Source organism: Streptosporangium sp. NPDC000563 (assembly GCF_040299985.1).
Taxonomy (GTDB): Bacteria; Actinomycetota; Actinomycetes; order Streptosporangiales; family Streptosporangiaceae; genus Streptosporangium.
Map to the genome: position 1 here is coordinate 1727320 of NZ_JBEPDA010000001.1, position 57263 is coordinate 1784582.

Genomic DNA, 57263 nt, shown 5'->3' on the forward strand with positions numbered 1-57263 from the left:
GCACGCCAGACCGGCGATGTATCGCTTCAAAGGAAGATCCTCCTGATTGATCCCTCCACCCCGCTGGGGAGGGGAAACACATTCTTGCGGGGCAAGATCACGAAATGGTAGCGCATTTGGAGGATCGCCTTGAATTAAACGTGCATATTCGGTGCAGAGGCGTCCTCTGGACCTTTGGGGGCCCTACGGAGACACGGGTCTGTTTCCGGTCGACCACGGACGGTCGGTTTCCTTTTTTCGTGGGTTTTTCGCGGGACCTCGGCCCTCCCGCGCATTCCCGCCGGTTTAACCGGGGCACGGTCGTTCGGGCGGCGGCCGTGGCGCCGTACGAGAAAAAACGATGAAATCGGCGCCGCTGTAATGTGGTTCGCGACGGCCCGCCGACTCCGGCGAGATGTGCCGGTCGCGGTGGCCCGCCGACCCCGGTGAGACGTGGCCGGTTACGCTTCCGACAGTTCCCACGTCGCGAGGGGAGCGCAGACAAGGAGGTCTGGATGGATGCCGTGTCAAGAATCCGCGTCGTCATCGCCAAGCCGGGGCTGGACGGCCACGACAGGGGTGTGAAGATCGTGGCGCGGGCGCTGCGGGACGCCGGGATGGAGGTCGTCTACACCGGCCTGCACCAGACGCCCGAGCAGATCGTGCGCACCGCGATCCAGGAGGACGCCGCGGCGATCGGGCTGTCCATCCTGTCCGGCGCGCACATGACGCTCTTCGCGAAGGTGCTGGAGCTGCTGAAGGAGAACGACGCGAGCGACATCGTCGTGTTCGGCGGCGGGATCATCCCCGAGGACGACATGCCCGCGCTCCAGGAGATGGGCGTCGCACGCGTCTTCACCCCGGGCGCCACCACCCAGGAGATCGTCGACTGGGTGCGCAGCGCGATCCCCTCGCCCGTCTGACATCCCCCTTCGGGCCGGTCTCCCGCCACTCCGACGGATCTCTGACAGGTCGCTCGCCGCTCCGGTGAACGATCTCACGGGGCGGCGGCAGGGCCTGTCGGTTCGGCGCTCACAGCGTTCGAGGCGTACGATCTGGAACCCGGTTACCTGGTCATGTCATCAGGCGGGCTAGGCTTCATTGGCGCAAAACCGTCGGGTCATTGGCGCAAAACCGTCGGGCTCCCCTTGGATCATGGAGTCGGCCCGCTCTCATCTGTACACCAGCCGGACAAGCAAGGACGGACCCTCGTGGACCTGTTCGAACATCAGGCGAAGGAGCTCTTCGCGGAGTACGGCATCCCGGTGCCGCGCGGCGTGGTCGCGCACACCGTGGAGGAGGCACGGGCGGCAGCCGAGGAGCTGACCGGCCGTGTCGTCGTCAAGGCCCAGGTCAAGACCGGTGGTCGCGGCAAGGCCGGTGGCGTGAAGGTCGCCGACGACGCCGCCGACGCCGAGCGGAAGGCCACCGACATCCTCGGCATGGACATCAAGGGCCACACGGTCCACAAGGTCCTGATCGAGGAGGCGAGCGCGATCGCGGAGGAGTACTACTTCTCCTTCCTGCTCGACCGCGCCAACCGTACGTTCCTCGCCATCTGCTCCGCCGCGGGCGGCATGGACATCGAAGAGGTCGCGCACAGCACCCCGGAGAAGGTCGCGAAGATCCCGATCTCCCCCCTGGACGGCGTCGACCGGGCCAAGGCCCGTGAGATCGCCCAGGCCGGCGGGCTGCCGGAGGCCGCGCTCGACGGCTCCGCCGAGCTCATCGAGAAGCTCTGGTGCGCCTTCGTCGACGAGGACGCCTCTCTCGTCGAGGTCAACCCGATGATCCTGTCCGCCGACGGCCAGGTGAAGGCCCTCGACGGCAAGGTCACCCTCGACGACAACGCGGCGTTCCGCCAGACGGACCACGCGGCCTTCGAGGACAAGGCCGCCGAGGACCCGCTGGAGGCCGCGGCCAAGGCCAAGGACCTCAACTACGTCAAGCTCGACGGTTCCGTCGGCATCATCGGCAACGGCGCCGGCCTGGTCATGTCGACCCTGGACGTCGTCGCCTACGCCGGCGAGGCGTTCCCCGGCACGCCCAAGCCCGCCAACTTCCTCGACATCGGCGGCGGCGCCTCGGCCGAGGTGATGGCGGCCGGTCTGGAGATCATCATCTCCGACCCCGCGGTGAAGTCGATCTTCGTCAACGTCTTCGGCGGCATCACCGCCTGTGACGCGGTCGCCAACGGCATCGTCTCGGCCTTCCAGCTGCTGGAGGCCCGGGGCGAGAGCGTGAGCCGCCCGCTCGTCGTCCGCCTGGACGGCAACAACGCCGAACTCGGGCGTCAGATTCTCTCCGACGCGAAGCTCCCCGGCGTCGAACTGGTGGACACCATGGACGATGCGGCCAAGCGCGCCGCCGAACTCGCCGCGGTAGGTGCGTAATGGCCATCTGGCTGAACGAGAACAGCAAGATCATCGTCCAGGGCATGACCGGCGGTGAGGGCACCAAGCACACCCGCCGGATGCTCGCCTCGGGCGCCCGCGTCGTCGGCGGCGTCAACGCACGCAAGGCCGGCACCGTCCACGAGGGCCTGCCCGTCTTCGGCACCGTCGCGGAGGCGATCAAGGAGACCGGCGCCGACGTGTCGGTCGTCTTCGTGCCCCCGGCGTTCACCAAGGACGCCGTCAAGGAGGCGATCGACGCCGAGATCCCGCTCTGCGTGGTCATCACCGAGGGCGTCCCGATCCACGACACCACCGAGTTCTGGGCGTACGCGGTCGCCAAGGGCGGCAAGACCCGGATCATCGGGCCCAACTGCCCCGGCATCGCCTCGCCCGGCGCCTCGAACGCGGGGATCATCCCGGCCGACATCACCAGCGCGGGCCGCATCGGCCTGGTCTCGAAGTCGGGCACGCTGACGTACCAGCTCATGTACGAGCTGCGCGACATCGGGTTCTCCACCGCGGTCGGCATCGGCGGTGACCCGGTCATCGGCACCACGCACATCGACGCCCTGCAGGCGTTCCAGGACGACCCGGGCACCGAGGCGATCGTGATGATCGGCGAGATCGGCGGCGACGCCGAGGAGCGCGCGGCCGCCTACATCGAGCAGCACGTCACCAAGCCGGTCGTCGCCTACGTGGCGGGCTTCACCGCCCCCGAGGGCAAGACCATGGGCCACGCGGGCGCGATCGTGTCCGGCTCGGCCGGCACCGCCCAGGCGAAGAAGGACGCGCTGGAGAAGGTCGGCGTCCGCGTCGGCAGGACCCCGAGCGAGACCGCCCGCCTGATGCGCGAGGTCGTCAAGTCGCTCTGACGCACGGCTCCGGGGCCACGGCCCCGCCCACTTTCAAAGGGCGTCCGGCATCCCGCCGGGCGCCCTTCGCCATGCGGTTTCCGTGTCGGCGTCACCCGGATACCACAGGGAGATCCCGTGACGCGGTGCGCGACACGCGGGCGAGGGAGTCCCTTCCGCACCGAAGATCCTGAGAGCATCGACTACTGTGACGGCCCTTTTCGATCAGCTACGGACGGCTCCCCGTAACGTCCTCAGCCGTATCCCCCTGCCCGGCCTCACGGGTGACGACGACGACGCCCGTCGGCCGCTTCCCGTCTCCGGAATGCTCGCCGCCGCGTGGACCCTCGGCGTGGGGCTGGCGGTGCTCACCACGCTCACCCTGGTCGGCTGGATCGCCGCTCCCCGCGGCGCGCTCGGCGCGGGACTGCCCGCGGTGTTCCGCACCGCGTCGCAGCTCTGGCTCGCCGCGCACCACGCGGGCTTCGCGATCCCCGGCGGCTCGGTGGGCCTGCTTCCGCTCGGGCTGACGATCCTGCCCGCCTTCCTGCTGTACCGCGCCGGGATGTGGATGGCCCGCGACGCGGATCTGCGGCTCCGGCTGCCCGCCAGGCTGCCCAAGAACACCCCGAAGGAGGTGTCCAACGCCCGCCGCAGGGCGCAGCTGGTCCTGATCGCGCAGGCGGGCATCTCGCTGGCGGCGCCGTACGCGCTGCTGGCCGGGCTGATCGCGCTGGTCACCAGGAACGAGATCACCCAGCCCTTCCTCGGCGACGTGCTGGCCAGCCATCTGGTGCTGGCCTTCCTCGCGGGCTCGGTGGCCGTCGCCAGGACGATCGGCCCCTGGCGTTCGATGCTGCGCCTGCTGCCCGAGCGGCTGCGCTCGGTCGTGGCCGGGACGTCCGCCGCGCTGGGGATCATGCTCGTCGCGGGCGCCGTCATGGTGGCCGGGGCCGTCGTGGTCAACTTCGGGCAGGTGCGGGAACTCTCCGGGATCCTGGCGCCGGGGTTCGTCGGAGGTGCGCTGCTCCTGCTGGTGCAGGGGCTCTACCTGCTCAACGCCGTCATCTGGGGCCTCGCCTACATCGCGGGTCCGGGGTTCGCGGTCGGCACCGGCACGCTGGTCGCGCCGACGGGCGTGCAGCTCGGCACGGTCCCGAGCCTGCCGATCCTGGGCGCGCTGCCCGAGGCGGGCCCGACGCCGGCCTGGGTGATGATCGTGATCGCGGTGCCTTTCCTCGCCGGGGCCGTGGCGGGTGTCCTGGTCGTCCGGATCTCGCCCTCCCCCTCGTACGAGGGGGCGCCGCTGTGGGGATTCGCCTGCGGGCTCGCGACCGGGACGGTGGCGGGCCTGCTCGCCGCGCTCTCCGGCGGCTCGCTCGGCGGTTCGCGGCTGGCCGCGCTGGGTCCCTCGGGCTGGGAGGTGATGGTCTCGGTGACCCTGGAGGTGGGCGTCGCGGCCGGGATCGCCGCGGGACTGGCCAACTGGTGGTTGATCTTCCGTGGACACAACACGGCCGTCACCAAGGCGGCGGCCAAGGTCGGCACCGCCACCGCACCGGTGCGCAAGGCGGGTGCCAAGATCGCCAAGGCGGCGGCCTCGGCGGCGGGAAAGGTCGGCTTCGCCGAGCCGGAGGAACTCCAGAAACTCCCCGGCTACTGGCTGGACGCCACGGAGTGCGACACCCAGCCGATCCCGGTCATCAGGGACGACTGGGAGGACGAGCACGCCTCGGCCGCGGCGGAGAACCCGCAGAAGGCCCGCCGCCCCGACCCGCCGCGCCCGCCCCGGCGCGACATCGTCGACGAGAGCGACGACAAGGGCGGCCACGTCATCTACGTCGACCCCTACGCCTGGGACCGCGACTGAGACTCCGCGCCGGTCCGGGCCGAGTGATCGATCCAAGCCGGTGAAGCTCTGTGCCGGTCGGAGCCGGGTGATGAGAGCCGAGCAGGTCCGAGCCGGTCAGGGAGGCGCCGGGAGAAGCCTCGCGCCGAACAGGGGCCGACGGATCCAAGCCGGTCAGAGTCGCGCCGGGTGAAGTCCCGTGCCGGTCAGGACCGGGCGATGAGAGCCGCGCCGGTCAGGGAGGGAAGGGGAAGCGCACCTGGCCGGGCTCCAGGAAGGGCAGCTTCTTCTCCATCGCCCGTTCGAGCTGCTCCACGCACTGGTTCTGCGCCGCCACGGTGCCCGCGCCCCTGCCGCACTCGGTGTAGGCGGCCAGCTCGTCACCGAAGTAGAACTGCAGCGACGTCACCGCGATCGAGATCAGCAACGCCGTGGCCGACAGCACGACGCCCACCACGGCGGTGCCCGCCGGCTTGGGGATGGCGCGGAGCGTCCCGATCGCGCGGATCGAGGTGGCGAGGGCGAAGATCGCCATGACGATTCCCGCGAGGGGGAGTAGCAGCGTCATCACCGCCGCGGCGACCGCGAGCCACAGCGCCCTGCGACCGGCGCTCTCAGTGGGCCGGACCTCGACCGGTGGTGTCACCTGACCTCCTTGCATCGTTCGTACGGACAGGCCGATACCCTTGCAGCGGCGTGAGTCCCCGTCCGAATGGAGTGCGTCGGTGTCATCCCAGGCCGTTCGGCTTGTGGTTCTCGTGTCCGGTTCTGGAACCAACCTACAGGCCCTGCTGGACGCTGTGGCAGACGAGACCTACGGTGCCCGGATCGTGGCCGTGGGCGCCGATCGCGGCGGTATCGAGGGGTTGACCCGTGCGGAGCGCGCGGGGGTGCCGACCTTCGTGGAGAGGCTGGCCGATCACCCCACCCGCGAGGAGTGGGATGGCAGGCTCGCCGCCCGGATCGCCGAGTACCGGCCGGACCTCGTGGTCTGCGCGGGGTTCATGAAGATCCTCGGCGCGCCGACGCTGAACGCCTTCCCGGTCCTCAACACCCATCCCGCCCTGCTGCCCTCCTTCCCCGGCGCGCACGGCGTCCGTGACGCGCTCTCGTACGGCGTGCGCGTCACCGGCTGCACCGTGATGCTCGCCGACGCGGGCGTCGACACCGGGCCGATCATCGCTCAGGAGGCCGTGCCCGTGCTGGACGGCGACGACGAGCCGACCCTGCACGAGCGCATCAAGACCGTCGAGCGTCATCTGCTCGTCGACACCGTCGGCCGGATGGCCCGCGAGGGCTGGACCGTCACCGGCAGGATTGTTCGATTCGGACGACCCGGCGGATGAGCCGGGTTCCCGGGGGAAACCCGGAACCAACCAGGAGGAGCACGAAGTGACCCGCATCGCCATCCGGCGCGCGTTGATCGCGGTGTACGACAAGAGCGGGCTGGAGGAGCTGGCCCGTGGGCTCGACGCCGCGGGTGTGGAGATCGTCTCCACCGGGGGCACCGCCGCGAAGATCGCCTCCTTCGGCGTCCCTGTCACTCCTGTCGAGTCGCTGACCGGCTTCCCCGAGTGCCTCGACGGCCGGGTCAAGACGCTGCACCCGCGCGTGCACGCCGGGCTGCTCGCCGACAGCGGCAACCCGTCGCACACCAAGCAGCTCGAAGAGCTGGAGATCGAGCCGTTCGAGCTGGTGGTGGTGAACCTCTACCCGTTCGAGGAGACCGTGGCCTCCGGCGCCTCCGACGCCGAGTGCGTGGAGCAGATCGACATCGGCGGCCCCGCGATGATCCGGGCCGGGGCCAAGAACCACGGCACCGCCGCGGTGGTCGTCGACCCCGCCTCGTACGGCGAGGTGCTGGCCGCGATCGCGGACGGGGGTTTCACCCTCGCCGAGCGCCGCCGCCTGGCCGCCGCCGCGTACGCCCACACCGCCGCCTACGACACCGCGGTGGCCTCCTGGTTCGCGAGCGTCTACGCCGCCGAGGAGGGCGCGTGGCCGCGTTACATGGGCGCGGCCTGGGAGCTGCGGTCGTCGCTGCGCTACGGCGAGAACCCGCACCAGGGCGCCGCCCTGTACTCGGGGCAGAAGGACGGCCTGGCCAACGCCGAGCAGCTGCACGGCAAGGAGATGTCCTACAACAACTACCTCGACGCCGACGCCGCGTGGCGGGCCGCGTGGGACTTCGACGCGCCCGCCGTGGCGATCATCAAGCACCAGAACCCGTGCGGCATCGCGATCGGCGCGGACGTCGCCGAGGCGCACCGCAAGGCCCACGCCTGCGACCCCGTCTCGGCGTACGGCGGGGTGATCGCGGTCAACGCGGAGGTGACCGGGGAGCTGGCCCGGCAGATCGCCGAGGTGTTCACCGAGGTCGTGGTGGCGCCCTCCTTCACGGCGGAGGCGCTGGAGGTGCTCACCGCCAAGAAGAACATCCGGCTGCTGTCCTGCCCCGCGGGGCCGTCCAACCCGGCGGAGTTCCGCCGGATCGACGGTGGCCTGCTGGTGCAGACCGCCGACCGGGTCGACGCCCCGGGCGACGATCCGTCCAACTGGGAGCTGAAGGCCGGACCCGCCGCCTCCGCGGAGGTGCTCGCCGACCTCGCCTTCGCCTGGCGGGCGTGCCGCTCGGTGAAGTCCAACGCGATCCTGCTCGCCTCGGACGGCGCGTCGGTGGGTGTCGGCATGGGTCAGGTCAACCGGGTCGACTCGGCGCGGCTCGCGGTCTCCCGGGCGGGCGAGCGAGCCTCAGGTGCCGCCGCGGCCTCCGACGCGTTCTTCCCCTTCCCCGACGGTCTGCAGATCCTCATCGACGCGGGTGTGAAGGCGGTCGTGGAACCGGGCGGTTCGATCAGGGACGAGGAGGTCGTCGCGGCCGCCGAGGCGGCCGGGGTGACCCTCTACTTCACCGGAACCCGCCACTTCTTCCACTGACCCGCTCCCGCTGCGCGGCCGTCGCGACGACTGTGGCGGCTGCGCACAGGAGATAGGAAAGTGGCGGATTAGACAGGACCACCTGGATGAAAAAGCTTTGACCTGCGGTTAGTCTGAAGCATCCCTTTCGTCACAGTCGTGGAGCCTCCTCATGCCATTGCTCGACCACGCCCTGTACGCCTTTGTGATCATGCATGGTGTCTGGATCAGCCCCTGGATGATGATCATTCTCGCGCTCGGCGCGGCCTACCTCAGTGGGCGGGCGATGGAGTGGATCCCCTTCACCCGCAGGATCATCGAGCGCAAGGAGGCGAGGGAGGCGGAGCGCGGCTGACCCCGCGATCTCGGGCCCTTCTCCCTCGGGGACGCGGAGCAGGCCCGGCGACGCCTGACGGTCATGGCGTCGCCTGGCAGCACGGGCGGTGCCTGGCAGCACGGGCGGCGCCTGACAGCACGGGCGACACCGAATGTCTCGGGCAGGACCGGATCATCCGGACCCGCCCGAACCATTCGGCTCGCTCGTTCGCGAGACCTCGCTCACCGGACCCGCCCGGCACTCACCGGATGATCCGGTCCTGCCCGACCCGTTCGGTGCGCCCGTCCATGAGACCTTGCTCACAGGATCCGCGGCCACCGGGCCTCGCTCACGAGGCCCTGCGGTTCGCGGTGGTGGACGACGCGGTCTGAGGCTCGGGAGCGCCGGCCGCGCGCTGCGGCGGCACCACGGGGGTGGGCCTGACCAGCCCCAGGGCGACGACCTCGTTCGCCAGCCTGGTGCGCCGGTTGGTGCCCTCCGGGATCCGGAACTTCTGGTAGAGGCGCAGGAGGTGCTGTTTGACAGCCGCCTCCGTCACCACCAGATCGTCGGCGATCTCCCTGGCCGTGGCCGGTGCGACGAACGCCTCGTCCGACAGCGCCGGACGGCACAGTGACGTCAGGACATCAACCTCCCGCCTGGTCAGCTCCGGCGCCGCGGCGCGGCGGAGCTCGATCTCCGGGGCGAAGTCCTCGCGTGGCACTCCGCCGATCCTGCCTCGTGCCGCACCGAAGGACACCACGTCACCGTCGTCAAGCACCCTCCGGGCGATCGGCCGACCGTTGACCCGAGTGCCGTTGCGGGACAGGCCCAGGTCAACGACGTACAGGTAGGGTCCGCGCCGGACGAATTCCGCGTGCAGCCGGGAAACACTCGGATCGGTGAGCCGGATGTCCACTCCCCGGCCACGTCCGATCGTCGTGATCTCGGGGCGCAACGGGACCACCTCGCCTGTGTCCTCGATGCGTATGAACGGCCCCTCCACGGCAGTTCCTCCCCAGGTAGCCCGCCGTAACTATTCCTACAGCTCCGGCTTACCCAGACGAGGTGATGGGGAATCGCCTTTGCCAGAAGGAGAATCCCACGTGAAATTGGCGTGCACCTCTCGGGAGGGTTTCCGCTGCTCACAGGTAGACTTCGGGCACAGATAAGCGGAGGAAACACTTATGGCGGACAAACCCACCAAAGGTCTCGCCGATGTCGTAGCCGCATCCACAGCGCTCAGTGACATCGACGGTCAGGCCGGTCGCCTCTTCTATCGTGGCTACGACATCCACGATCTGGCGGGCCGCACCACCTTCGAAGAGACCGCCCACCTGCTCCAGTACGGCACCCTCCCCACCCGGGAGCAGCTGTCGGCGTACGGCGAGGAGCTGGTTCGAGGGCGCACGCTCGGCGCGCTCGTCGAGGCCAACATCCCGGAGATCGCGGAGAAGCAGGCCCCCATGGAGGCGCTGCGCACGCTGGTCTCGCTGGCCGGAGGCGACGATCCCGACAAGGACACCAACGACCCCGAGGCGAACCTGCGCAAGGCCGCCAGGCTGACCGCACAGCAGCCGATCCTCGTCGCCCGCTACCACGCGGCCAGGACGGGCACCGCCGTTCCCGACGCGGACCCCGAGCTGAGCGTGGCCGCGAACTTCCTCCTCCAGATCACCGGCCGTACCCCCGGTGAGCGCGAGGTCGAGATCTTCGACGCCTGCCTGGTCCTGCACGCCGACCACACGATGAACGCCTCCACGTTCGCCGCCCGCGTCTGCGCCGCGACCTTGTCCGACATGCACTCGGCCGTGGTGGCGGCGATCGGCACCCTCAAGGGCCCCCTGCACGGCGGCGCCAACGAGCAGGTCATGCGCACCCTGGAGTCGCTCGACGCGGGTTCCGTCGCCCAGGCCGTACGGGACAGGCTCTCCGCGGGAGAGAAGATCATGGGCTTCGGGCACCGCGTCTACAAGACCGAGGACCCGCGGGCCACGCACCTGCGCAGGATGTCGCGGGAGCTCGGCGAGGCGTCCGGCGACGACACGTACTACCGGATGTCCAAGGAGATGGAGGAGGTCGTCTTCGAGACGAAGGGCCTCTACCCGAACGTCGACTTCTACGCGGCGACCGTCTACCACTATCTCGGCATCCCGACGGACCTGTTCACTCCCGTCTTCTCCGTGAGCCGCATGTCAGGATGGACCGCGCACGTCATCGAGCAGCACGCCGACAACCGGCTGATCCGTCCGGACAGCGAGTACATCGGCGAGCGTGACCAGAAGTGGAAGCCGATCACCGAGCGATGAGCCGGGATCAGGTGATCAGGGATCGTATGACCTGGAATCAGAGGAAATGGGATCATGCGCACCGGGATCATGTGACCCCGAATCAGAAGAACCGGGATCGGACAGGTCGGAATCGATGAGTCGGAGGCGAGAGCGAGTGATGGGCCGGTGAACGCGCGAGCGGTGAACGCGAACGAGGAGCGCTGGGGCGCGTACCCACTGGTGGCGGTCGGCGCGGTCGCCGCCATTGTCTTCGCGGTGCTGCTTGACATGCCCGAGTGGGGCGGTTTCGCCCTGGGTGCCGTCATGACGCTGGGGGCGCTGGCCAGGCTGGCCGGAGGCGGGCGGCTCGCCGTGCGCCGCAAGACGACCGACGTCCTCACCCTCGCGGGTCTCGGAATCGCGCTCATGGTGGGCGGGCTGATCCTCGAATATCCGGCGCTCATGCCGATGCGATAGGTCGGAGGAACGGGTGCGTCGCCAGGCGACGGGCCCGGTCCGATAGCCTCAACGGCCAGTGAGCCTCAAAAAGGACTGTCTGGCCAAATTAGTTCAGAAGGGGAACCACACGCATGCCCAAGATCAAGGTAGAGGGCCCCGTCGTCGAGCTTGACGGCGACGAGATGACCCGGATCATCTGGCAGTTCATCAAGGACCAGCTGATCCTTCCCTACCTCGACGTCGACCTGAAGTACTACGACCTCGGGATCGAGCACCGCGACGCCACCGACGACCAGGTGACGATCGACGCCGCGAACGCGATCAAGCAGTACGGCGTCGGCGTCAAGTGCGCCACGATCACCCCTGACGAGGCTCGGGTGGAGGAGTTCGGCCTCAAGAAGATGTGGAAGTCCCCGAACGGGACCATCCGCAACATCCTCGGCGGTGTCATCTTCCGTGAGCCGATCATCATGTCCAACGTGCCGAGGCTCGTTCCCGGCTGGACCAAGCCGATCATCATCGGCCGTCACGCGTTCGGCGACCAGTACCGCGCCACCGACCTGAAGATCCCCGGCGAGGGCAGCCTCACCCTCACCTACACCCCCAAGGACGGCTCGGAGCCGATCGAGCTCGACGTCTACGACTTCCCCGGCCCCGGCGTCGCGATGGCGATGTACAACCTGGACGAGTCGATCCGCGACTTCGCCCGCTCCTCCATGCGGTACGGCCTGTCGCGCGGTTACCCGGTCTACCTCTCCACGAAGAACACGATCATGAAGGTCTACGACGGCCGTTTCAAGGACATCTTCGCCGAGGTCTTCGAGACCGAGTTCAAGGCCGACTTCGACGCCGCCGGCATCACCTACGAGCACCGCCTCATCGACGACATGGTCGCCGCGGCGCTCAAGTGGGAGGGCGGATACGTCTGGGCCGCCAAGAACTACGACGGCGACGTCCAGTCCGACACCGTCGCGCAGGGCTTCGGCTCGCTCGGCCTGATGACCTCGGTCCTGCTCACCCCCGACGGCCGCACCGTCGAGGCCGAGGCCGCCCACGGCACGGTGACCCGCCACTACCGTGAGCACCAGAAGGGCAACCCCACCTCCACGAACCCGATCGCCTCGATCTTCGCGTGGACCCGGGGCCTGCAGCACCGCGGCAAGCTCGACAACAACCCCGCGCTGATCGACTTCGCGGAGAAGCTCGAGCAGGTCTGTGTCGAGACCGTCGAGGGCGGCCAGATGACCAAGGACCTCGCCCTGCTGGTCGGCGGCGACGCCAAGTGGCTGACCACCCAGGACTTCCTGGCGGCCCTGGACGAGAACCTGAAGAAGAAGATGGGCTGACCGGCACCCGACCGGTCTCCGGCGGCACCGGCCCTCACCCGGCCGGCACCGTCGCACGCAGAACCCGCAGGACCTGTAGAACTCGCAGGACCCGCAGAAAAGGGCCGCCCCACGGCGGCCCTTTTCCCGTTGCGGCCATGGCCCGGCACAGGGGGGCCGGTCACGACGCCGTCGCGGCCCCCAGGACGAGCGAGGCGTCGGCCGGGAGGCCGGGTACGCGGTGCGCCCGTCCGTTGACGGCGTCCACGCGGAAGAAGCCGAGGAGGTCGCCTCCCGCCTTCGCGCTCATCCTCACGACCACCTCGCGGTTGTTCAGCCAGCTCACGACCTCGGCCTCGGCGGGCCGCTTCACCTCGGGAAGCGGGAGCCGTTTGAAGACATCTCGTGATGTGGCGTCGACGATGTGGAGCCGGTGAGGCTTCTCGCCCTTCCCGGTGACGATCGCGGCGGAGTATCTCCCGCTGGGGGAGTCCGACCAGGTCCCGTACCGCTCCCGGAGCCAGGGGGAGATCTTCTCCGCCGGGGACACCTGTTCCGCGGGCAGGGATGTCAGGACGCCGGTCGTGAAGTCGGTGCGCAGACGCCGTTCGCCGAGGGTGACGGTGAAGTGGCGGCCGTTGGGGGAGACGCTCACCGCGGTGCCGTTCTCGGTGTCGGCGGGGACGAGGACCGGCGACAGATGACGCTTCACGCCGCTGCCGAGGTCATGGGCGACGTAGCGGCGCTCCGCCGCGCTGAGGTAGGCGATGCGGCGCCCGTCGCGGCTGACGGCGGGGACGAGCCGGGGGCGCTCCCCCTCGTCCCCGTGTGCGAGGCGCTGGGCGGCGTCGGGGACGCTCAGCGTCGACTCGCAGGGTTTCCGGCCCTCGCAGGCGTTGGGGCCGGGAGCGGGGCTCTCGGGGCCGCCGGGAGCCAGTGTCAGCGTCCAGCCCGCGCAGGTGACGTCTCCGGCCCGCGCCGGGGGTGCGGCGTCGCCCTCGGGACACGGTGCCGGGACCGCGTAGCGGATCACCGAGGAGGTCCGCGGAGCCTGCCACGGCGCCGGGGCGCCGCCGGGTTCCCCGCCGGCCTGTTCCCGGCCGTCGGGCGTGGAACCGTCCGGCTCCCGGCCGTCGGGCTCGGGGCTGGAGACCGCCCGTACGGGCTCCTGTGCCGCGCGGGCCTGGTTGCGCTCGCCCAGCGCCGAGTTCCACACCTCGCCCTGCTGGAGCACGATGAAGGCGGCGACCAGTCCGACCGGGACGAGCGCGGCGGCCACGGTGAGCAGGACCCCCCTGGCGCGGCGCCGCCTGAGCGTGCGCATGGACCGGGCGGAGAGATCGGGGACGGAGGCCTCACCCGCGGCGTTGGCCATCCTGGTGATCAGGCGGCTCTCACTGCCCTTGGTGAGGGTGTCGACCGCCTCGGCGATCTCCGCCTCCACGGTCTTCTCCGGCAGCCCGAGAAGGGAGGCCATCTCCGCGCGGGACCTGCCGTCGTGCAGGCAGGCGACCACGAGAAGCCGCTGCCGGGGCGGGATCCGTACCAGCGCCGTCGGCCCCGCCGCGCTCGGCCGCTGGAGGAAGCGGCGGTAGAGCGCGATCTGGGCGTGCGTGGTGGGGTTCTCCCACAGCGGCGGCGGCCAGGAGAGGGCGACGGTGTGGAAGGAACGCAGGGTGAGGCGGATGGCCTGCTCGTGGCTGCCGGTGAGGAGAAGGGCGGTGCCGACGAGGGAACGCTGATCGCGCTGTACGAACTCGCGATAACCGATATATCGGCGCATGGAAGTTTTTGCTCCGGCTTGCCTGAGGGACGTACAACGGTAGCGATCTAAGCGGCTGGAGCGCCAGATTGGGGTTAATGTCGGAAATTGGGCGGGTGGGATGCCCGTTGTTTCTCGGCGTGACACGACCGGAAGGCCGGTCGTTCCCGGAGGGAATATGAGGTCACGTCGGGATAACAGCGGGAGAGGGCGGGTCATGGCGCCGTAAAGTTTGCCACGTCGAAGATTACGAGACCGTGGGGACGATGATGCCGGATATCGCGCCACTGGAAGCGGGAGAGCCGCGCCAGCTCGGGCCGTTCCGCGTTGTCGGGCGGGTCGGCGAGGGCGGGCAGGGCGTCGTCTACCTCGGGATCAACGCCGCGGGGGAGCGGGCGGCGATCAAGTTGCTGCACGTGAAGTTCTCCGGCGACGCCATCGCGAGATCCCGGTTCGCCAGGGAGGCGAGGGCGGCCCAGCGGGTCGCCTCGTTCTGCACGGCGGGCGTGATGGACGCCGACCTCGAAGGCGACACCCCCTACATCGCGAGCGAGTACATCGAGGGCAGGTCGCTGCGCGAGGTCGTGGAGACCGACGGCCCCCTCAGGGGCGCCCCGCTGCAGCGGCTGGCGATCGGCACGGCCACCGCGCTCACCGCGATCCACCACGCCGCGATCGTGCACCGCGACTTCAAGCCCGACAACGTGCTCATCGCCGCCGACGGCCCGAGGGTCGTCGACTTCGGGATCGCCCGCATCCTCGACTCCACCGGAACGATCACCAGCCGGGCCATCGGCACCCCCGCCTACATGGCGCCCGAGCAGATCTCCGGCGCCGACGTCGGGCCGCACACCGACGTCTTCGCCTGGGGGGCGACCATCGCGTTCGCCGCGACCGGCGAGACCGTCTTCGCGGGCGGCTCGATCGCGGTGGTGCTCAACCGCATCCTCAACCACGAGATCGACCTCGGCATGCTGCCGGAGCCGCTGCGCGGCGTGGTCGGTTCGGCGCTGGCCAAGTCGCCCGCCATGCGCCCCTCGGCCGACCAGCTCCTGCTCCGGCTGCTCGGCCATCCCGAGACGGCGAACGCCTCGCCCGCGATCCTCACCCAGGGCGCCCAGGTCGCCGTCCCCAAGTCCTCCCGCGACGAGCCTCGGTCTCGTACCCAGGACCGTGACCAGAGCGGTGACCGAAGCGGTGACCAGGGCCGTTCCCATGGGCAGGGCCTTTCCGACGGGCAGGGCCGTGAGCGGGGGTACGCCCGCGACGTCGGCGGTCAGGGCCGTGACGACGACGCCACCAGCCCCATGCGGACTCCGAACCCCAGGACGGGCGGTCTCCCGAACGACCCGCCTCTCCCGTCCACGGGGTTCCAGGTCCGGCATCCCGCCCACGACCGGCGTACCCACCCCGGCCACGGCGATCAGAGCGGAGGGACTCACCCGGGGCAGGGAAGCCGGACCGGGGCCGGCCAGGACGAGCGCCGCGCACCCACCGACCACGGCGGGCCCTCACACGTCCCCACATCCCCGGAGTACCCGTCCCTCCCGGACCACCGCGCTCCCGAGTCGTATCCCCCGGAGTATCCGTCCTTCCCCGGCCACCGCGCTCCCGAGTCGTATCCTTCGGAGCGGCGCCTCCCGGACCACCGCCCGCAGGAGCACCGCTCCTCGGGCCGTCACGACCATCCGGCCTCTCCCGACCACCGGGACCGCCTGCCGTCTCCCGACCACTGGGACCGGTCCCCGTCTCCGGGGTCTCCCGGGTACGTGGGGTACGCCGGGGAGGTGCCGCCGCCCAGCTGGCAGGCGGCCACGATCTCCGACGGGACACCGAAGACGCAGAAGACGCCGCGCCGCCCGCGTGGGAGGCGCTGGATCGCCGCCGCGGTGGCCGTGCTGCTGCTCGCCGCCGGGGCGGTCGCCGCCTACCGGTGGTGGCCGAGGCCCGTCGACAAGGGCGGGCCGGAGGAACCGGTCCCGACGGCGTTCACCTCCGTGGCGGACAAGGCCGCCAAGACCGGCAAACTCGTCATCGGCCTGCGCGACTCCCTGCCCGGCATCGCGCTGAAGAACCAGGGCAGGTGGAGCGGCTTCGAGGTCGACCTCGCCCTTGAGATCGCCAAGGCGCTGGGGGTGCCGGAGAGCGGCGTCACCTTCCGGGCCACCGCCCGTCCCGACCGGCCGAAACTGCTGGCGAACGGTGACGTCGACCTCGTCCTGGCCACGTACTCGATCAACGACACCGACGACGTCACCTTCGCGGGGCCGTACTACCTCGCCCACGTCGACGCCCTCGTCAAGGACGGCTCGCCGATCGTGACCGTGAAGGGCCTGGAGGGCAGCCGGATGTGCCAGCCGGACTTCAGCGCGGCCGTGGCGGTCCTGCAGGGCGCGGTGGAGCGGCTCACGCTGGTTCCCGCGAAGACCTATTCCGACTGCGTCAACAAGCTGGCCGCCGACGAGGTCGACGCGATCCCCGGTGACGACCTGCTGCTCGCCGGTTTCGGCAACCGGGAGAGCATCCGCTACAAGCTGCTCGGCCTGAAGCTCACCGACGAGCGCTACGCGGTGGCGCTCAAGAGGGGCGACGTGCGCGCCTGCGAGGCCGTCAGGGGGGCGATCGCCGACCTCTACCGGAGCGGCACGGTCCGTAAGCTGCTCGACAAGCACTTCTCCAAGGTCGAGTTCCCTGAGCGGGAGAACAACCTCCCCACCATGGCCCCCTGCTCCTGACGCGCCGTCACACGACCTCGCCGGGGAAACCGGACCCGGAGGGAGCCGGTCACCCGGTCGTGACATTCGGCCGACGTCCGGAGACGGGCCGGCGGTCCACCGGTGGACACCGGTGTCCACCGGCGTCCATCGGTGGATGGACGTACGGAGGTGCTCTCACCCACGGTCGGCGGGGCGTTCGTCGCACCGGTCCTGCCACCCGGAGGGCCGATCAGGGCACTCGCCGGACGGTCGTCCGCGGTGGACGGGTAGCATCCGAGCGTCACAATTCATCCTTCGAGTGGGGGAAGGTCATGGCCCAGACTCCCGTAAAGGTCACCGTCACCGGCGCCGCCGGTCAGATCGGCTACGCGCTGCTTTTCCGCATCGCCTCGGGCCAGTTGCTGGGCGCTGACGTCCCGGTCAAGCTGAGCCTCCTGGAGATCCCGCAGGCCGTGAAGGCCGCGGAGGGCACCGCGATGGAGCTCGACGACTGCGCGTTCCCGCTGCTCAGCGGCATCGAGGTCACCGACGACCCGAACGTGGCGTTCAGCGGCGCCAACATCGCGCTGCTGGTCGGGGCCCGTCCCCGCAGCAAGGGCATGGAGCGCGGTGACCTCCTCCAGGCCAACGGCGGCATCTTCGGCCCGCAGGGCAAGGCGATCAACGACAACGCGGCGGACGACATCCGCGTGCTGGTGGTCGGCAACCCGGCCAACACCAACGCGCTCATCGCCCAGCAGCACGCCCCGGACGTCCCGGCCGAGCGCTTCAGCGCGATGATGCGTCTCGACCACAACCGCGCGATCTCCCAGCTCGCCGCCAAGCTCCAGGTCCCGGTCTCCGAGATCAGGAAGATGACCGTCTGGGGCAACCACTCGGCCACTCAGTACCCCGACCTCTTCCACACCGAGGTCGGCGGCAAGATCGCCGCTGAGCTGGTCGACGACGCCTGGCTGCGTGACACCTTCATCCCCACCGTCGCCAAGCGCGGCGCCGCGATCATCGAGGCCCGGGGCGCGTCCTCGGCCGCCTCCGCCGCCAACGCGGCGATCGACCACGTCTTCGACTGGGTCAACGGCACCGACTGGACCTCGGCGGCGATCCCCTCCGACGGCTCGTACGGCGTTCCCGAGGGGCTCATCTCGTCCTTCCCCGTCGCCTCGCGCGACGGAAAGTGGGAGATCGTCCAGGGGCTGGAGATCGACGCCTTCTCGCGCGAGCGCATCGACGCCACGGTGCGCGAGCTGGAGGAGGAGCGTTCCGCGGTGCGCGAGCTCGGTCTGGTCTGAGCGGCCACGCGGCCAGGCGGTTTTCGATCCGAGCACCTGCACGTTCTCCGGTCCGAGCCCGTCACGCGGTCTTCGACCTGAGCCGCCCCGCGAACGGGGCCCCGGCACGTGCCGGGGCCCCGTTCGCGTTCCCGGCCCTTTCTCCGCGCGGCGGCGGGAGGTTCCCCCACGCGGCGGCGGGAGGCTCCTTCGCGGTGCGGACGGCGAGGGGAGAAAGCGGCGTGTCGATCGTCGCGGAGCGGCGTGACCCGGCGTTCAATGATCACTTGTGGCCGGGGGATCGGTGTTCAGGGAGTACGCCGCGGTGAGGGTCGTCGCCGGGGTGATCTGTCTCGCGCTCGTCGCGACACCTCGGGGAGCGTTCGCCTCGCCAGGGGACGACACCTGGGGGGCCGCCGACCTGTCGGTTCGGCTCACGGCCTCCCCGAAGCGCGCGCAGCCGGGGCAGCCGATCACCTACCGGGCCGAGGTGCGCAACGACGGGCCGGGGGACGCGGTGCTTCCGCTGCTCACCGTCCGGTTGCCGGAAGAGGTGGCGGTGATCGGCGTGAACGTCGCCGAGTGCCGTCCCGGCGCGGTGGCAGGGGAGGTGGTCTGCCCCTCGGTGAAGGATGTCATGGCAGGTCAGGCCGGTGGGGTGACGATCACGGGGCTGGTGAGGTCCGGCGCGAGGGGGCCGCTGAGGGCGAGCGCGACGATCTCCTCCGAGGTCGTGGACGACGACGAGACGGACAATGTCTCCGAGACGCTGACCGAGGTGGACGAGGGTACGGATCTGGCGGTCCGGTTGTCGCGGGTGGCGCGTACGACGCGGGCGGGCCGCCTGGTGACCGTGGCCGCGGTGGTGCGCAACCGGGGACCGCGGCGCGTCCACGACGCGGGGGTCCTCTTCGACACCGGCGGGGCGCGCCTCATGTCGGCGAGGGGGGCGCGCTGCGACTCCCTCCCCGCCTATGTCGGGTGCAGGCTTCGTACGGTCGGCGCGGGCAGGCGGGTGAGCTTCACGCTCGCCTTCGTGGCCCGCGCGCACGCGCCCAGGGCCGAGGCGACCGTCTACTCTCTTCGGCTGGGCGACCGCCGTCCCGCCAACAACACGGCTCGCCTCCGCTTGAGGTAGGCGTGGCCGCCCGGCCGCACGTTTCCATGGACGGCGGCAGACGGCGGCAGGCGGCGGCAGACGAGGGCAGACGAGGGTGCTGTGTCAGCCGCGCAGGGCGGCCCAGGCGTCGGCGACGACGTCGCGGATCGACGGGTGCTCGGGCTTCCAGCCGAGCTCACGCTGGATCTTGGCGGACGAGGCGACCAGCACGGCCGGGTCACCGGCGCGGCGCTCGCGCACGACCGCGGGGATCTCGTGACCGGTGACCTCACGGCAGACCGACAGCACCTCCTGCACGGAGAAGCCCGTCCCGCTGCCCAGGTTGTAGATCTTGTGCTCGCCCGCCGAGCAGGCGTCCAGTGCCAGCAGGTGGGCTTCGGCGAGGTCGGCCACGTGGATGTAGTCGCGCACGCATGTGCCGTCGGGAGTGGGGTAATCCGTGCCGAACACGCTGACCGACTCGCGACCGCCGAGTGCGACGGCGAGGACGTTGGGGATCAGGTGGGTCTCCACGGTGTGACGCTCGCGGTAGACGCCGCCGTCCGCGGCGGTGTATGCGCCGCCCACGTTGAAGTAGCGCAGGCTCACCGCGGCCAGGCCGTACAGTCCGGCGAACGCGCTCAGCGCGGTGTCGACCGCGAGCTTGGACGCGCCGTAGGGGTTGGTCGGCCGGGTCGGGTCGGTCTCCTCGATCGGGGAGCGCTCCGGCTCGCCGTACGTCGCGGCGGTGGAGGAGAAGACGATCCGTCCCACTCCCGCGCTCCGCATGGCGTCGAGCAGGGCGAGGGTGCCGCCGAGGTTGTGCGCCCAGTAGAGGTCCGGCCGTTCCACCGACTCGCCGACGAGGGACTTCGCCGCGAAGTGGAGCACGCCGTCCATGCCGGTCAGCAGGCCGGCGGCCTCGGTGATCGACCCTTCGACGAAACGGGCGCCCGGTGGCACCGCGTCGGCGTGGCCGGTGGAGAGGTCGTCCAGCACGGTGACCTCGTGGCCCGCCTCGACGAGTCGCGCCGCCACGACGCCGCCGATGTATCCGGCGCCTCCGGTGACGAGCAGCTTCACGGGGCCTCCTGTTTGATGATGTTTGTACTTGTTTACTTTTGTAAGTCTGTTGCCAGCATATGCTGGCACATCAAATATCGACCACCGCCGGAACGGGCGACCGCCATGACGGAGACGATCTCGTGAACAGCGTCCTGGCGAACATCGCCTTGGTCATGCTCTTCGTACTGATCGGGGGATTCTTCGCCGCGGCCGAGATGGCCATGGTCTCCCTCAGGGAGAGCCAGGTCAGGCGGCTCGACACCCAGGGCCGCAGGGGGGCGAGGGCGGCGAAGCTCGCTCGCGACCCCAACCGCTTCCTGTCCGCCGTGCAGATCGGCGTCACCGTGGCGACCATGCTCTCGGCCGCCTTCGGCGCCGACACCCTCGCCCAGGACCTCATCCCCGTGGTGACCAGCTGGGGGACGCCCGAGGCCGTGGCGGCCCCGCTCTCCCTGGTGCTGGTGACGCTGGCGATCTCGTACGCCTCGCTCGTCCTCGGCGAGCTGGTCCCCAAGCGCATCGCCCGGCAGCGCGCCGAGGGGATCTCCCTGCTGGTCGCGCCGTTCCTCGACCGGATGGCCCTGCTGTCGCGGCCGATCATCTGGACGCTGTCCAAGTCCACCGACGGGGTCGTCAAGCTGCTCGGCGGCGACCCCCGTGCCGACCGCGAGGAGATCTCCACCGAGGAGTTGCGCGACATGGTGGTGGGTCATCACGAACTCACCGCCGACGAGCGCCATCTGATCGGGGAGGTCTTCGCGGCGGGCAAGCGGCAGCTGCGCGAGGTGATGCTGCCGCGCACCGAGGTGGAGTTCATGTCCGTCGACACGCGGCTGGCCGAGGCGGCGGTGCTGGCCGCGGCCATGCCGCACTCCCGCTTTCCCGTCTATCGCGACTCCTACGATGACATCGTGGGCTTCGTCCACATCCGCGACCTGCTCGACCCGGTGCTGACCGGGTCCATCGAGCCGATCAGCGAGCTGGTGCCGATCCGCCCGGTCAAGCTGGTCCCCACCAGCAAGCGGCTGATGGCGACGCTGTCGGAGATGCGCAAGGAGGGGCACCACCTGGCGATCGTGGTCGACGAGTACGGCGGAACGGCGGGCATCGTCACCCTGGAGGACCTCGTCGAGGAGCTGATCGGCGACATCCGCGACGAGCACGACGTGGCGGACGAGCACGTCGCACTGCCCGCGGGAGAGGTCGAGCTCGACGGTCTGGCCAACCTCGACGAGGTGGCGGCCGAGACCGGGATCCGACTGCCCGACGGTCCGTACGAGACCCTCGGCGGGTTCGTCATGGGAGCGCTCGGACACCTTCCCGCGCTGGGGGATCAGGTGGAGATCCCGGGGTTCGACCTCACGGTCACCGACATGGACGGCCGCAGGGTCTCCCGGGTCAGGATCAAGCGGAGCGCGCCGAGGCAGGAGGCGCCGCCCGCCTCCGAGGGCTGAGCCTCGCGAACCAAGCACTCCCGACAGCTGACAGAATTGGCTGCTATGGCCAGTCCTCGTGTCCTGTCGGGAATCCAGCCGACCGCAGACTCCTTCCACCTGGGAAACTACCTCGGTGCCATCAGGCAGTACGTCGCCATGCAGGAGGGGTACGACGCGTTCTACTGCGTCGTCGACCTGCACGCGATCACCGTGGACTACCAGCCGGAGGTGCTGCGCAGGCGCTCCAGGGTCGCCGCGGCCCAGCTCTTCGCCGCGGGTCTCGACCCCGAGCGCTCCACGGTCTTCGTGCAGAGCCACGTCCGCGAGCACACCGAGCTGGCCTGGGTGCTGATCTGCCTCACCGGGATGGGCGAGGCCGGGCGGATGACCCAGTTCAAGGACAAGGCGGCGAAGGCCGGTGAGAGCTCGGCCAGTGTCGGGCTGTTCACCTACCCGATCCTGCAGGCGGCCGACATCCTGCTCTACCAGGCCAACCAGGTGCCGGTCGGCGCCGACCAGAAGCAGCACCTGGAGCTCACCCGCGACCTCGCGCAGCGCTTCAACCACCGCTTCGGCGAGACCTTCACGCTGCCGGACCCGCACATCGTCAAGGGGGTCGAGAAGATCACCGATCTCCAGGAGCCCACCGCGAAGATGTCGAAGTCCTCCTCCTCGCCCACCGGGATCCTGGACCTGCTGGAGCAGCCGGGGCCGCTCCGCAAGAAGATCATGCGTGCGGTCACCGACACCGGCTCCGAGGTCCTCGCCGACGACGAGAACAAGCCCGGCGTCACCAACCTGCTGCGCATCCAGTCCGCGCTGAGCGGCGTCCCGATCCCCGAGCTGGAGGCGCGCTACGTCGGGCAGGGGTACGGCACGTTCAAGAAGGACGTGGCCGAGGTGGTGATCGACACCTTCACCCCGATCCGCGAGCGCACCGAGAAGCTGCTCGCCAACGAGGCGGAGCTCGACCGGATGCTCGCCGTCGGGGCGACCAGGGCCCGCGCGGTGGCCGCCGAGACCATGGCCAAGGTGCGTGACCGGGTGGGCTTCCTGCCCACTTCATGATCTTCCGTCGCGGTCCGGGCGGTGTTCTCAGCCGGACCGCGACGCCTCCACACGGCCCCGACGACCTTCCTTCGCACGGGTTCGGGCGGCCTCCCGCCCGCTGCGTGATCTCTCGTGTACGCACGGCTGTTTTTTCGCCGCCGTTCACGATCGGGACGGCGGTGATTGGGTAGGGGGCGCACGTGACAAGCGTGCTGGAACGTATCCAATCGGCCCGTGAGCGGTTCGGGAGGGCGTTTGGTGCGGCCCGGATCAGGTGGCGCTGGCTGGATCATCTGGTCAGGACCTTCCAGCGCTACCAGATCCAGTCCGGTGACCGGCTCGCCGGAGCGGTCAGCTACTTCGCCTTCCTGTCGTTCTTCCCGATCATCGCGCTCGCCTTCGCGGTCTTCGGCTATTTCCTCTCCGTCAGGCCCGACGCCATCGTGACCCTGCAGACGGCGATCAACCAGTATCTGCCGGGCCTCGCCGACAAGCTGCCGATCCAGCAGATCGCCGAGTCCCGGACCAGTGCCGGGATCATCGGCCTGCTCGGGCTCCTCTACGCCGGACTCGGCGCGATCGACGCGCTGCGCGGCGCGTTGCGCGAGATCTTCATGACGACCGAGGCGCCGCTCAACTTCGTCCTGGCCAAACTGAGGGATCTGGCCGCGCTCCTGCTCATCGGCACCACGCTGGTGTTGTCGGTGCTGATCGGGGGGTTCGCCACCCAGGCGAGCGGGGTCGTGGCCGGGTGGCTCGGTCTGGCGGGTTCGCCGGTGGCCACCGTCACGATCTGGCTGGCGGGGCTCGCGGTGAGCGTGCTCACCGACGTCGTCGTCTTCCTGGTCATCCTGCGCTGGCTGGGCCGCTCCAGGCAGCCGTTGCGGGTGCTGCTGCGCGGCGCGCTGTTCGGCGCGCTCGGTTTCGCCGCGCTCAAGCAACTCGCCGTGCTGATCCTTTCCGGCACCCTGAACAATCCCGTCTACGGGGTGTTCGCCGTGGTCGTCGGCCTGCTGGTCTGGCTCAACCTCTCGGCCCGGGTGATCATGTACGCCGCCGCCTGGACCGCCACCGCGTCCCTCGGCCCTCCGCCCGACCCCACCCCGGTCCCGACGACCGCCCTCCGCGCCTGATCCTCCGCAATCCCGCGAGCTCCGCCGCTCGCTATATCTTGTTCCCCGATATATGTTGTCAGGCATGACTCCGAGAGTGATGACGGAGCCCGCGTTTCTCATCCTCACCGCGCTGGTCGCCGAGCCGTGTCACGGCTACGGCATCGTGCGGGAGGTCGAGGAACTGTCCGGCGGGCGGGTTCGGCTCAAGGTCGGCACGCTTTACGGCGTGCTCGACCGGTTGGCGGGCGACGGGCTGGTGGCCCTCGACCGCGAGGAGGTCCAGCAGGGACGGCTGCGCCGTTACTACCGGATCACCGACTCCGGTTCACGGACGCTGGAGGCCGAGGCCGTCCGGCTCGCGGAGAACGCGAGGACCGCCGTCGACCGTCTCCACGCCCGGCAGGGCCGCCCCTCCGTCGCGGGAGGCCCCGCGTGAGGGAGAACGAGAACGCCCATGCGAAAGCGGGCGAGGACGTCCACGTGAGGGAGAGCGGGGACGCCCACGTGAAAGCGGGCGAGGAAACTCGCATGGGGGAGAGCGGGGGCGACGGTGCGCCGACGAGCCTGCTGGAAAGGCGCTACCGCCACTGGCTGCGCCTGCTGCCCGCCTCCTACCGCGCCGAGCGCGAGGAGGAGATGGTCTCGGTGTTCCTGGAGGGCTCGCCCGGCGTCTCCGACGCAGACGGGCCCCGGCCGCGCTGGTCGGAGATCGCCAGCGTGGCCGTGCTCGCGGTCCGGGTCCGCCTCGGGGGAGCGGGTGGCGCGGAGCCCGGATTCCTCGCGTGGGGCGAGACGGTCCGCCTGACGGCCCTGCTGGGACTGGGCCTCCAGGCGTTCCTCGGCGTCCTGACCGCCGTGGTCGCCCTGCGTGCGTACGGGATGATCGGCACGGTCGATCCCCTGCTCGCCCAGGCGGCGGGTCCGGCGGGGTCGCCTGAGCGGCTCGCGAACATCCTGGGGGTTCTCACCGGCCCCCTGTGGTTCGCCCCGTTCGCGGCGCTCCTCCTCGGTCACCCCCGCGCGGCCAGAACGCTGGCGCTTGTCGCGCTCGCGGCGGGGCTGCCGATTCTGGTCCAGACGTCCCTGAACGGCTTCCCCGGGCTCGCGCTCGCCGGCCTGCCGGCCCCCCTGGTCACCGTGACGGCCCTGTGGGCCGGTTTCCAGCGGGACTCGCGCCCCGCGCGGCGGTCACCGTGGCTTCTGCTCCCTCCGCTCGCCGCCGGTGTCGCCGTCGCCGCGTTGTACGAGGTGGTCGCGTCTCCCGCCGCGACCGTCGCCTGGGTATGGCCGTGGCTGGACGAGCTCGGCCTCAGAAGCGCGTTCGTCCTGGGGGCCGGCGTCGCGTACGTCTGCGTGCACGCGTACGCACCCGCGCGGCGCACCCCGTCGTGGCCGCTGGCTCTCGCGATCCTGGCGCTGCCGACGCTGTGTGCTCGCCTGGTCGGGCTGAGCCACCACTTCGGCTTCGCCGACGGGATAAGCCGGACCATCACCCTCGGCATGGTCGGCCAGGCGGTGCTGCTCCTCGCCCTCGTCGTCGGGGGTGTCGTCCTGGGGATGAGGATCCTTCCGGCCGCACCGGCCAGAAGCGGCAGGGGGCCGGTCGAGGGGTGAAGGGCCGCCCTTCGCGGCGGGGCCGTGCGTGCCGCCTCGGGTCGCTCCGAGGCGTAGGCGTGTCCGGAGCGGATCTCTCCGAGGGGCGCGGTGTCGCACGCGCCGCCCGGAGCGGACGTTCGCCGGGGTGGAGGCGCCGGTGCCGACGCCGATGCGCGGGATCGTGCGCGCCGCCCGGAGCGGGTCGCTCCGGGCGGCGCCGGCTCTCGTGCGGGCTCTCTTGAGGGCTCTCGTCAGCGTGCCCGGCGGGAGCGTCCGCGCAGGCCGTACGCCAGCCAGGTCAGGCCACCGAGCAGGACGGTGAGCAGGACGGCGCCGAGGGCGTAGTAGGTGGCGGGGACTCCCTCGTCGGCGGGTCTCGTGGCCGCGGCCGGGTCCTGCGCGGAGACCGGAGCGGGGAGTTCGGGGGCCGCGGCGGGGGGCGCCGAGGCGGCGGGCCCGGTGGGCAGCGGGGCGGGCTCGGGGACCGGGTCGACCAGTTGGCCGACCGGGACGACCTTGCCGCGGTTGGCGAATCCCCAGTCGAGCAGGTCGGCGACCTCCTCCCAGAAGTAGCCGTCGTGCCGCATGATCGACACGATGACGGTGTGGCCGTCGCGCTTCGCCGCGCCGACGAAGCTGCCCAGGGCCTTGGAGGTCCAGCCGTTCTTGACGCCGATCATGCCCTTGTAGCGCCAGAGCAGCTTGTTGTGGTTGCCGATCTCGTAGTAGCCCTTGGGCGCCGGGAACTTGTCGGTCTTTGTGCTGATATATCGACGAAAATCGGCGTTGGCGAGGCCGGCGCGGGCGATCAGCGCCAGGTCGTAGGCCGAGCTGCTCTGACCGGGCTTGTCCAGCCCGCTCGGGGTCTTGGCCACCGTGTCGAACGCCTGCAGGCGCCTGGCCTCGGCGTTCATGTCCGCCAGGGTCGTGGCGAGGCCGCCGTTGGCCTCGGCCAGGGCCATCGCGCAGTCGTTGCCCGAGACCAGCATCAGCGCCTTGAACAGGTCCTCGACGGTGTAGAGCGGTTTGGGGACCAGGCCGACCGCGCTGCCCTCCTCGTTCACCGCGCGCCTGCTCGGCGTGATCTTCAGCTTCTTGTCCAGCTTGGGGATGAGGGTGAGGGCGGTGAGCGCCTTCAGTGTGCTCGCGGGAAGGTAGCGCCCGTGGGCGTCCTTGGCGGCCAGCACCTCACCGGTCTCGGCGTCGGCGATCACGTACGACTTCGCGGCCGTCCTGGGAGGGGCCTTCACACCCGCCGGGAGGATGAGACCTCGCCCCCCGAGCCGGGAGCCGCCGACCGGCTCCCTCTCGTGGTGCGCGGCCGCCGGAACGGCACCCGTGCGCAGGTCCGGCGAACCGGCCGCCGCGGGCGCGTCCGCGACCCGGGCCTGTGCGGGCGCGCCGAGGAGGGCGGTCGCCGCGAGCAGCACCCCGACGGGTGCGACATGTTTGATCCCCATGATGAGCTCAGGGTAGCTTCGTACCGGTTCGCATGGAGTTACAGGTGCCCTGACCAGCTGCGAACCACTCGGCGGAATACTGACACCATGCGAATAACGCGAAAGACAGCCGCTTTCCTGATCGGCCTTGCCGCTTTCATGATCTTCGAATGGATCACCCTTGGCTTCAACCTGGCGGATGGTCATCCGACGGCCTTCTACGTGGTCCACGGAATCCTGATCGCCGTCAACATCGTGCTGGCGATCGTGCTCGGTGCGATCGGCCTACGCGCTCTGGCGAAGCGTGACGAGCGTCCTTCCGTGTAGCTCGGCGGCCTCCTCGGCGGAGTCGCCGATGCTGGTGAACCCGAGCTTGCCGTATTTGGTGACCCCGCCCAGCATGTGCAGCACGTTCCCGGTGCGGCGCTCGCGGTCGAAGCCGAGGCCTTCGTCGTGGATCAGCTTGACCACCTCACCGGGCAGACGGCCCCGAAGGGAGGGCGAGGCGCAGTTGTCCGTCGCCACGTAGTGCTTCGGCCGGCCCGCGTGCACGAGCGTGTGGCTTTCCGGATCGTACGACGCGCCGGTGGTCAGGAGGGCGGCGCCGAACGGGTGGGTGGTGCCGCCGATGCGCAGGTTGATCTCGCACATCAGCGTCCGGTAACCGCCGTCGGTCTTGACGGCGAAGAAGTCGATGCCGAACAGCCCCACCACCCCGCGGCCCGCGAGGATCCTGGCGATCCGCTCGGCGTACTCGCCCAGCTCGGCCCGGTACTCCTGCCGGGCGGGGAAGCAACAGCCCTGGTAGACGTCGCCGTTGGGGCCGCCGAGGACCTGCTCGTGGGTGGCGACCACGTCGTACGAGCCGCCGGGGGTGATCCGGGCCAGCGCGCTGGGGGAGCGCAGCGGCCGGTCCTCGATGAACTCCTCGATCACCGCTCCCCGCTCGGCGACCTTCTCGGCGAACGTCGTCCAGTTCTCGTCGGAGGCGGAGAAGCTCGTGGGGCAGGAGGCGAGCGGCCGGTCGTCCTTGGTCACGATGGCGTTGCCGAGCCCCGAGTAGCTGTTGTTGAGCTTGACCATGAGCCTGCTCGCGGGCTTCATCGCGCGGGCGGCGTGTTCCACCTCGGTCAGCGAGCGCAGGTCGCCGAAGCCCCTGACCAGCGGCACCCCTGCCTCGTCGCCGATCACGCGCCCGCCGCTCTTGGAACCCAGGTGGGCGAGGGAGGTGGCGGGGCCGTAGATCGGCAGGGAGAGGATCCCCGCGAGGCGCTCCTCGTACTCGCTCACCACGAACGGCACCATCCAGGCGGGTCTGTCGTTCCTGCCCGCGTCCGAGGGGACGTCGCCCTGCGGGGGGTCGCCGAGGGCGGCACGGATGCGCGCGATCACGTCCGGGCGGCGCAGCAGCGCCTCGGTGAGCGGATGCGTGTCAGGATCATCCAAACTGATCATCCGCAGGCGGGTGCGGGCCTCGTCGGGATCGTCGAGGAAGCCCAGGTAGTAGTCCACGACCGCGCTGTCCACCGGCGTCGAGGTCAGGTAGACGACCTCGACCTTCGGCTTCCTCAGGGTGAGGAGGAGAAACAGCAGCCGCTCCTCGTAGGAGAGGGCGCCGGTGATCCTGCGCAGCTCATCCTGGGGAAGCGACAGCGAGGGGAGGACCACCAGGGTGCCCTCGTCCGGTTCGAATATGCTCAAACGCGACTGCCTCTCCCCGAATGGGATGTTAGTGATCATGTGAGGAGTGAAACACGCATTCCTCCCGTTTACATCACTCCGCCGGGTTCGATGACCGGCACCTGAGGTCACGTAAATTGCCAGGTCGGCGATGTTTGGGAATGGTCCGGTGGTGACGTCCCCCCGGTACCCGCCCTCCCCCGATACGACCATCGTCTCATAGTCAATTTGGGCTATCTTTCCTGGTCATCCCGGGTCGGAAGGTGTACGAGTGGGGCATGGGGTGCCAAAACATTTGGCCTGGATGTCGGCGAGCTGCTCGGGAGGAGGGATAAAGTCGTTGTCATCGCCAACGCGACGGCTTCCCCGGGGCACCGGCCTGCCGCTCACGCGTCGGTGACCGACCAGCCCGTGCTGACGCGGCCCGTGAGACCCCACTCCGGTCCGTCGGTGCGGCGATCGCTTTTTTCGAGACTGCCTCATGGGTTTCGAGATCCTGGGCAGTTGCACGGTGCGTCGAGGATCCAGAGCCCGCCGGCGCGGATGGGACGGTGTGCAATGCGGGGGCGTAATTTGCGGGGAGAGCTCGACGCGTTCCTCGCCGGTCGTGAGCAGGAGCTCATCGCTTTCCGCCGGGACCTGCACATGCATCCCGAGCTCGCGTTCGCCGAATACCGCACGACGCAGCGCGTCGCCGAGCGCCTCACCGCCGCAGGGCTGGTCCCCTCGGTGCTGCCGCGCGGCACCGGCCTGCTCTGTGACGTCGGCAGCGGCGACGGCCCGACCGTGGCGCTGCGGGCCGACCTCGACGCGCTGCCCGTGCCCGACGAGAAGGACGTCCCCTACAGCTCGACGGTCCCCGGCGTGTGTCACGCCTGCGGGCACGACGTGCACACCACGATCCTGCTCGGCACCTCGCTCTTCCTCGCCCAGCAGGCCGAGGCCGGTCTGCTGCCCGGCAGGGTCCGGCTGATCTTCCAGCCCGCCGAGGAGCTTCCCGGCGGCGCGCTGGAGGTGATGGCCTCGGGCGGCATCAGCGGCGTGGACCGCATCTTCGGCCTGCACTGCGACCCCCGGCTGGACGTCGGCAAGGTCGGCCTCAAGGTCGGTCCGATCACCTCGGCCTGCGACAGGGTCACGATCCGGGTGAGCGGTCCCGGCGGGCACACCGCCAGGCCGCACCTCACCGCGGACCTCGTCTTCGCGCTCGCCAAGATCCTCACCGAGCTCCCCGCCGCGCTCTCGCGCCGGATCGACCCCCGTTCCTCGCTCAGCCTGGTCTGGGGCCGGGTCGAGGCGGGCTCGGTGGCCAACGCCATCCCGGACGACGGCGTCGCCGAGGGCACCGTGCGCTGCCTGGACGAGGCGGCCTGGCACGCGGCCCCCGACATGATCAAGTCGCTGCTCGAATCGGTCGCCGGCGCGTACGGCGTCGAGGCCGAGATGGAGTACGTGCGCGGCGTGCCGCCGGTGGTGAACGACAAGGTGAGCGTGCAGATGCTCGCCGAGGCCGCCGAAGGCGTGCTCGGCGAGGGCGCCCCCGTGCCGACGGAGCAGAGTCTGGGCGGCGAGGACTTCGGCTGGTATCTGGAGTCCATCCCCGGCGCGTTCGCGAGGCTCGGCACCCGCGAGCCGGGGTCGGCGCACCTGGCCGACATCCACCAGGGGACCTTCGACGTGGACGAGAGCGCGATCGGCACCGGGGTGCGTTTCCTCGCGGCGACAGCGCTCACCGCCCTGTGGGAGGGGCAGCGCCCCGTCGCGGGCGACACGCTCATGGCCGTGAACGCCGACAAGTAGCGCGTTCCTGACATCTAGTCAGACGAAAAGTCCGGACATATCCTGAGGAACCAGCCGATGGTCCCCGAAGAAGATCATCGGCTCCCGGGCGAACGCGCCGATGTCGGCCCGTCGCGGACGTCCGGAGCTACCGACAGGTAACCCTGTCCGGTTTTTGGGTCACAAGGTGGCCTGAGCTGGATAACGGACCTGTTGCGGACTCATGCGTTGGTTTGGTCAACCCTGATGGACCAACTATCTTCCGTGCAGGGTTGCCGTGCGTCTCTTCGCGCGTGCACTGAAACGCGAAGGGAGTCCATCTTGCTTCAGAACCGATTCGGCAAGCTGGCCGCGACCGCACTGGCGGGCAGCATGCTCATGGGAGCTGCCGCGTGTGGTGGAAGCGAGGAACCGGCCACGTCGGCGCAGCCGAGCGGGGCCGCGAGCAGTGAGGCGCCGGCGGCGACGGGGCCGAAGGTCGGTCTCGCGTACGACATCGGCGGGCGTGGCGACCAGTCGTTCAACGACTCCGCGGCGGCGGGCATCGACAAGGCCAAGACCGAGCTGAAGCTGGCCGAGGTCAGCGAGTTGGAGGCCGGTAACGGCGAGACCGAGGCGGCCAAGGAGGAGCGGCTCCGCCTGCTCGCCGACGGCGGCTTCAACCCGATCATCGCCGTGGGGTTCGCGTACTCCAACCCGGTGAAGAAGGTCGCGACCGAGTTCCCCGACGTCAAGTTCGCGATCGTCGACGACGCGGCGGCCGAGGCTCCCAACATCTCGAACCTGCTGTTCGCCGAGCACGAGGGCTCCTTCCTGGTCGGTGCCGCGGCGGCGCTGAAGAGCAAGAAGAACCACGTGGGCTTCGTCGGCGGCGTGCAGGTGCCGTTGATCAACAAGTTCGAGGCCGGATTCGCCGCGGGCGCCAAGGCCGTCAAGTCGGACGTGAAGATCGAGGTCAAGTACCTCACCCAGCCGCCGGACTTCACCGGCTTCAGTGACCCGGCCAAGGGCAAGACCGCGGCCGAGGGCATGTTCGACGCGGGCGCCGACGTGGTCTACCAGGCCGCGGGCGGCTCCGGTGGCGGCGTGTTCGAGGCGGCGAAGGCGGCCAAGGGCCTCGCCATCGGCGTCGACTCCGACCAGGCGAAGACCGCCGCCGCCGACCTGCAGAGCGTCATCATGACCTCCATGGTGAAGAAGGTCGACGTCGCCGTCTTCGACTTCCTGAAGAGCTTCACCACCAACCAGGTGAAGGCCGGCAGCACGATCTACGACCTCAAGGCCGACGGCGTCGACTACTCCACCACCGGTGGCCAGGTCGACGACATCAAGGCCCAGCTCGACGAGTACAAGCAGAAGATCATCTCCGGCGAGATCACCGTTCCGGACAAGACCTCCTGACCTGGTACTAATGAGGGGCCCGGCGGACATTTCCCCCGGGCCCTTTGTCCTACCTTGATCAACATCTGTTCCACTTTCACCACCACGTTCCGTATCGGGGCATCCGTACGGAGGAGGCCGTCATCAGCACCTCGGCACCGGCCGTCGAACTCTCGGGCATCACCAAACGATTCCCCGGCGTCGTCGCCAACCGCGACATCTCCCTTTCCGTGCGACAGGGCCACGTGCACGCCGTCGTCGGCGAGAACGGCGCGGGCAAGTCCACCCTCATGAAGATCCTGTACGGCATGCAGCGCCCGGACGAGGGGAAGATCCGCGTCAACGGCGAGGACGTGAGCTTCCGCTCCCCGGGCGAGGCGATCGCCGTGGGCATCGGCATGGTCCACCAGCACTTCATGCTGGCCGACAACCTCACCGTCCTGGAGAACGTGGTCCTCGGCAGCGAGCCCAGAAAGGGCGGGATCGCCCTCGACTTCGGCACCGCGCGAAGAAAGATCAAGGAGATCTCCGACTCGTACGGCCTCGGCGTCGACCCCGACGTCACCGTCGAGGACCTGGGCGTCGGGGCCCGCCAGCGGGTGGAGATCCTGAAGGTCCTCTACCGGGGTGCCCGGATCCTCATCCTGGACGAGCCGACCGCCGTGCTCGTGCCGCAGGAGGTGAAGGAGCTCTTCGCCAACCTGCGCGAGCTGGTCCGCGAAGGGCTGACGATCATCTTCATCTCGCACAAGCTGGACGAGGTGCTCTCGGTCGCCGACGCCATCACCGTCATCCGGCGCGGCACGACCGTGGCCAGCGTGGACCCCAAGGACGTGACCGCGAGGCAGCTCGCCGAGCTGATGGTCGGCAGCGAGCTGCCCAGCCCGGAGACCCGCGAGTCCACCGTCACCGACACGGTGGCGCTGTCGGTGCGCGACCTCACCGTCCTGTCCGCCGACGGCCGCCGCGTCGTGGACGACGTCGGCTTCGAGATCCGCAGGGGCGAGGTGCTCGGCATCGCCGGGGTCGAGGGCAACGGCCAGGCCGAGCTGGTCGAGGCGATCATGGGCATGCGCCCGGCCGACGGCGAGATCCGCCTCGGCGAGCACGACATCTCCGGCTGGACGACGCTGCGCCGCCGCGAGGCCGGCATCGGCTACATCCCCGAGGACCGCCACCGGCACGGCCTGCTGCTTGAGGCCCCGCTCTGGGAGAACCGGATCCTCGGACACCAGACGCGGCGACCCAACGTGAAGGGCTCCTGGATCGACCGCGCGGGAGCGCGCGAGGACACCCGGCGCATCGTCGAGGCGTACGACGTCCGTACCCCGGGCATCGACGTGGACGCCTCGGCCCTGTCCGGCGGCAACCAGCAGAAGCTGATCGTCGGCCGGGAGATGAGCGGGGAGCCCGTCTTCCTGATCGCCTCCCACCCGACGCGCGGCGTCGACGTGGGCGCCCAGGCCGCGATCTGGGACCACCTGCGCGCGGCGCGCGCCGCGGGCCTCGCGGTCCTGCTGATCTCGGCCGACCTCGACGAGCTCATCGGCCTGTCGGACACCCTCAAGGTGATCCTGCGCGGCCGGATCGTCGCCGAGGTGGATCCCAAGGACGTGACACCCGAGCGGCTCGGTTCGGCCATGACGGGTGCTGGAGAGGCGGCATGAACACCCACGTAGCGCACACGCCCCCGGGAGCGCGCGGTATGAACCCCCAGACGCACACGCCCTCCGGGACGCGCGGCACGAACACCCAGACGGCGCACACGCACCCCGGGACGCGCGGATGAGCCGGGAAAAGTCCACCTTCGCCGACCGGCTGCTCGGCAGGGTCTCCCCGGCGGGGCTGCTCTCGCTCGCCGCCCCGCTCGTCGCCATCGCGTTCGCCGCGGCGATCACCATGGTCATTCTCTCGATCATCGGCGCCCCGCCGCTCGACACGCTGGTCAGCATGGGCGAGTACGGCATCCGGCCGCGCTCGATCGCGCTCACCCTGAACGCCGCGACCTACTTCTACCTGTCCGCGCTCGCGGTGGCGATCGGGTTCAGGATGAACCTCTTCAACATCGGTGTCGACGGCCAGTACCGCCTCGCGGCGCTCACCGCCGCGGCCGTCGGCGGCGCGGTCACCCTGCCCGCCCCGCTGCACGTCGCGCTGATCATCTTCGTCGCGGTGCTGGTCGGCGCCGGATGGGCCTCGATCGCCGCTCTGCTCAAGGTGCGGCGCGGGGTGAGCGAGGTCATCTCCACGATCATGCTGAACGCGATCGCCACCTCGCTCGGCGCCTGGCTGCTCAACAAGGAGCGCCTCGCGGTCGAGGTCGCGGGCAGCAACAACATCGGCACCAGCCCGATCGGCCCCTCAGGTCAGGTGCCCGGCCTGGCGATCATCTCCGGCACCCAGACGAAGGTGTTCGGCCTGATCATCCTGTCGGTCGTGATGGGCGTCCTCTACCACGTGGTGATCAACCGGACCCGCTTCGGCTTCAACCTGCGCGCCACCGGCCGCTCGGAGTCGGCCGCGGTGGCGAGCGGCGTGAACGTCAAGCGGATGATCCTCATCTCGATGATCCTGTCCGGCGGGGTGGCGGGCCTGGTCGGCATGCCGCAGCTGCTCGGCGCCTCCTACAGCTACAGCCTGGACTTTCCCCCCGGCCTCGGCTTCACCGGCATCGCGATCGCGCTGCTCGGCCGCAACCACCCGGTCGGCATCGCGTTCGGCGCCCTGCTGTGGGCCTTCCTCAACACCTCGGCGGGCATCCTGCAGATCCAGAAGATCTCCCCGGACATCGTCACCATCATGCAGGGCACGATCGTGCTCTCGGTGATCATCGCCTACGAGCTGGTCCACCGCTACCAGATCTCCGCCGAGCAGCGCCGGGTGAGCCGCCAGCTGGCGGACGCCACCCCGACCAGGGAAGGAACGCCGGCATGAGCCAGGGCGCCCTCACCACGCCGGAGGCTCCCTTCCTGGAGCCGAAGGCCCCCGCCCGCTTCAGGGTCACCTGGCGGGTCCTGCTGCTCGCCCTCGGCGCGCTCGTCCTGCTGCTCTCGTTCACGCGGACCGTCACCGGCGCCGTCGACCTCACCTCCGCGGGCGCGATCAACGCCTCCATCGCGCTCGCCATCCCCATCGGCCTGGCCGGTCTGGGCGGTCTGTGGGCCGAGCGGGCCGGAGTGGTCAACATCGGCCTCGAAGGCATGATGATCCTGGGCACCTGGTGCGGAGCCTGGGGCGCGATCCAGTTCGGCAACCCGTGGGCGGGCGTCGTCGCGGGCGCGATCGGCGGGGCCCTGGGCGGCCTGCTGCACGCGATCGCCACCGTGACCTTCGGCGTCGACCACATCATCTCCGGTGTCGCGATCACCATCCTGGGGCAGGGCGTCACCCAGTTCCTGTCCAAGGTCACCTTCGCCGAGATGCCGGGCGGCGGCGACTCCCAGTCGCCCCCGGTGCCCAAGCCCGAGATGGTGAGCCTGCCGTGGGACCGGATCGGGGACCCGCTCAGGGCACTGGAGGCCAAACAGTGGTTCCTGCTGTCGGACGTGGCGGGCATCCTGCGCGGCCTGACCACGAACGTCTCGCTGCTCACGATCCTGGCGATCCTGCTCGTCCCGCTCTCGTACTACCTGCTGTGGCGCACCGCGTTCGGCCTGCGCCTGCGCTCCTGCGGGGAGAGCCCGGTGGCCGCCGAGTCGCTGGGCGTGAACGTCTACACCTACAAGTACATCGCGGTGCTCGTCTCCGGAGCCCTGGCGGGCCTGGGCGGCGCGTTCCTGTCGCAGGTGGCCGCGAGCGCCTACCGCGAGGGGCAGACCGGCGGGCGCGGCTTCATCGGCCTCGCCGCCATGATCTTCGGTAACTGGCGGCCGGGCGGGCTGGCCGGCGGCGCCGTACTGTTCGGCTACACCGACGCGCTCCAGCTGCGCAGGGGCGGCGAGTCGGTGCACGCGCTGCTGCTCGTGGTGACGATCCTGCTCGTCGGGGTCGCCGTCTACCAGCTCGTACGGCAGAACCGGACGCGGGCCGCGCTGATCACCGGGGTCGCGGCGGTCGCCGTGTTCGTCGTGTTCGCGCTGACCGACAGCGTTCCCTCGGAGTTCACCTCCGCCACCCCGCACATCACCACGCTGCTGGTGCTCTCGCTGGCGGCGCAGCGGCTCCGCGCGCCCGCCGCGATCGGCCTGACGTATCGCAGGGGACAGAGTAAGTGATCGTGACACGCGCACCTCACGAGCGGATCTGATTCGATGGGCACCGAGATGAGCAGCGAACCGAACACCGGCCCGACCGGTGAGCAGGGCATTCCGGACACTGAGCCGGGCGGCGGGCAGGGCATCGACTGGGCGGCGCTGAAGGCCGAGGCCGTACGGGCGATGGGGCACGCCTACGCCCCCTACTCCAAGTTCCCCGTCGGCGCCGCCGCGCTGGTGGACGACGGGCGGATCGTGTCCGGCTGCAATGTCGAGAACGCCTCCTACGGCATCGGGCTGTGCGCCGAGTGCGGGCTGGTCTCCTCGCTCCAGGCCACCGGCGGCGGCCGTCTCGTCGCGTTCACCTGCGTCGACGGGCACGAGGAGCTCCTCATGCCGTGCGGCAGGTGCCGCCAGCTGCTGTACGAGTTCGGCGGCCCCGAACTGCTGCTGGAGACCATCGACGGCCCGAAGCCGATGGCGGAGATCCTGCCCTACGCCTTCGGGCCCCACGACCTGAGCCGGGGAGCCTGAACATGGACGCCATCGACGTCATCGTCACCAAGCGGGACGGCAGGGAGCTGTCGGCCGAGCAGATCGACTGGGTGATCGACGCCTACACCAAGGGCGTCGTCGCCGACGAGCAGATGTCCGCGCTCGCGATGGCGATCCTGCTCAACGGCATGAACCGGCGGGAGATCGCCGAGTGGACCCAGGCCATGATCCGTTCCGGGGCGAGGATGGACTGGTCGTCGCTGCCGGGACCCACCACCGACAAGCACTCCACCGGCGGCGTCGGCGACAAGATCACGCTGCCGCTCGCGCCGCTCGTCGCCGCGTGCGGGGGATACGTACCCCAGCTGTCCGGCAGGGGACTCGGTCACACCGGCGGCACCCTGGACAAACTGGAGTCCATCCCCGGCTGGCGGGCGTCGCTGTCCAACGACGAGATGCTCGACGTACTCGGCAAGGCCGGAGCGGTCGTCTGCGCGGCGGGCGACGGTCTCGCCCCCGCCGACAAGAAGCTCTACGCCCTCCGCGACGTCACGGGCACCGTCGAGGCGATCCCGCTGATCGCCTCCTCGATCATGTCGAAGAAGATCGCGGAGGGTACCGGCGCGCTCGTACTGGACGTGAAGGTCGGCTCGGGGGCCTTCATGAAGAACGTGGAGCAGGCCCGCGAGCTGGCCACGACCATGGTCGAGCTCGGCACCGACGCCGGGGTCGAGACGGTCGCGCTGCTGACCGCGATGGACCGGCCGCTGGGCCTGGCGGTGGGCAACGCCCTGGAGGTCGCCGAGTCGGTGGAGGTGCTCGCCGGAGGCGGGCCCGCCGACGTGGTCGAGCTGACCGTACGGCTGGCGCGGGAGATGCTCCAGGCCGCGGGCATCTCCGGCGGCAAGGACCCCGAGACCGCCCTCGCGGACGGTTCGGCGATGGACGTCTGGCGCCGGATGATCGTCGCGCAGGGCGGCGACCCCGACGCCCCGCTGCCCAGGGCCGCCGAGACCATGGAGATCACCGCTCCCTCCTCGGGCGTGCTGTCCCGGCTCGACGCGTACGGCGTGGGCCTGGCGGCCTGGCGGCTCGGCGCGGGCCGGGAGCGCAAGGAGGACCCGGTGTCGTTCGGCGCGGGCATCGTGCTGCACGCCAAGCCCGGGGACCCGGTCCGCGAGGGGCAGCCGCTGATGACGTTGCACGCCGACGAGACCTCGCGCTTCGAGCGGGCGCTCGCCGCCCTCGAAGGCGCCTACACCGTCGGCGAGACCACCGGCCCCGGCCTGCTGCCGCTGGTGATCGACCGCATCACCGCCTGACGCCCGGTACGCCCTCGCGTCCGGAGCGTCTTAGCTGTCAGAGGGACGTCCGGAGATCGTCAGGAGGACGTCCGGAGAGGGGAAGGGTGCTTGACTACTTCCTCGACAAGGTGTCACGATCCGGCGAGGGCGCATGTGGTCGGCCGGAGGGTGAACCTCTCAGGGGATCCGAGCATCTAACGGGGCAGGAGGCTCATCATGAACCGCACCCTCGTTCCTCTCGCGCTCGTCCCCGTGCTCCTGTTCGCGGCCGGCTGCGGCTCGGCCACGCAGACCGCGACCCCGTCCCCGGCGGACACACCGACCACGGCGACCACGGCTCCGGCGGATCCGTCCTCCACGTCGACCACGTCCCCCACGCCCTCCGCCGCCACGGCGGCCCTCCTTCCTCCGACGAGCACCAAGGAGGTCGAGGTCGACCGCGCCGTCTCCACCCAGCCGATCGTCACCGGGGCCCGGTTCGCCGAGCACCAGGGGTTCGACCGGGTGGTGATCGACCTCAAGGGCGAGCTGCCTGGCTACCGGGCGCGGTGGGTCTCCGAACTCGTCCAGGACGGCTCGGGAGACAAGGTCGACGTCAAGGGCGGCGCCTACCTGCAGTTGACGATCACCCCGGCCGTCGCGCACACCGAGGCGGGCCAGTCCACCTGGAAGGGCGGCCCGATCTTCCAGGCCCAGTTGGGCAACGTCCAGAACGTGGTCAAGGTCGGTGACTTCGAGGGCGTGGTGAGCGTGGGCGTCGTCCTCGACCGCAAGGCGCCGTTCCGGGTTCTGGAGCAGAAGAGCCCGAACCGGCTGGTCGTCGACATCTCACACTGAGAGCGCCGGGGAACCGGGTGGCGCCGGGCCCCGAGACCGGGTGACAGACTGGCCTGATGGTACGCAAAATCGACAGCGCGACACGGATTCCCGTCCCCGGTGGCAAGACGATCGACGAATACGTCGGTCTGGCCAACAGCGGCGACCCTCGGATCTCGATCGCGTACATGAAGGCCCCGGCCGGGTGGGACGAGCCCGCCCAGACGCCGGAGTTCGCCGAATACACGCTGGTGCTCAAGGGCACCGTCATCGTGGAGCACGACGAGGGCACGACCGAGGTCGGCGTCGGGCAGGTGTTCCTGTGCGAGCCGGGGGAGCGTATCCGCTACAGCTCAGGTCCCGACGGCGCCGAGTACGTCGCCGTCTGCCTGCCGGCCTTCTCCCCGGAGACCGTCAACCGCGAGGGTGAGTGAGGGGGCGGCCCCGGTGACGGTTCGTCGCGCGTCGATCCCGGTGTCTCCGTACCGGGATCGGCGCCGTGTCCCCTCGTGGTCCCCCTCGCGCGGGACACCCGTGCGAACATTCCCAGGCCGGGCCGTGACGGCGCCTTCGCGCAGGCCGACTGGTCAGGCCCCTGACGGTAAGGTTACCGAATGAGTCAGCTACCCACTTTCGAGCAGATCCGCCTGGCTCCGAAGGTGTTGCTCCACGATCACCTCGACGGTGGCCTTCGGCCGGAGACCATCATCGAGCTGGCCCGCGAGTCGGGCTACGACAGATTGCCCGCGACCGAGACGGAGAGCCTGCGCGCCTGGTTCAGGGAGTCCGCCGACTCCGGCTCGCTGGAGCGCTACCTGGAGACCTTCGACCACACGGTCGGCGTCATGCAGACGCGCGAGGCGCTGGTGAGGGTCGCCGCCGAGTGCGCCGAGGACCTGGCGAACGACGGCGTCGTCTACGCCGAGGTGCGTTACGCGCCCGAGCAGCACACCTCCGCGGGCCTGAGCCTCGAAGAGGTCATCGAGGCCGTGCAGGAGGGCTTCGACACCGGTTCGGCGGGCCGTGGCATCCGGGTGGGCACGCTGCTCACCGCGATGCGCCACCAGGCCAGGTCCATGGAGATCGCCGAACTCGCGGTCCGCTACCGCGACGCCGGGGTGGCGGGGTTCGACATCGCCGGAGCGGAGGCGGGCTACCCTCCCACCCGCCACCTCGACGCCTTCGAATACCTCCAGCGGGAGAACGCCCACTTCACCATCCACGCGGGCGAGGCGTTCGGCCTGCCGTCGATCTGGCAGGCGATCCAGTGGTGCGGCGCCGACCGTCTCGGTCACGGTGTCCGGATCATCGACGACATCTCCGTCTCCGGCGACGCCGAGCCCAAGCTGGGCCGCCTGGCGGCCTACGTCCGTGACAAGCGCATCCCCCTGGAGATGTGCCCGACGTCCAATCTGCAGACCGGTGCGGCGGCCTCCATCGCCGAGCACCCGATCGGCCTGCTGCGCCGCCTGAACTTCCGGGTCACGGTCAACACCGACAACCGGCTGATGAGCGGTACGTCCGTCTCCGAGGAGTTCGCCAAGCTGTCGGAGGCGTTCGGCTACGGCTGGGACGACATGCAGTGGTTCACCGTCAACGCCATGAAGTCCGCGTTCCTGCCGTTCGACGAGCGCCTGTCGCTCATCAACGGCGTCATCAAGCCCGGGTTCGCCCGCCTCAAGTGGCAGGTGTGAACGGGCTCGCCCGAGTGAAGTGAGCTTTTCCGATGAAGCAGGTGTTCCGCTCCAACCTCGCGATGATCGTCGGCTGGGTCTGGATGGCCTTCGCCGCGGTCAACGCGGTCGATCTGGTCGTCCGCTACAGCGGGCGGATGTCGATGATCGCCGCGGCGGTGCTGGCGGTGCTGACCGCGCTGGTCTTCGTCGGCTGCCTGCGCCCGGCGATCCTCCTCACCGAGGAGGGCGTCCACGTCCGCAACCCGCTGAGAAACGCCTTCGTGCCCTGGCTGGGCGTGGACGAGGTCACGGTCTCCCACTCGATCACGATCACCTCCGGCGGTGAGAGCATCCGCTGCTGGGTGCCGCAGACCTCCGCCCGCGAGCGGGCGGCGGCCGCGCGCAGGGGGAGGGCCGCGGCCACGCCCGCCCGGGGGCGCTTCAGGACCGAGCCGGTCCGATCGAAGGCCGAGCAGGCCGCCGCCGAGGCGCTGGCGGGCAGGACCCACGCCGATTGGGTGGCCGAGCAGATCACCGAACGCGCGGAATCCGCCAGGCGCGCGGCCTCACTCGCCGCGACCACGAAGGACGACGCGACCGGGCCGGGGGTGGCGACCGAGGGTAGCGGCGGAACCGGAGCCGAGCCCGGAGCGGGTGCTGTGTCCGAGGCCGGAGCCGCGCCTGAGGAGGGCGTCATACCCGAAGCCGGTGCCGCGTCCGAAGCGGGTGCCGCGCCCGGAACCGGCGCGCTCACGATCACCTGGTCGCCGGGCGCCCTGGCCGCGCTGGCCGCCGCCGCCCTGCTGGTGATCGCGGCCTTCCTCGCCTGACGGGGTCGGAGGCCGGGAGCCGTGATGGGGTCAGCGGCCGGGAGTCCTGGCCGGGTCAGAGGCCGAGGGCCTCGGTGAGGTCGGCCTTCAGCGCGTCGAGATCCCGCACCGCCCGCGCGCGGGCCTCGGAGACCTCGCCGGTCACCGGGACCACGACCTCCAGGTAGCACTTGAGCTTGGGCTCGGTCCCCGAAGGGCGGACGACGACCCGGGCTCCTCCCGCCAGGTGGTAGCGAAGGCCGTCGGTGGGCGGCAGCCCGCCCGCGCCGAGGCTCAGGTCGTCGGCGGCCTCGACCTCGCGACCGCCGAGCCGCGCGGGCGGCGCGTCCCGCAGGCGGGACATGGCCCCGGTGATCAGCGACAGGTCGGCCACCCGGAAGGACAGCTGGGAGGTGGCGTGCAGGCCGTGTCGGCGGGCCAGGTCGTCCAGGAGATCGAGCAGGCCGCGACCCTCCAGCTTCGCCTGCGCGGCGATCCCGGCCACGGTCAGCGCCGCGCCGATGCCGTCCTTGTCGTGCACGGGCAGTCCGAGATCGGAGCCGACGCTGTATCCCAGCGCCTCCTCGTACCCGAACCGCAGGCCCTCGCCTGCCTTCATGATCCACTTGAAGCCGGTGAGGGTCTCGGCGCAGCGCACCCCGTACTCGGCGGCGATCTTGCCGAGCAGGGACGACGACACGATGGTGGTCGCCACCAGGCGGCCGTCACCCGAGGTCCGCCGGATCACGTGCTCGCCCAGCAGGGCACCCACCTCGTCGCCGGTCAGCATCCGGTAGCCGCCGCCGGGCAGCGGCACGCCCACCGCGCAGCGGTCCGCGTCGGGGTCGTTGGCCAGCACCAGGTCCGCGCCGACGCGTTCGGCGAGCTCCAGGGCGAGGTCCATCGCGCCCGGCTCCTCCGGGTTGGGGAAGGCGACGGTGGGGAAGTCGGGGTCGGGCGCGGCCTGCGCCTCGACGGTCGCGGGCGCGTCGAACCCCGCGGCGGCGAAGGCCCTGGTCAGGGTGTCGCCGCCCACACCGTGCAGCGGGGTGTACGCCACCCGCAGCTCGCGGGCGTCACCGATCGGGAGCGCGGTCACCGCCTCCAGATAGGCGTCCACGACATCGTCGTCCAGCTCGTTCCACGCCGGGTCGCCGGGGGAGCCGAGGGGCAGCTCGGAGACGGGCCCCGTCGCGTCGATGGCGGCGGAGATCTCGGCGTCGACCGGCGGCACGATCTGGGAGCCGTCGCCCCAGTAGACCTTGTAGCCGTTGTCGCGGGGCGGGTTGTGGCTGGCGGTGACGGTCACGCCCGCGTCGGCGCCGAGGTGGCGGACGGCGAAGGCGAGCACGGGGGTGGGCAGCGGCCGGGGGAGGACCGAGGCGCGCAGCCCGGCCCCGGTGAGTACGGCCGCGGTGTCGTGGGCGAAGGCGTCCGACTTGTGCCGGGCGTCGTAGCCGATCACGACGTGTTTGCCGGGGCCGAGTACGCGGGCGAGCCCGGCCGCGGCGCGCATGACCGTCACCCGGTTCATCCGGTTGGGGCCGGCGCCCAGCTCACCCCTGAGCCCCGCGGTGCCGAACTCCAGCCGGGAACCGAACCGCTCGCGCAGCGCGTCGCCGTCACCGCTCTCCAGCAGCTTCTTCAGCTCCGCGCGCGTGTCGGGGTCGGGGTCCTGGGCGAGCCAGGAACGGGCGAGCCCCGCGAGATCGCTGCTCATCGTCACCTCCCGGGTCACAGCTTGCCGACGACGCCGGCCAGCAGGCCGCCCATGCGCGCGGCGGTGGCGCGACCGACCTCCAGCACCTCCTCGTGGTTGAGCGGCTCGCCCACCAGTCCGGCGCCCGGGTTCGTGACCAGGGAGATGCCCAGCACCTCGGCACCGCCCTCGCGGGCCGCGATCGCCTCGAGCACGGTGGACATGCCGACCATGTCGCCGCCGAGGATGCGGCACATGCGAACCTCGGCCGGAGTCTCGTACGTCGGGCCGCGGAAGGCCACGTAGACGCCCTCTTTCAGCGAAGGGTCGGCCTCGCGGGCCAGTTCGCGCAGGCGCGGGGTGTAGACGTCGGTGAGGTCGACGAAGGTGGCGCCGGTGATCGGGCTGGCGCCGGTCAGGTTGATGTGGTCACTGATCAGCACCGCCTCGCCGACCTCCTGGGTCTCGGGGCGCAGGCCCCCGGCGGCGTTGGTCAGCACGACCGTGCCCACCCCGGCCTTGATCGCGGTCCGTACGCCGTGCACGACCGGGTCCACGCCGCGGCCCTCGTAGAGGTGGGTACGGCCCAGGAAGATCAGTGCGTTCTTGCCCGACTCGGTTCGTACGGCGCGGATCCGGCCCGCGTGGCCCTGCACGGCGGGTGGCGCGAAGCCGGGCAGATCGGTCACCGGGATCTCGGCGACCGTCTCACCGATCACGTCGGCGGCCGGGACCCAGCCGGAGCCCATCACCAGCGCGACATCGAAGGAGTCCACGCCGACGGCGCTTCTCAGCGCGTTCGCAGCGTCGGTGGCGAGTGCATACGGGTCATTGGTCACGTCAGTGAGCGTACCGGTCGGCTGCCTTCACACAGCGTCGTGTCCCCTGCTCAGGGGGAGGGCAGGTCCGTCCCCTGCTCAGGTCCGTCTCCTCCTCGGATCCGCTTCCCGCTGAGGCCCGTCCCCGCTCGGGCCCGTCCCCGCTCGGCGGAGGGGGTGACGCGTCCGGGCCGCCCAGTGAAGGACGCGACGCGCCCGGGACGTTCAGCCGAGCCCGGTGACGGCCACCGAGACCAGGCCGACCGCCGCTCCGGCCGCGATCAGCCACGCCGAGTTCAGCTTCGTCCTCCACAGCACGAGCAGTGTTCCCGCGGTGAGCGCCCAGGTGAGCGGATCGACCAGGGAGATGCGGCCGAGCTGGAACGCGACTCCGGCCATCAGGGCGAGCGAGGCGGCGTTCACCCCGTCGAGCAGCGCGCTCGACCAGGTCCTCGCCCTGATCCGGTCGGTGATCTTGGTGAGCAGCCCGACCAGCAGGAAGCTCGGCAGGAAGATCGCGACGGTGGCGACGATCGCGCCGGGGACCCCGGCGATCAGGTAGCCGACGAAGGTGGCCGTGGTGAACACCGGACCGGGGGTGAACTGGCCGATCGAGACGGCGTCGGTGAGCTGGGTGCCGGTGAGCCAGCCGAGCCGATGGACGAAGTCGCCCTCCAGGAAGGCGAGCAGGACGTAGCCGCTCCCGTACAGGACGGCCCCGATCTTGAGCATGGTGAGGAAGAGCCGGAGCAACTGGTCGGGGTCCTGGCCACCGGTGAGGACCAGCGGTGCGGCCAGCAGCGCCCGCGCGCCGTTCCCGTGAGGTTTCTCACCCGGCCCGCGCGGGCGGGAGCGCCAAGCGGAGGCCGTCCGTACCGCCACCGTGAGCAGGGCCCCGGCAACGAGCAGGAGCAGCTCGTTCACGCCGAGCAGGTAGGCCGTCAGGACACCCACGGCCAGGATCCACAGATAGGTGGTCCCCAGCGCGGTACGGACCAGGGAGAGCAGGGCCCAGATGATGATCGCGATGACGACGGGCCTGATGCCGTAAAGGATCCCGCTCACCGCAGGGGTGTGGCCGTAGTGGACGTACAGGGCCGCCAGCCCGCCGACCATGAGCGCGGCGGGCAGGATGAAACAGACCCCGGCCGACACCAGGCCGCGCCACCCGGCGCGGTCGTGGCCGATGTGGATGGCCATCTCCGTGGAGTTGGGGCCGGGGATGAGGTTGGTCGCGCCGATCAGATCGAGGAAACGCTGCTCGGTCAGCCAGCCGCGCCGCCGTACCACCTCGTCGTGCATCATCGCGATGTGCGCCGCAGGTCCTCCGAAGGCGATGACGCCCAGCCGCAGGAACAGCCAGGTCACCTCGCGCAGGGATGAACCGCGCCCGGTTTCGCCATCTTCGGGAGGTACGTCATTCACCAGGGAATCATGACATTTTCCCAGGTGAAGGCGGGGTGGCCTTCAGGTTAACTTCGCCTTCCGTGCGCGTCCGCGTGCGGCGGACCTCCGGCCCGGGCATCGGAGCGTGGTGACCTCCGCCTCCCACGAACGTCCGCGTACGGCCTGCCCATGCCGGCCTTCGGCACGACGGCGATCCGAGTGTCCGTGTGCCGGAGGTGAAGAGCGGTGCCCTCAGGCTCCCGGGGGACTTCCCTCGGGAGAGATCGTCATATGCGCGCCGGGAGTGCTCTCGGGAGGGCCTCAAGGCGGGGAGCGCGTCCCCCGCGGGCCTCTCCGGCGAGATCAGCTTCCCAGTGAGGTGCAGGGACGTCCGCGCAGCTCCCTGACGTAGTCGTCGGGGGCACCCGCGCGCTCGGCGGCCTCGGCCAGGATGCCGAGGTAGCGGGCCGAGGGCAGCCCGCCCTCGTACCCGTCGAGCACGTAGAACCACGCCACGACCTCGCCCTCCATGGTCTGCACCCGGAGCTTGACCTTGTGATAGAGGCCGCGCGCCGCGCCCTCCCACTGGTCGAGGGAGCTCTCGTCCCACTCGGGCACGTCGTAGAGGACGACGAAGACCTGGTCGTCAGGGTCCTCGACGATGGAGGCGAGCGCGCCCTCCCAGCCGAGATCGTTCCCGCCGAAGGTCAGACGCCAGCCCTGGAGCCAGCCCGTCCCCCTGATCGGGGAGTGAGGGGCCCGCTGGGCCATCTGCTTCGGGTCCATGTTGCTGCCGTAAGCGGCGTAGACAGGCACGGAGACAAACACTAATCCAAGATCCGCGAGACGCTCACCCGGCTTCGAGGCCACGCCGATGACTGGTGGAATCTCGATGGTTTTGTGGTGGTTTCGTGGTTTGGGAGGGGTGCCCAGCGATGCCCGGTCCCGTCATGCGGGAGAATGGGCCATGTGACGAGGATAGTGATCATCGGTGGCGGTCCCGGCGGATACGAGGCGGCGCTGGTCGCCGCCCAGCTGGGAGCGCAGGTCACCGTGGTCGAACAGGACGGCCCCGGCGGGGCCTGCGTCCTCACCGACTGCGTGCCGTCCAAGACGCTGATCGCCACCTCGGTGCGCAAGCAGGCGCTCCTCGACGCCAGCATGCTGGGAGTCCACTACACCGGTGGCCCCGACGGTGACGTCGGCGGAGTCATCGCCGACATGCCGCTGGTGAACAGGCGCGTCAAGGAGCTCGCCCGCGCCCAGTCCGCGGACATCGCCGCCCGGCTGGCCGCGGAGGGCGTCGAGGTGATCAAGGCCCCCGGGCGGCTGGTCGACCCGCAGGTGGTGAGGGCCGGAGACCGGACGATCCGCGCGGACGTCGTCATCGTGGCGACCGGCGCGACCCCGCGCATCCTCACCGGCGCCGAGCCCGACGGCGAGCGCATCCTCACCTGGCGCCAGCTGTACGACCTGGAGGAGCTGCCCGAACACCTCATCGTGGTCGGCTCCGGCGTCACCGGCGCGGAGTTCGCCGGGGCCTACCGCTCGCTGGGCTCGGAGGTCACGCTCGTCTCCTCCCGCGACCGCATGATGCCCAACGAGGACGCCGACGCCGCCGAGGTCCTCGAAGAGGTATACCGGCGCCGTGGCATGAACGTCATGGGCCGCTCCCGCGCCGAGTCCGTCAAGCGCACCCCGGACGGCGTGGTCGTCACCCTGGAGGACGGCAGGACCGCCGAGGGCAGCCACTGCCTGATGACGGTCGGCATGGTCCCCAACACCGCGGGGATCGGCCTCGAGGAGGCCGGGGTCACCCTTGACCGGGGCGGCTTCATCCAGGTCGACAAGGTCTCCCGCACCTCCGCGCCCGGCGTCTACGCGGCCGGAGACTGCACCGGTGTCCTGATGCTCGCCTCGGTCGCCGCCATGCAGGGCCGGATCGCCGTCTGGCACGCCCTCGGCGAGGCCGTGCACCCGCTCCGCCTCGCGACCGTGGCCTCCGCCATCTTCACCGACCCCGAGATCGCCGCCGTGGGCATCGCCGAGCGGGCGATCGAGAACGGTGAGATCGAGGCCAACATCGTCAAGCTGCCGCTCGCCACCAACGCCCGCGCCAAGATGCAGGGTTTCAACGACGGCTTCGTGAAGCTCTTCTGCCGCCCCAACACCGGCATCATCCTCGGCGGCGTCGTGGTCGCCCCCCGCGCCTCCGAGCTGATCCTCGGGGTCTCGGTCGCCGTGCAGCAGCGGCTCACCGTCGACCAGATCGCCCACACCTTCGCGGTCTACCCCTCCCTGTCCGGCTCCGTCACCGAGGCCGCCCGCCGCCTCATGCAGCCCATGACCCCCAGCGGCATCTGACCGGCCGCTCTCACGTTCACACGGCTCCGCTCGCCCACGGGCGGGCTGTCACGGACGAGCCGGGATCCATCCGCCCGATCTCGGTGCGCTCTCTCGGGACAGGGTGCTCTTTCCCGCATCCGGGCAACAAGGTCCGCTCGGCTTTCAGGCAGATCCCGGACCGAAGTCGAACTCTCCGGCACGGACGCCGGAGACGAAGGCGTCCCATTCCGCGCGGGTGTAGTGGATCATCGGTCCATCTGGATCTTTGCTGTGCCGTACGGCGACACGTCCGGTGCCGTCGTTCACCGGCCCCGCCTCGACGCAGTTGCCGCCGCCGTCGGCGCTGAAGCTGCTGATGTGCCAGGAAATCGGAGTGCGCTCGGGAGCTGACATGAGCGGTACGGCTCCATTCATGTGGGTTGATCGGCACTGTTCCGCCGGACGGTGTCAGTGGACGCGGGGGCGGAGGCGGGCGAGGGCGGCTCTGCCGTCCTGGACGGCGCGGGCCACGAAGTGCAGTTCCTCTTCGCGGCGGGCGACGAGAAGGGCCTGCTTGGCCGCCTCGTAGGCGTCGAGGGCGAGACGCCAGTCGCGGTCGGCGGTCATGCCGCCGCGCCCGCTCACCTGGAACTCGTAGTCGAGCTGGTCGATCTCCTCGCCCAGCCGGGTGATGTCCTCCTCCGCGCCGTTCCGCATCAGGACGAACCGGGCGTTGCGCCGGCTCCGCCGCTGGGCGCTGACGCCCCAGGCCACCACGGTCAGCGCCAGGCCCACCGCGCTGAGCACGACCATGACGAGTCCGACGGACGGGCCGCCGCTCTGGATGGGGTCGTCCTGCGGGGCGTTCGTTTCCCTGGCTCCGAAGATGTCGAGGTCGGGCAGCGAGGTCGGCAGCGGGACGGTGAGACCGGTGGGGGTGCCCTTGGCGCCGGTGAGGTCGACGTCGTCGGCCTGGATGAAGGACGCGGCCTCGACCAGCGCGCCGGTGAAGTCGGCGCCGTCCAGCTCGGCCTGGGTGAACTCGACCTCGCGCACGTCGGCGTCCTTGAACGTCGCGTTGCGCAGGTTCGCCTGGCTCATCTTGGCCTCGCGGAGCTTGGCCCTGGTGAAGTCGGCCTTGCGCGCCTTGAGCTGGCCGGGAGTGCTCTCCTCCAGGTCGGCGTCGACCAGCTTGGCGTTGGTGAAGTTGACCTGGGTCAGCTCGGCCCTGGTCAGCTTCGCCCCGGTCAGGTCCGCGTGCGGGAACTCCGCCTGTCCGGCCTCGGCGTCGACCAGGATCGCCTTGCGCAGGTCGGCGTGGTCGGCGTGCATCTGCCCCAGGTCGGCCTCGGTGAGGTTGGCGCCCCGCAGGTCGGCGTACTTCAGCGTGGCCTGGGTGAGGTTGGCCTGCCTGAGCGAGGCGCCGCGCAGGATCGCTCCGGTGAGGTCCTTCTGGATGAGTTCCACACCGTTCAGCTTCGCCCCGGTCAGGTCGGCGCAGCGCAGGGTGACGGGAAGCTGGGCGCCCCTGGTGAAGTCCTTGCCGCGCAGGTTGGCGCCCTGACCGGGCTTGCACGGCCCGGCCGCGGCCTGGGCGGGAGAGATGACTGTCCCCGAGAGCGCGAAGATCGCGACGATGAGAGCCAGGGGGATGGGACGACGCACGGGAGCCTCCTTCAAAGCAGCCCCGATCGTGGCAGCGGACCATTGCATCACGCTAGACACCCACTTGCACCTTTCGCGCCGGGGTTCGTGGACAACCTCCCGGCGGGGCTACCTCCGTCGCGTGACGGCAGGGCTCGCACTTCTCATTGTTCAGATGTTGAAAACATTTGGATTTCGTTAGTATCCTGATTTCTATTGTTCTGGGAAAGAGGGTGGCGATGGTTCGGCTGATTCGGGGTGCGGTGTGCTCGAACCTCTCCGAGCAGGCCCGCACCGGGCGGCGGAGAGGAGCGTCGGCCCTCGCCGTACGGCGCCTCGGAGCCGTACGAGGATCCGGTCCCCACACCCCGAGACCTGGGAGCTGACGATGGCGACTCGGCACCTGTACGTGATGCGGCACGGCGCGGCGGACGCGTTCGGCACGTTGACCGACGTCGGGCAGCGGCAGTCCGAGCTGGTCGGGAAGCGCCTGGCCGCCCTGCCCGTCGACGTCGTGTGGCATTCGCCCCTTCCCCGGGCGGTGCGCTCCGCCCAGATCGTCGGCGAGCACCTGCCGGGCGCTGCGGTGCGCGAAGCGGCCGAGCTGATCGACCATGTGCCGTACGTGCCGGACGAGATGCCCCCCGCGTGGGCGGGGTTCTTCGACGGGTACGACGCGGAGGAGGCCGCCGCAGGCGCGGGCCTCGCGGACGCGCTGGTCGACAGGTTCGCGCGGCCCGCGGAGACCGAGACCCACGAGGTCCTGGTCACCCACGCCTATCCGGTGGCCTGGCTGCTGCGGCACGCCCTCGACGCGCCACCGGTGCGATGGCTGGGGCTGAACTGCGGAAACACGGCGCTGACGGCGATCGAGTATCGCGACGCCGTGGCGCCGACGGTGCTGTTGTACAACGACATGGGTCACCTCCCGCCCGACCTGCGCTGGACGGGATTCGGGCCGGGCACGCGACCCTGAGCGGCGGTGTGGCGGAAAGCCACCCGATCGACCCGGATCGTCCCGGGCGCTCCTCGGTGCTCCTCACATGGATGACTGTTGATCCATGTGAGGAGCCCGGACGGGACCGAACTTCCACGGCCGGTTCGTATGGATACGGGAAGATGAGGCTTAACGCCTGCACGGCAAATGGTCACCCGGAAGAGCTACCGCCTCCCAGCCGCGATTGACCTCATGCCCCGGTGAAGGGACTCGTCGGTCTCTCGCCCACCCGAAGACCCCAGGTCCTAGCCGTGACGGAGTACGGCATGGGCGGCGCCGAGGCGCAGGGCCTCGTCGCGTTCCGAGTGGTCGCCCGACACCTCGTCGGCCCATTCGAGGAGCCGGCGCAGGTGTGCGTCGGCCCCGGTCGTGACGACACTGGGACTGCCGAGGGCGACCTCGCCGCCGGTCCCGTCGATGGTGACGAGGGTGCCCTCACCGACGGTGCGTCCACCGGCCCGCACCGAGGCGCCGGTGACGTCGACGACGAGGTCGCCGATCCCCACCACAGCGGGCTTTCCCATCGATCGCGCGACGACCGCGGCGTGGCTGGCCGGCCCGCCGCGGGCGGTGACGATTCCGGCGGCGGCCGACAGACCGTGCATGTCGTGCGGGGAGGTCTCCGGCCGTACCAGGATGACCGGGCCGTCCGCGGCCATGCGTACCGCTCCGTCCGAGGTGGTCGCCACCCTGCCGGCCGCGACACCGGGGCAGGCGCCGATCCCCCTGGCCAGGATGTCGGCGGTTCCCGCGATCCGGGGTGTGCGGACGTGCGGGAGATGCCGCGGTGAGATCCTGAGCAGCGCTTCGTGCCGCCCGATCACCCGCTCGTCGGCGAGGTCGGTCGCGACGCGGACGGCGGCACCCCCGACGAACCTTCCCGGCCGGACCTGCAGAATCCACAGCTCCCCGGCCTGGAAGGTGAACTCGACGTAGCACGCGTCGCGGTAGTGCCCCTCGACCCGGCGCAGCGTGTCCAGGAGGCCGGCCCACACCGCCGGTTCCCGGTCGGCGAGTTCGCGCAGCGGCCGGGTGAGTGAGCTGCCGGAGACGACGTCCTCACCCTGGTGCCCGAACAGGACCTCACCGAACGGGACGTTCTCCCCGGTGTTGGGGTCGCGGCTGAACGCGACCCCGGTGCCGCTGCGGCCATCGCGGTTCCCGAAGACCATCGTCTGCACGATCACGGCCGTACCGAGGTCGTGCGGGATGTCGTGCAGCTCGCGGTAGGTTCTGGCGCGTGGTGTGTCCCACGACGAGAACACGGCCTCGACCGCCGACTCCAACTGCCGCGCCGCGTCGTCCGGGATCGGCCGGCCCCACCGTCGCCGGATGAGCTCCTCGATCGCCTCGATCCGTGCCTGCTCGTCGCCTGCCCCTTGCCCGAGGGTTCCGTCGTCCACGTTGACGATCGCGGCGGCGAAGCCGGCCAGGAACCGCAACCGTGAGTTCAGCGCGAACCGCGCGTCGCCCGTCTCGGACGCCAGAGCGGCCGTGGCCTCGGTCGTGAGGCCGAGGTTGAGGATCGTGTTCATCATGCCGGGCATCGACACCTCGGCCCCGGAGCGAACGGAGACCGCCAACGGCGTCCGTGATCCCCCGAAGCGACGCCCGGTGGAGGCTTCGAGATCGGCGACGGCCTCCGCGAGTTCGTCGTCGAGCCCGTCGGGAAGACGCCCGTCGCGCAGGAACGTGCGACACGCGTGGGTGGTGACGACGAACCCGGGGGGCACCGGCAACCCGAGACGCCTCAGGACCAGGAGACCGTGTGCCTTGCCGCCCAGCGTCCCCGCCGTCTCCTCGACACGCGGAGAGAGCGGGCGAACCCATCTCATACCCATCGGGGGATCCCGAGTGTGGCGTGCAGGTCCTCGTGCAGCTCCGCCCACACGATGTGGTACGACGAGAAGTCGTCGGCCACGTACGCCAACTCGCCGGCGGCGGCGCGATCGAGTGCCTCGGTGAGACGGACCCGGTAGCGGCCGAAGCGGGGCAACGCCGCGGACAGCCGGGCGCCGACGACGGCGGCACGCCGGTCGAAGTCGACGAACCGGGAGAGGACGCGGGCGTCGTAGGAGGCGTCACGATGGTCGTTGGCGGCCATGACACCGTCGACGGACCGGATCTGCCACGCCGTGCACAGTTCGAGCAGTTCCGGGTTGAGCACGAGAAAGTCGTCGAACGCCGCCTGCACGGCGGCACGGGCACCGGCCGACTCCAACTCGGCGGCGAGGCGTTCGGCGTTCACGACCCGGCCGACGTCGGTGAGACTCCACCCGCCGAAGTCGCCGCCCGCATACGTGACGAGACCGGCGACCGCGAGATCGATCAGCTCGGACTCGACGTCGGATTCACCGAGCCCCGTGGTGCCGGCGAGGCGGGTGAGGCCGGAGGCGCCGCTGCAGCGCAGGGCGTGGAGCACCGACAGGCCGGTGTCGGTCGCGAAAGACTCGGATCGGGTCATGACGTGGGCCCCTTCGGCCGGGTGTCGTTCGAGGCGTCGGCGGTGGAGGTGCCGGAGGTCGAGACGTCGGAGGTCGAGGCCGCGTACGCGGCGCCTCGTCCGTGGGCTCGGGCGACGATCGCGCCGTTCCGGACGCGTACGGCGGACTCCGTCTCGTCGTCGAGGTCCGTCAGGCCGATCGCCGACGCCACCAGGGCGGCGTCGTCGAGGACGAGCCGGACACGCCGCCAGGCGTCTGGAGCGAAGACCCGCCGCAGGCAGCCGACGAGATCGGTGATCCTGAGCCGTACGAGGCGGCCCGTCTCGGCGGCGTCGTCCGTGACGACGACCACCGTCACCTGCTCGCCGGGCCGGGCGGAACGGACGGCCTCCTCGACGGCGGCGAGACGACCGGCCCCCAGCACCGTGATCAGGCCGTCGGCGCCGAGGTCGGCCCGACCCCCGCTGATCCGATCCGTGAGTTCGGCGGGCGGATCCCACGTGTCCTCGCACGGTCGCGCCGGAGTGACATAGGGAAGATACGGCGGCTCCCAGGTGTCGGTGAGCTCGATCCCGGCCAGATGCTCACACGCGCGTGCCAGGTCGAAGGGGTCGCCGAATCCCGGCGCGCTCTCGGCCAGGTGACCCGAACCGTCCAGCAGCGTCAGCGCCAGCTCGGCGAGCCGTACCCGCCGCACCGGCGTCGCGCGGTCCTGTTCGTACGACTCCAGGGCGAGGGCGAGCAGCAACGCCTCCACCCTGACGACCTGCGCCAGCACCGTACGCCCCCGCTCGTCGTCGAGGACGCCGCCGAGCGAGCGCAGGTGCAGGCGCCCTCCGGAGGCCGTGTCGCCGACCAGAGGCAGCCGTTCGAGCCAGGTCCTGGCGAACGCGCCCAGTGCATCGGACGTCGTCGTCGGCTGGGCCGGCGGTGGCGGCGGCTCGTCCGCGGTGGGGTTCTCGACCATGTCGATCAGCACCGCCAGATACAGCGCGCGCTTGCTCGGGAAGTTCGAGTACACCGCCCCGCGGGTCAGGTCGGCCCGATCGGCGATCCGGTCGACCTTGGCCGCCGCGTAGCCGTGCTCGGTGAACTCCTCCCTCGCCGCCGTCAGCACGAACCTCCGGGTGCGCTCCTGCTGCTGCACCCGCGTCAGTCGAACCATCACCGTTCCTTTCTGCGAACCATCGGCATTAGGATACTCTCAAAATTCAGATGTTAGGAACATCTGAATTGCGAGACGATCGAGATGAAGGATGGTGAAGGTGAGCGATCATGGGTTCGAGACCGAAGGGCTGGCCAAGGCGTTCGGCAAGGTCACCGCGCTGGACGGTGTCGATCTGGCCGCTCCGCGCGGACAGGTGCTCGGCCTGCTGGGACCCAACGGTGCGGGAAAGACCACCGTGATCCGCGTCCTCGCGACCCTGCTGCGTCCCGACGGCGGACGCGCGTCCGTGGCCGGGTTCGACGTGGTACGCCAGCCGGGAGAGGTGCGCCGCCGGATCGCGCTGTCGGGCCAGCACACCAGCGTGGACGAGGAGCTGACCGGCCTGGCGAACCTGGTCATGATCGGCCGGCTCCTCGACCTGTCCCGGTCGCAGGCGCTCCTGCGCGCCACCGACCTGCTCGCCCGTTTCGGCCTGGAGGACGCGGCGAAAAGACCGGTGGCCGGCTACTCCGGTGGCATGCGCCGCCGCCTCGACCTCGCCGCGAGCATGGTCGGACACCCCGAGGTGGTCTTCCTCGACGAGCCCTCGGTGGGACTGGACCCCGGCAAACGCGACGAGCTGTGGCAGATGATCCGGGGCCTGAGCGCGGACGGCGTCACCGTCCTGCTCACCACCCAGTACCTCGAAGAGGCCGACGCCCTCGCCGACGCCATCGCCGTCATCGACCAGGGACGGGTCATCGCCTCCGGCACCCCCGCCGAGCTGAAACGAGAAGTCGGCGGGCACACCATCGCCGTGCGGCCGAACGACCCCGCCGACACCGACGTGGCCGCCCGCATCCTGGCCGACGTCGCGGGCCGGGCCCCGGAGCGCTCCAGCCGCCACGAGCTGGTCGTTCCCGTCACCGGTGACGCGGACTTCTTCGAGATCGCCGCCCGGCTGCGTGAAAGCCGCATCGGCGTCTCCGAGCTGTCGCTGCGCCTGCCCAGCCTCGACGAGGTCTTCCTCGCCCTGACCGGAACACCCGCCACCCCCGCCGCCTCCGCCGAAGAACCGACGAAAGCCGCACGATGACCGCCACCGAACGATCGCGTACCGGAATACCTACCACCGCCGCCGACGAACCGACGAGGGCCGCCCGATGACCGCCACCGTGTCCAGCATCGAACCACCGCGCACCCGGCCCCTCGCCTGGCTACGGCACAGCTTCGTACTCGCCGGCCGCAGCCTCGCCAAGACCACCCGCAACCCCGGCCCGATCATCAACGGGGTCGTCACACCCGCCCTGTTCATGGTGCTCTTCCTCTATCTCTTCGGCGGCTCCGTGGCCGGCTCCACCGCCGACTACCTGCAGTACCTCTTCCCCGGCATCCTCGTCATGGGCGCCGGCCTCGCCGGGTTGGTCTCGACCGGCACCAACATCAACCTCGACCTCAAGAACGGCGTCACCGACCGGTTCCGCAGCCTGCCCATCAGCCGCCTCGCGCCCCTGCTCGGCTCCGTACTGGCCGACATCGTCCGCTATCTGCTCGCCGTCGCCATTCTCTTCGCCATCGGCACGCTCCTCGGCTTCCGCGCCCACGGCGGTCTCCCCGCGGCCCTCGCCGCCGCCGGCCTCGCCATCACCTTCGGCTTCTGCCTCAGCTGGGTCACCGTGTTCTTCGGCGTCCTCGTCAAGAGCGCCGACACCGTCCTCGCGATCAGCTTCATCGGTTTCCTGCCGTTGCAGCTCGGCACCAGCCTCGCCGCTCCCGTCGAGACCCTGCCCGGCTGGCTGCGAGCCTGGGCCGAGATCAACCCCGTCACCCAGGCCATGGACGCCTGCCGCGCCCTCCTCAACGGCACCCCGGTCGGCGGCACCGTCACCACCACGCTCATCTGGTGCGCGGTTCTCTTCGTGGTCTTCTGCCCCCTCGCCATCCGCGCCTACAGCCGCCAACAATGACCTGGCCGGTTTTCGGGGTAACCGCCGACCTGTTCTTCTGGATGGAACCACCGTGTCAATGACCGACGCGGACGTGGTGGAGCGCGAGTGACCACCTGGGGTCACCAAGTGGTACCAAGTGGCACGCGGAGGCAGAGTTGACAGGTGAGTACTCCCGAGACAGAACACTCCCACCGGATCTCTCAGCAGGATCTGCGCGAACGGTCAGCGGAGATCCTGCACGGACTGGAACGCGGAGAGTGGTACGCCGTCACACGCGACGGCCGTCACATCGGCGATCTGGTTCCCGTCCGGCGCCGGGCCGTCTCGCGGGCCGAGTTCGCCGCCGCGTCCCGCGGTATGCCGCGCCTGGACGACCGGAAGTACCACGAAGACATGGACCAGCACGTCAACGCCGACCCTTATGACTCCTATGACCATGCTTACGGCAGAGGCGAGTTTGCCGAGGACGGGGAATGACCTCTGTGTAAGGGTTGCTCGACACCCACATCCTCGTCCTGCGCGCTGGGATCGACCCCGATGAACTGCCGTCGGATTCCTTGAAACGAGCCGTGTTCCCGGTGCTCGGCCATGACCGCCCGCCGCGCGGAGAGGTGAGACACGTCCGTGATCAAGGTCGGGGAAGATTGCCCTTCTTTTCCCGGACTATCGAGGAACCCCTATGAAGCGAATGATCGCGAGCATCTCCGCGGTCACGGCCGTCGCGCTCGTGACCGGGACACCGGCCCAAGCCCAGGCTCAGGCCGCCCCCGCCGATCCGGTCAAGGCGTTGAAGAGCCAGTTCGTTCCGGGCAAGGGGGTGAGGTTCAGCGATCGGAGCACCATGATCGAAGATGGCGAGGGCCAGCCTTACCTGCGGCGCACCGGTTCCTTCCAGTTCGGCCGAGGCGGGATCGTCGCCTCCGACATCAGCGCGAAGAGTGCCCGCCCGGCCGACGATCGCCTCAATCCGTACGTCCCCGAAAGGACGATCCGGGTCGGCACCACGAGCTACTCCCAGGGGGGCACCTATCGCGACAAAATGCCGCGAGGCAAGAGTTGGTACAAGGACCCGGACGGCATGACGGGCGGTACGGACGGCTGGTTCAGCCAACTGGTGAACGTCGCCGAGCCGGCGACCCTCACCAGCCTGCTCAAGGGTGCCAAGAAGTCCCGTACCACCTACAGCGGCACCACCACCTTCGGCAGGCTCGCCAAGGTCTCGCCCTGGTTCCGCGCCACCCTGCCGCTCCGGTCGAGCGACAAGACCGTGGTGACGTTCAAGCTCACCGTGGACAGAAACCACCTGCCACAGCGCCTGACCACGTCCTTCCCCGTCGTCGGCATCTTCGACAGCACCGGGTGGGAGGGCAAGACGATCAGCGTCGAGACCCGATTCACCGGCTGGGGCAGCAGGGTCTCCATCAAGGCGCCGCCCGCGAACAAGGTGACGACCAAGCTTGAGGACAGGGACGGGTTGTGACAGCTGACGGTGGCGCTGTTGTCATGAGACGGGCCGGCCTCGGTGACCCCGTGGCCGGCCATGCCGATGACCATTGCTGCCACGTCTTCACCTCCTGACGGCTCACGCTCAGGCCCGGAGCGCACTGCCTCAAGGCGGCTACTGCCACGCCTGCGATCGAGTGCCGAACGACGGCGCATTCCTCGATGCGTCGAAGTTCGGCGTTCGGAATCGCCTCAAACATTCGCGTGACCGGGTTTGGCGGCGCGGATGGCGCGGGCGCCCGCCGCACGCAGGTACGCCAGTAGTTCGGGCGGCTCGTGCACCTGGAACTCGCAGCCGAGCAGGAGCAGCC

Annotated in this window: 53 protein-coding genes (2 of these 53 only partly in view); 36 read left to right on the forward strand and 17 right to left on the reverse strand. The window is 70.2% G+C overall.

Annotation, left to right across the window (positions count from 1 at the left end):
• On the reverse strand, window positions 1-30 hold the 5' end (the start) of the coding sequence (locus tag ABT352_RS08140) for a hypothetical protein (RefSeq protein WP_350943420.1). Its footprint begins 852 nt before the window's first position; only the first 30 of its 882 coding nucleotides appear in the window; the start codon lies at window positions 28-30; the stop codon falls past the left edge of the window.
• 464 nt (window positions 31-494) lie between these two features.
• Here ABT352_RS08140 and icmB point away from each other — a divergent pair, with 464 nt between their 5' ends.
• The 4 genes from icmB (at window position 495) to ABT352_RS08160 (ending at window position 5096) form a co-directional block, all read left to right on the forward strand.
• Window positions 495-902: a coenzyme B12-dependent isobutyryl CoA mutase small subunit gene (gene icmB, locus ABT352_RS08145; RefSeq protein WP_350943422.1), complete on the forward strand. Its 408-nt coding sequence runs from the start codon at window positions 495-497 to the stop codon at window positions 900-902.
• A 288-nt stretch (window positions 903-1190) separates the two neighbouring features.
• Complete coding sequence (gene sucC, locus ABT352_RS08150) at window positions 1191-2372, forward strand: ADP-forming succinate--CoA ligase subunit beta (protein WP_350943424.1); 1182 nt, start codon at window positions 1191-1193, stop codon at window positions 2370-2372.
• Window positions 2372-3247 carry a succinate--CoA ligase subunit alpha gene (sucD, locus tag ABT352_RS08155; protein ID WP_350943426.1) on the forward strand — a complete coding sequence of 292 codons (876 nt, stop codon included), beginning with the start codon at window positions 2372-2374 and terminating at the stop codon, window positions 3245-3247. Before sucC ends, sucD begins: the two co-directional genes overlap by 1 nt.
• A 187-nt stretch (window positions 3248-3434) precedes the next feature.
• On the forward strand, window positions 3435-5096 hold the full coding sequence (locus ABT352_RS08160; protein ID WP_350943428.1) for a cell division protein PerM: 1662 nt from the start codon (window positions 3435-3437) through the stop codon (window positions 5094-5096).
• A 214-nt stretch (window positions 5097-5310) separates the two neighbouring features.
• Here the strand turns inward: ABT352_RS08160 and ABT352_RS08165 are convergent, their stop codons facing one another.
• Window positions 5311-5721, reverse strand: a complete 411-nt coding sequence (locus ABT352_RS08165) for a hypothetical protein (protein ID WP_350943430.1) — start codon at window positions 5719-5721, stop codon at window positions 5311-5313.
• A 112-nt stretch (window positions 5722-5833) separates the two neighbouring features.
• Here ABT352_RS08165 and purN point away from each other — a divergent pair, with 112 nt between their 5' ends.
• From purN to ABT352_RS08180, 3 genes are all read left to right on the forward strand, one after another.
• The gene (gene purN, locus ABT352_RS08170; protein ID WP_389975996.1) at window positions 5834-6421 is read left to right on the forward strand and encodes a phosphoribosylglycinamide formyltransferase; all 588 of its coding nucleotides are present in this window, start codon (window positions 5834-5836) and stop codon (window positions 6419-6421) included.
• Between the two features lie 46 nt (window positions 6422-6467).
• On the forward strand, window positions 6468-8012 hold the full coding sequence (gene purH / locus ABT352_RS08175) for a bifunctional phosphoribosylaminoimidazolecarboxamide formyltransferase/IMP cyclohydrolase (RefSeq protein WP_350943432.1): 1545 nt from the start codon (window positions 6468-6470) through the stop codon (window positions 8010-8012).
• 151 nt (window positions 8013-8163) lie between these two features.
• Window positions 8164-8346, forward strand: coding sequence for a hypothetical protein (locus ABT352_RS08180; RefSeq protein ID WP_350943434.1), 183 nt, complete (start codon window positions 8164-8166; stop codon window positions 8344-8346).
• Between the two features lie 310 nt (window positions 8347-8656).
• Here the strand turns inward: ABT352_RS08180 and ABT352_RS08185 are convergent, their stop codons facing one another.
• Complete coding sequence (locus ABT352_RS08185; RefSeq protein WP_350943436.1) at window positions 8657-9313, reverse strand: FHA domain-containing protein; 657 nt, start codon at window positions 9311-9313, stop codon at window positions 8657-8659.
• A 181-nt stretch (window positions 9314-9494) separates the two neighbouring features.
• Between ABT352_RS08185 and ABT352_RS08190 the strand changes: the two genes are divergently transcribed.
• From ABT352_RS08190 to ABT352_RS08200, 3 genes are all read left to right on the forward strand, one after another.
• Window positions 9495-10616, forward strand: coding sequence for a citrate/2-methylcitrate synthase (locus ABT352_RS08190; protein WP_350943438.1), 1122 nt, complete (start codon window positions 9495-9497; stop codon window positions 10614-10616).
• Window positions 10617-10763: 147 nt separating this feature from the next.
• On the forward strand, window positions 10764-11054 hold the full coding sequence (locus ABT352_RS08195; RefSeq protein ID WP_350943439.1) for a DUF3017 domain-containing protein: 291 nt from the start codon (window positions 10764-10766) through the stop codon (window positions 11052-11054).
• Between the two features lie 113 nt (window positions 11055-11167).
• The gene (locus tag ABT352_RS08200; RefSeq protein WP_350943440.1) at window positions 11168-12382 is read left to right on the forward strand and encodes an NADP-dependent isocitrate dehydrogenase; all 1215 of its coding nucleotides are present in this window, start codon (window positions 11168-11170) and stop codon (window positions 12380-12382) included.
• A gap of 160 nt (window positions 12383-12542) precedes the next feature.
• Here the strand turns inward: ABT352_RS08200 and ABT352_RS08205 are convergent, their stop codons facing one another.
• Complete coding sequence (locus ABT352_RS08205) at window positions 12543-14144, reverse strand: hypothetical protein (protein WP_350943441.1); 1602 nt, start codon at window positions 14142-14144, stop codon at window positions 12543-12545.
• A gap of 245 nt (window positions 14145-14389) precedes the next feature.
• Here ABT352_RS08205 and ABT352_RS08210 point away from each other — a divergent pair, with 245 nt between their 5' ends.
• The 3 genes from ABT352_RS08210 to ABT352_RS08220 all read left to right on the forward strand — a co-directional run bounded on the left by ABT352_RS08210 (window position 14390) and on the right by ABT352_RS08220 (window position 19246).
• Window positions 14390-16858, forward strand: a complete 2469-nt coding sequence (locus ABT352_RS08210; protein ID WP_350943442.1) for a protein kinase domain-containing protein — start codon at window positions 14390-14392, stop codon at window positions 16856-16858.
• A 293-nt stretch (window positions 16859-17151) separates the two neighbouring features.
• Window positions 17152-18129: a malate dehydrogenase gene (locus ABT352_RS08215; protein WP_350943443.1), complete on the forward strand. Its 978-nt coding sequence runs from the start codon at window positions 17152-17154 to the stop codon at window positions 18127-18129.
• Between the two features lie 268 nt (window positions 18130-18397).
• Window positions 18398-19246: a hypothetical protein gene (locus ABT352_RS08220; protein WP_350943444.1), complete on the forward strand. Its 849-nt coding sequence runs from the start codon at window positions 18398-18400 to the stop codon at window positions 19244-19246.
• 84 nt (window positions 19247-19330) lie between these two features.
• Here ABT352_RS08220 and galE read toward each other — a convergent pair whose 3' ends face one another.
• A complete protein-coding gene (gene galE, locus ABT352_RS08225) occupies window positions 19331-20290 on the reverse strand; it encodes a UDP-glucose 4-epimerase GalE (protein WP_350943445.1) in 960 nt (319 codons plus the stop codon).
• 122 nt (window positions 20291-20412) lie between these two features.
• On the opposite strand from galE, the gene ABT352_RS08230 reads away from it, so the two are divergent.
• From ABT352_RS08230 to ABT352_RS08250, 5 genes are all read left to right on the forward strand, one after another.
• Entirely contained in the window at window positions 20413-21726 is a 1314-nt protein-coding gene (locus ABT352_RS08230) for a hemolysin family protein (protein ID WP_350943446.1), read from the forward strand.
• A 45-nt stretch (window positions 21727-21771) separates the two neighbouring features.
• Window positions 21772-22776 carry a tryptophan--tRNA ligase gene (trpS, locus tag ABT352_RS08235; RefSeq protein ID WP_350943447.1) on the forward strand — a complete coding sequence of 335 codons (1005 nt, stop codon included), beginning with the start codon at window positions 21772-21774 and terminating at the stop codon, window positions 22774-22776.
• Window positions 22777-22958: 182 nt separating this feature from the next.
• Window positions 22959-23891, forward strand: coding sequence for a YihY/virulence factor BrkB family protein (locus tag ABT352_RS08240; protein WP_350943448.1), 933 nt, complete (start codon window positions 22959-22961; stop codon window positions 23889-23891).
• 64 nt (window positions 23892-23955) lie between these two features.
• Window positions 23956-24309: a PadR family transcriptional regulator gene (locus ABT352_RS08245; protein ID WP_350943449.1), complete on the forward strand. Its 354-nt coding sequence runs from the start codon at window positions 23956-23958 to the stop codon at window positions 24307-24309.
• Window positions 24306-25487 carry a hypothetical protein gene (locus tag ABT352_RS08250; RefSeq protein ID WP_350943450.1) on the forward strand — a complete coding sequence of 394 codons (1182 nt, stop codon included), beginning with the start codon at window positions 24306-24308 and terminating at the stop codon, window positions 25485-25487. Before ABT352_RS08245 ends, ABT352_RS08250 begins: the two co-directional genes overlap by 4 nt.
• A gap of 233 nt (window positions 25488-25720) precedes the next feature.
• Here ABT352_RS08250 and ABT352_RS08255 read toward each other — a convergent pair whose 3' ends face one another.
• A complete protein-coding gene (locus tag ABT352_RS08255; protein ID WP_350943451.1) occupies window positions 25721-26929 on the reverse strand; it encodes a D-alanyl-D-alanine carboxypeptidase family protein in 1209 nt (402 codons plus the stop codon).
• A gap of 87 nt (window positions 26930-27016) precedes the next feature.
• Between ABT352_RS08255 and ABT352_RS08260 the strand changes: the two genes are divergently transcribed.
• The gene (locus ABT352_RS08260; RefSeq protein ID WP_350943452.1) at window positions 27017-27235 is read left to right on the forward strand and encodes an SCO4848 family membrane protein; all 219 of its coding nucleotides are present in this window, start codon (window positions 27017-27019) and stop codon (window positions 27233-27235) included.
• On the opposite strand, the gene ABT352_RS08265 is transcribed toward ABT352_RS08260, so the two are convergent.
• The gene (locus ABT352_RS08265) at window positions 27194-28609 is read right to left on the reverse strand and encodes a peptide ligase PGM1-related protein (RefSeq protein WP_350943453.1); all 1416 of its coding nucleotides are present in this window, start codon (window positions 28607-28609) and stop codon (window positions 27194-27196) included. The two genes, ABT352_RS08260 and ABT352_RS08265, sit on opposite strands and share 42 nt — an antisense overlap.
• A 537-nt stretch (window positions 28610-29146) precedes the next feature.
• Between ABT352_RS08265 and ABT352_RS08270 the strand changes: the two genes are divergently transcribed.
• The 11 genes from ABT352_RS08270 to ABT352_RS08320 all read left to right on the forward strand — a co-directional run bounded on the left by ABT352_RS08270 (window position 29147) and on the right by ABT352_RS08320 (window position 41061).
• Window positions 29147-30388, forward strand: coding sequence for a M20 family metallopeptidase (locus ABT352_RS08270; RefSeq protein ID WP_350943454.1), 1242 nt, complete (start codon window positions 29147-29149; stop codon window positions 30386-30388).
• 300 nt (window positions 30389-30688) lie between these two features.
• A complete protein-coding gene (locus tag ABT352_RS08275; RefSeq protein ID WP_350943455.1) occupies window positions 30689-31768 on the forward strand; it encodes a BMP family lipoprotein in 1080 nt (359 codons plus the stop codon).
• A 122-nt stretch (window positions 31769-31890) separates the two neighbouring features.
• On the forward strand, window positions 31891-33414 hold the full coding sequence (locus ABT352_RS08280; RefSeq protein ID WP_350943571.1) for an ABC transporter ATP-binding protein: 1524 nt from the start codon (window positions 31891-31893) through the stop codon (window positions 33412-33414).
• Between the two features lie 118 nt (window positions 33415-33532).
• Window positions 33533-34681: an ABC transporter permease gene (locus ABT352_RS08285; RefSeq protein WP_350943457.1), complete on the forward strand. Its 1149-nt coding sequence runs from the start codon at window positions 33533-33535 to the stop codon at window positions 34679-34681.
• Window positions 34678-35961 carry an ABC transporter permease gene (locus ABT352_RS08290; RefSeq protein WP_350943459.1) on the forward strand — a complete coding sequence of 428 codons (1284 nt, stop codon included), beginning with the start codon at window positions 34678-34680 and terminating at the stop codon, window positions 35959-35961. The genes ABT352_RS08285 and ABT352_RS08290 overlap by 4 nt, the downstream gene beginning before the upstream one ends.
• Before the next feature lie 48 nt (window positions 35962-36009).
• Window positions 36010-36474: a cytidine deaminase gene (locus tag ABT352_RS08295; RefSeq protein WP_350943461.1), complete on the forward strand. Its 465-nt coding sequence runs from the start codon at window positions 36010-36012 to the stop codon at window positions 36472-36474.
• A gap of 2 nt (window positions 36475-36476) precedes the next feature.
• Window positions 36477-37757: a thymidine phosphorylase gene (locus tag ABT352_RS08300; RefSeq protein WP_350943462.1), complete on the forward strand. Its 1281-nt coding sequence runs from the start codon at window positions 36477-36479 to the stop codon at window positions 37755-37757.
• Between the two features lie 198 nt (window positions 37758-37955).
• A complete protein-coding gene (locus ABT352_RS08305; RefSeq protein WP_350943463.1) occupies window positions 37956-38576 on the forward strand; it encodes an AMIN-like domain-containing (lipo)protein in 621 nt (206 codons plus the stop codon).
• 56 nt (window positions 38577-38632) lie between these two features.
• Window positions 38633-38989: a cupin domain-containing protein gene (locus tag ABT352_RS08310; protein WP_350943465.1), complete on the forward strand. Its 357-nt coding sequence runs from the start codon at window positions 38633-38635 to the stop codon at window positions 38987-38989.
• Between the two features lie 180 nt (window positions 38990-39169).
• Window positions 39170-40249 carry an adenosine deaminase gene (locus tag ABT352_RS08315; RefSeq protein WP_350943466.1) on the forward strand — a complete coding sequence of 360 codons (1080 nt, stop codon included), beginning with the start codon at window positions 39170-39172 and terminating at the stop codon, window positions 40247-40249.
• A 32-nt stretch (window positions 40250-40281) separates the two neighbouring features.
• A complete protein-coding gene (locus ABT352_RS08320) occupies window positions 40282-41061 on the forward strand; it encodes a hypothetical protein (protein ID WP_350943468.1) in 780 nt (259 codons plus the stop codon).
• Between the two features lie 55 nt (window positions 41062-41116).
• Here the strand turns inward: ABT352_RS08320 and ABT352_RS08325 are convergent, their stop codons facing one another.
• From ABT352_RS08325 to ABT352_RS08340, 4 genes are all read right to left on the reverse strand, one after another.
• Entirely contained in the window at window positions 41117-42760 is a 1644-nt protein-coding gene (locus tag ABT352_RS08325) for a phospho-sugar mutase (protein ID WP_350943470.1), read from the reverse strand.
• A gap of 14 nt (window positions 42761-42774) precedes the next feature.
• The gene (locus tag ABT352_RS08330; protein ID WP_350943471.1) at window positions 42775-43578 is read right to left on the reverse strand and encodes a purine-nucleoside phosphorylase; all 804 of its coding nucleotides are present in this window, start codon (window positions 43576-43578) and stop codon (window positions 42775-42777) included.
• A gap of 204 nt (window positions 43579-43782) precedes the next feature.
• Entirely contained in the window at window positions 43783-44982 is a 1200-nt protein-coding gene (gene chrA, locus ABT352_RS08335) for a chromate efflux transporter (RefSeq protein ID WP_350943473.1), read from the reverse strand.
• Between the two features lie 324 nt (window positions 44983-45306).
• Window positions 45307-45759: a gamma-glutamylcyclotransferase family protein gene (locus ABT352_RS08340; protein ID WP_350943474.1), complete on the reverse strand. Its 453-nt coding sequence runs from the start codon at window positions 45757-45759 to the stop codon at window positions 45307-45309.
• Window positions 45760-45912: 153 nt separating this feature from the next.
• On the opposite strand from ABT352_RS08340, the gene ABT352_RS08345 reads away from it, so the two are divergent.
• Complete coding sequence (locus ABT352_RS08345) at window positions 45913-47307, forward strand: NAD(P)H-quinone dehydrogenase (protein ID WP_350943476.1); 1395 nt, start codon at window positions 45913-45915, stop codon at window positions 47305-47307.
• 144 nt (window positions 47308-47451) lie between these two features.
• On the opposite strand, the gene ABT352_RS08350 is transcribed toward ABT352_RS08345, so the two are convergent.
• Window positions 47452-47682, reverse strand: coding sequence for a DUF397 domain-containing protein (locus ABT352_RS08350; RefSeq protein ID WP_350943478.1), 231 nt, complete (start codon window positions 47680-47682; stop codon window positions 47452-47454).
• Between the two features lie 54 nt (window positions 47683-47736).
• Window positions 47737-48933 (reverse strand): pentapeptide repeat-containing protein, encoded by a 1197-nt coding sequence (locus ABT352_RS08355; RefSeq protein ID WP_350943480.1) that lies wholly within the window; start codon window positions 48931-48933, stop codon window positions 47737-47739.
• A gap of 367 nt (window positions 48934-49300) precedes the next feature.
• On the opposite strand from ABT352_RS08355, the gene ABT352_RS08360 reads away from it, so the two are divergent.
• Window positions 49301-49888, forward strand: coding sequence for a histidine phosphatase family protein (locus ABT352_RS08360; protein ID WP_350943482.1), 588 nt, complete (start codon window positions 49301-49303; stop codon window positions 49886-49888).
• A gap of 266 nt (window positions 49889-50154) precedes the next feature.
• On the opposite strand, the gene ABT352_RS08365 is transcribed toward ABT352_RS08360, so the two are convergent.
• The 3 genes from ABT352_RS08365 to ABT352_RS08375 are packed head-to-tail and all read right to left on the reverse strand — an operon-like array spanning window position 50155 to window position 53518.
• Complete coding sequence (locus ABT352_RS08365) at window positions 50155-51744, reverse strand: pyruvate, phosphate dikinase (protein WP_350943484.1); 1590 nt, start codon at window positions 51742-51744, stop codon at window positions 50155-50157.
• Complete coding sequence (locus ABT352_RS08370) at window positions 51741-52373, reverse strand: transcriptional regulator (protein WP_350943486.1); 633 nt, start codon at window positions 52371-52373, stop codon at window positions 51741-51743. The genes ABT352_RS08365 and ABT352_RS08370 overlap by 4 nt, the downstream gene beginning before the upstream one ends.
• Window positions 52370-53518 carry a TetR/AcrR family transcriptional regulator gene (locus ABT352_RS08375; RefSeq protein WP_350943487.1) on the reverse strand — a complete coding sequence of 383 codons (1149 nt, stop codon included), beginning with the start codon at window positions 53516-53518 and terminating at the stop codon, window positions 52370-52372. Before ABT352_RS08375 ends, ABT352_RS08370 begins: the two co-directional genes overlap by 4 nt.
• Before the next feature lie 100 nt (window positions 53519-53618).
• Here ABT352_RS08375 and ABT352_RS08380 point away from each other — a divergent pair, with 100 nt between their 5' ends.
• The 4 genes from ABT352_RS08380 (at window position 53619) to ABT352_RS08395 (ending at window position 56929) form a co-directional block, all read left to right on the forward strand.
• On the forward strand, window positions 53619-54596 hold the full coding sequence (locus ABT352_RS08380) for an ATP-binding cassette domain-containing protein (protein WP_350943488.1): 978 nt from the start codon (window positions 53619-53621) through the stop codon (window positions 54594-54596).
• A gap of 67 nt (window positions 54597-54663) precedes the next feature.
• On the forward strand, window positions 54664-55467 hold the full coding sequence (locus ABT352_RS08385) for an ABC transporter permease (protein WP_350943490.1): 804 nt from the start codon (window positions 54664-54666) through the stop codon (window positions 55465-55467).
• A gap of 144 nt (window positions 55468-55611) precedes the next feature.
• Entirely contained in the window at window positions 55612-55926 is a 315-nt protein-coding gene (locus tag ABT352_RS08390; protein WP_350943492.1) for a type II toxin-antitoxin system Phd/YefM family antitoxin, read from the forward strand.
• A gap of 202 nt (window positions 55927-56128) precedes the next feature.
• Complete coding sequence (locus ABT352_RS08395) at window positions 56129-56929, forward strand: hypothetical protein (RefSeq protein ID WP_350943494.1); 801 nt, start codon at window positions 56129-56131, stop codon at window positions 56927-56929.
• A gap of 215 nt (window positions 56930-57144) precedes the next feature.
• On the opposite strand, the gene ABT352_RS08400 is transcribed toward ABT352_RS08395, so the two are convergent.
• Window positions 57145-57263, reverse strand: partial view of a helix-turn-helix transcriptional regulator gene (locus tag ABT352_RS08400; protein WP_350943496.1) — the 3' portion only. It continues 856 nt past the right edge of the window; only the last 119 of its 975 coding nucleotides appear in the window; its start codon lies beyond the right edge, outside the window; its stop codon occupies window positions 57145-57147.

Coding starts and splice junctions, on each gene's coding strand:
- ABT352_RS08190 (WP_350943438.1), top strand. CDS start 9,495: ATGGCGGACAAACCCACCAAAGGTCTCGCCGATGTCGTAGCCGCATCC.
- ABT352_RS08215 (WP_350943443.1), top strand. CDS start 17,152: ATGGCCCAGACTCCCGTAAAGGTCACCGTCACCGGCGCCGCCGGTCAG.
- ABT352_RS08210 (WP_350943442.1), top strand. CDS start 14,390: ATGATGCCGGATATCGCGCCACTGGAAGCGGGAGAGCCGCGCCAGCTC.
- ABT352_RS08205 (WP_350943441.1), bottom strand. CDS start 14,144: ATGCGCCGATATATCGGTTATCGCGAGTTCGTACAGCGCGATCAGCGT.
- ABT352_RS08200 (WP_350943440.1), top strand. CDS start 11,168: ATGCCCAAGATCAAGGTAGAGGGCCCCGTCGTCGAGCTTGACGGCGAC.
- ABT352_RS08285 (WP_350943457.1), top strand. CDS start 33,533: ATGAGCCGGGAAAAGTCCACCTTCGCCGACCGGCTGCTCGGCAGGGTC.
- ABT352_RS08325 (WP_350943470.1), bottom strand. CDS start 42,760: ATGAGCAGCGATCTCGCGGGGCTCGCCCGTTCCTGGCTCGCCCAGGAC.
- ABT352_RS08305 (WP_350943463.1), top strand. CDS start 37,956: ATGAACCGCACCCTCGTTCCTCTCGCGCTCGTCCCCGTGCTCCTGTTC.
- ABT352_RS08255 (WP_350943451.1), bottom strand. CDS start 26,929: ATGGGGATCAAACATGTCGCACCCGTCGGGGTGCTGCTCGCGGCGACC.
- ABT352_RS08290 (WP_350943459.1), top strand. CDS start 34,678: ATGAGCCAGGGCGCCCTCACCACGCCGGAGGCTCCCTTCCTGGAGCCG.
- ABT352_RS08180 (WP_350943434.1), top strand. CDS start 8,164: ATGCCATTGCTCGACCACGCCCTGTACGCCTTTGTGATCATGCATGGT.
- ABT352_RS08395 (WP_350943494.1), top strand. CDS start 56,129: ATGAAGCGAATGATCGCGAGCATCTCCGCGGTCACGGCCGTCGCGCTC.
- ABT352_RS08375 (WP_350943487.1), bottom strand. CDS start 53,518: ATGGTTCGACTGACGCGGGTGCAGCAGCAGGAGCGCACCCGGAGGTTC.
- ABT352_RS08310 (WP_350943465.1), top strand. CDS start 38,633: ATGGTACGCAAAATCGACAGCGCGACACGGATTCCCGTCCCCGGTGGC.
- ABT352_RS08365 (WP_350943484.1), bottom strand. CDS start 51,744: ATGAGATGGGTTCGCCCGCTCTCTCCGCGTGTCGAGGAGACGGCGGGG.
- ABT352_RS08315 (WP_350943466.1), top strand. CDS start 39,170: ATGAGTCAGCTACCCACTTTCGAGCAGATCCGCCTGGCTCCGAAGGTG.
- ABT352_RS08350 (WP_350943478.1), bottom strand. CDS start 47,682: ATGTCAGCTCCCGAGCGCACTCCGATTTCCTGGCACATCAGCAGCTTC.
- ABT352_RS08270 (WP_350943454.1), top strand. CDS start 29,147: ATGCGGGGGCGTAATTTGCGGGGAGAGCTCGACGCGTTCCTCGCCGGT.
- ABT352_RS08360 (WP_350943482.1), top strand. CDS start 49,301: ATGGCGACTCGGCACCTGTACGTGATGCGGCACGGCGCGGCGGACGCG.
- icmB (WP_350943422.1), top strand. CDS start 495: ATGGATGCCGTGTCAAGAATCCGCGTCGTCATCGCCAAGCCGGGGCTG.
- ABT352_RS08295 (WP_350943461.1), top strand. CDS start 36,010: ATGAGCAGCGAACCGAACACCGGCCCGACCGGTGAGCAGGGCATTCCG.
- trpS (WP_350943447.1), top strand. CDS start 21,772: ATGGCCAGTCCTCGTGTCCTGTCGGGAATCCAGCCGACCGCAGACTCC.
- ABT352_RS08260 (WP_350943452.1), top strand. CDS start 27,017: ATGCGAATAACGCGAAAGACAGCCGCTTTCCTGATCGGCCTTGCCGCT.
- ABT352_RS08245 (WP_350943449.1), top strand. CDS start 23,956: ATGACTCCGAGAGTGATGACGGAGCCCGCGTTTCTCATCCTCACCGCG.
- ABT352_RS08370 (WP_350943486.1), bottom strand. CDS start 52,373: ATGACCCGATCCGAGTCTTTCGCGACCGACACCGGCCTGTCGGTGCTC.
- sucD (WP_350943426.1), top strand. CDS start 2,372: ATGGCCATCTGGCTGAACGAGAACAGCAAGATCATCGTCCAGGGCATG.
- ABT352_RS08385 (WP_350943490.1), top strand. CDS start 54,664: ATGACCGCCACCGTGTCCAGCATCGAACCACCGCGCACCCGGCCCCTC.
- ABT352_RS08320 (WP_350943468.1), top strand. CDS start 40,282: ATGAAGCAGGTGTTCCGCTCCAACCTCGCGATGATCGTCGGCTGGGTC.
- ABT352_RS08300 (WP_350943462.1), top strand. CDS start 36,477: ATGGACGCCATCGACGTCATCGTCACCAAGCGGGACGGCAGGGAGCTG.